Annotated in this window: 56 protein-coding genes, 2 tRNA genes and 1 riboswitch (2 of these 59 cut by a window edge); of the genes, 46 read left to right on the plus strand and 12 right to left on the minus strand. The window is 61.6% G+C overall.

Features of this window, described 5'->3' with window-relative positions; translation table 11 throughout:
• The 4 genes in view from ileS to ndk are tightly spaced (at most 51 nt apart) and all read left to right on the plus strand, a layout consistent with a single transcriptional unit that may run on beyond the window.
• Positions 1–527, plus strand: partial view of an isoleucine--tRNA ligase gene (gene ileS / locus ABIE18_RS06870; RefSeq protein ID WP_499721944.1) — the 3' portion only. It extends 2,794 nt beyond the left edge of the window; only the last 527 of its 3,321 coding nucleotides appear in the window; its start codon lies off the left edge, out of view; its stop codon occupies positions 525–527.
• 3 nt (positions 528–530) lie between these two features.
• Positions 531–1,892: a bifunctional folylpolyglutamate synthase/dihydrofolate synthase gene (locus ABIE18_RS06875; RefSeq protein ID WP_499721946.1), complete on the plus strand. Its 1,362-nt coding sequence runs from the start codon at positions 531–533 to the stop codon at positions 1,890–1,892.
• Positions 1,893–1,894: 2 nt separating this feature from the next.
• Entirely contained in the window at positions 1,895–2,338 is a 444-nt protein-coding gene (locus ABIE18_RS06880) for a DUF4233 domain-containing protein (RefSeq protein ID WP_499721948.1), read from the plus strand.
• A 51-nt stretch (positions 2,339–2,389) separates the two neighbouring features.
• Positions 2,390–2,809 (plus strand): nucleoside-diphosphate kinase, encoded by a 420-nt coding sequence (ndk, locus tag ABIE18_RS06885; RefSeq protein ID WP_216925485.1) that lies wholly within the window; start codon positions 2,390–2,392, stop codon positions 2,807–2,809.
• 77 nt (positions 2,810–2,886) lie between these two features.
• Here ndk and ABIE18_RS06890 read toward each other — a convergent pair whose 3' ends face one another.
• Positions 2,887–3,582, minus strand: a complete 696-nt coding sequence (locus ABIE18_RS06890; RefSeq protein WP_499721950.1) for a vitamin K epoxide reductase family protein — start codon at positions 3,580–3,582, stop codon at positions 2,887–2,889.
• Positions 3,583–3,810: 228 nt separating this feature from the next.
• Here ABIE18_RS06890 and ABIE18_RS06895 point away from each other — a divergent pair, with 228 nt between their 5' ends.
• The 13 genes from ABIE18_RS06895 (at position 3,811) to ABIE18_RS06955 (ending at position 17,214) form a co-directional block, all read left to right on the plus strand.
• Positions 3,811–4,005, plus strand: coding sequence for a hypothetical protein (locus ABIE18_RS06895; protein WP_498700408.1), 195 nt, complete (start codon positions 3,811–3,813; stop codon positions 4,003–4,005).
• A 56-nt stretch (positions 4,006–4,061) separates the two neighbouring features.
• Positions 4,062–7,310, plus strand: a complete 3,249-nt coding sequence (locus ABIE18_RS06900) for an Rne/Rng family ribonuclease (RefSeq protein WP_499721952.1) — start codon at positions 4,062–4,064, stop codon at positions 7,308–7,310.
• A gap of 172 nt (positions 7,311–7,482) precedes the next feature.
• Positions 7,483–7,581: riboswitch (TPP riboswitch) on the plus strand.
• Positions 7,573–9,123, plus strand: coding sequence for a bifunctional hydroxymethylpyrimidine kinase/phosphomethylpyrimidine kinase (locus tag ABIE18_RS06905; RefSeq protein WP_499721954.1), 1,551 nt, complete (start codon positions 7,573–7,575; stop codon positions 9,121–9,123). (Overlaps the previous riboswitch by 9 nt.)
• A gap of 378 nt (positions 9,124–9,501) precedes the next feature.
• Entirely contained in the window at positions 9,502–9,810 is a 309-nt protein-coding gene (gene rplU, locus ABIE18_RS06910) for a 50S ribosomal protein L21 (protein ID WP_216925647.1), read from the plus strand.
• A 59-nt stretch (positions 9,811–9,869) separates the two neighbouring features.
• Positions 9,870–10,133 (plus strand): 50S ribosomal protein L27, encoded by a 264-nt coding sequence (gene rpmA / locus ABIE18_RS06915; RefSeq protein ID WP_021470683.1) that lies wholly within the window; start codon positions 9,870–9,872, stop codon positions 10,131–10,133.
• A gap of 133 nt (positions 10,134–10,266) precedes the next feature.
• On the plus strand, positions 10,267–11,853 hold the full coding sequence (obgE, locus tag ABIE18_RS06920; RefSeq protein WP_499721956.1) for a GTPase ObgE: 1,587 nt from the start codon (positions 10,267–10,269) through the stop codon (positions 11,851–11,853).
• Positions 11,843–13,021, plus strand: a complete 1,179-nt coding sequence (proB, locus tag ABIE18_RS06925; RefSeq protein WP_499721958.1) for a glutamate 5-kinase — start codon at positions 11,843–11,845, stop codon at positions 13,019–13,021. Before obgE ends, proB begins: the two co-directional genes overlap by 11 nt.
• A complete protein-coding gene (locus ABIE18_RS06930) occupies positions 13,018–14,382 on the plus strand; it encodes a glutamate-5-semialdehyde dehydrogenase (RefSeq protein WP_499721960.1) in 1,365 nt (454 codons plus the stop codon). The genes proB and ABIE18_RS06930 overlap by 4 nt, the downstream gene beginning before the upstream one ends.
• Before the next feature lie 82 nt (positions 14,383–14,464).
• A complete protein-coding gene (locus tag ABIE18_RS06935) occupies positions 14,465–14,704 on the plus strand; it encodes a hypothetical protein (protein WP_224090660.1) in 240 nt (79 codons plus the stop codon).
• Positions 14,705–14,708: 4 nt separating this feature from the next.
• Positions 14,709–15,395, plus strand: coding sequence for a nicotinate-nucleotide adenylyltransferase (gene nadD, locus ABIE18_RS06940; protein WP_499722260.1), 687 nt, complete (start codon positions 14,709–14,711; stop codon positions 15,393–15,395).
• A gap of 7 nt (positions 15,396–15,402) precedes the next feature.
• A complete protein-coding gene (locus tag ABIE18_RS06945; protein WP_499721962.1) occupies positions 15,403–16,563 on the plus strand; it encodes a hypothetical protein in 1,161 nt (386 codons plus the stop codon).
• A gap of 57 nt (positions 16,564–16,620) precedes the next feature.
• Positions 16,621–17,025, plus strand: coding sequence for a ribosome silencing factor (gene rsfS, locus ABIE18_RS06950; RefSeq protein WP_216925495.1), 405 nt, complete (start codon positions 16,621–16,623; stop codon positions 17,023–17,025).
• A gap of 116 nt (positions 17,026–17,141) precedes the next feature.
• A tRNA-Ala gene (locus ABIE18_RS06955) sits at positions 17,142–17,214 on the plus strand.
• Positions 17,215–17,276: 62 nt separating this feature from the next.
• Here the strand turns inward: ABIE18_RS06955 and ABIE18_RS06960 are convergent.
• On the minus strand, positions 17,277–17,888 hold the full coding sequence (locus ABIE18_RS06960; RefSeq protein ID WP_499721964.1) for a ScbR family autoregulator-binding transcription factor: 612 nt from the start codon (positions 17,886–17,888) through the stop codon (positions 17,277–17,279).
• 390 nt (positions 17,889–18,278) lie between these two features.
• On the opposite strand from ABIE18_RS06960, the gene ABIE18_RS06965 reads away from it, so the two are divergent.
• A tRNA-Ala gene (locus ABIE18_RS06965) sits at positions 18,279–18,351 on the plus strand.
• An 86-nt stretch (positions 18,352–18,437) separates the two neighbouring features.
• On the opposite strand, the gene ABIE18_RS06970 is transcribed toward ABIE18_RS06965, so the two are convergent.
• A complete protein-coding gene (locus tag ABIE18_RS06970) occupies positions 18,438–18,815 on the minus strand; it encodes a cupin domain-containing protein (RefSeq protein WP_499721966.1) in 378 nt (125 codons plus the stop codon).
• Positions 18,816–19,026: 211 nt separating this feature from the next.
• On the opposite strand from ABIE18_RS06970, the gene ABIE18_RS06975 reads away from it, so the two are divergent.
• The 5 genes from ABIE18_RS06975 (at position 19,027) to ABIE18_RS06995 (ending at position 24,677) form a co-directional block, all read left to right on the plus strand.
• Complete coding sequence (locus ABIE18_RS06975) at positions 19,027–20,157, plus strand: class I SAM-dependent methyltransferase (RefSeq protein WP_499721967.1); 1,131 nt, start codon at positions 19,027–19,029, stop codon at positions 20,155–20,157.
• A 208-nt stretch (positions 20,158–20,365) separates the two neighbouring features.
• The gene (locus ABIE18_RS06980) at positions 20,366–21,565 is read left to right on the plus strand and encodes an ROK family transcriptional regulator (RefSeq protein WP_431115445.1); all 1,200 of its coding nucleotides are present in this window, start codon (positions 20,366–20,368) and stop codon (positions 21,563–21,565) included.
• 33 nt (positions 21,566–21,598) lie between these two features.
• Positions 21,599–22,954: an extracellular solute-binding protein gene (locus ABIE18_RS06985; protein ID WP_499721968.1), complete on the plus strand. Its 1,356-nt coding sequence runs from the start codon at positions 21,599–21,601 to the stop codon at positions 22,952–22,954.
• Between the two features lie 38 nt (positions 22,955–22,992).
• The gene (locus tag ABIE18_RS06990) at positions 22,993–23,862 is read left to right on the plus strand and encodes a carbohydrate ABC transporter permease (protein ID WP_499721969.1); all 870 of its coding nucleotides are present in this window, start codon (positions 22,993–22,995) and stop codon (positions 23,860–23,862) included.
• Positions 23,862–24,677, plus strand: a complete 816-nt coding sequence (locus ABIE18_RS06995; RefSeq protein WP_499722261.1) for a carbohydrate ABC transporter permease — start codon at positions 23,862–23,864, stop codon at positions 24,675–24,677. The genes ABIE18_RS06990 and ABIE18_RS06995 overlap by 1 nt, the downstream gene beginning before the upstream one ends.
• Here ABIE18_RS06995 and ABIE18_RS07000 read toward each other — a convergent pair.
• A complete protein-coding gene (locus ABIE18_RS07000) occupies positions 24,674–24,877 on the minus strand; it encodes a hypothetical protein (RefSeq protein WP_499721970.1) in 204 nt (67 codons plus the stop codon). The two genes, ABIE18_RS06995 and ABIE18_RS07000, sit on opposite strands and share 4 nt — an antisense overlap.
• A 155-nt stretch (positions 24,878–25,032) precedes the next feature.
• On the opposite strand from ABIE18_RS07000, the gene ABIE18_RS07005 reads away from it, so the two are divergent.
• The 8 genes from ABIE18_RS07005 (at position 25,033) to metE (ending at position 33,884) form a co-directional block, all read left to right on the plus strand.
• Complete coding sequence (locus ABIE18_RS07005; RefSeq protein WP_499721971.1) at positions 25,033–26,040, plus strand: AAA family ATPase; 1,008 nt, start codon at positions 25,033–25,035, stop codon at positions 26,038–26,040.
• 10 nt (positions 26,041–26,050) lie between these two features.
• The gene (locus ABIE18_RS07010) at positions 26,051–26,977 is read left to right on the plus strand and encodes a DUF58 domain-containing protein (RefSeq protein ID WP_499721972.1); all 927 of its coding nucleotides are present in this window, start codon (positions 26,051–26,053) and stop codon (positions 26,975–26,977) included.
• Entirely contained in the window at positions 26,967–27,437 is a 471-nt protein-coding gene (locus tag ABIE18_RS07015; RefSeq protein WP_499721973.1) for a hypothetical protein, read from the plus strand. The genes ABIE18_RS07010 and ABIE18_RS07015 overlap by 11 nt, the downstream gene beginning before the upstream one ends.
• On the plus strand, positions 27,428–28,429 hold the full coding sequence (locus ABIE18_RS07020; RefSeq protein ID WP_499721974.1) for a vWA domain-containing protein: 1,002 nt from the start codon (positions 27,428–27,430) through the stop codon (positions 28,427–28,429). The genes ABIE18_RS07015 and ABIE18_RS07020 overlap by 10 nt, the downstream gene beginning before the upstream one ends.
• Positions 28,426–29,442, plus strand: a complete 1,017-nt coding sequence (locus tag ABIE18_RS07025; protein WP_499721975.1) for a VWA domain-containing protein — start codon at positions 28,426–28,428, stop codon at positions 29,440–29,442. Before ABIE18_RS07020 ends, ABIE18_RS07025 begins: the two co-directional genes overlap by 4 nt.
• The gene (locus ABIE18_RS07030; RefSeq protein WP_499721976.1) at positions 29,439–30,149 is read left to right on the plus strand and encodes a hypothetical protein; all 711 of its coding nucleotides are present in this window, start codon (positions 29,439–29,441) and stop codon (positions 30,147–30,149) included. Before ABIE18_RS07025 ends, ABIE18_RS07030 begins: the two co-directional genes overlap by 4 nt.
• Before the next feature lie 356 nt (positions 30,150–30,505).
• Positions 30,506–31,474 carry a methylenetetrahydrofolate reductase gene (locus ABIE18_RS07035; protein WP_499721977.1) on the plus strand — a complete coding sequence of 323 codons (969 nt, stop codon included), beginning with the start codon at positions 30,506–30,508 and terminating at the stop codon, positions 31,472–31,474.
• 73 nt (positions 31,475–31,547) lie between these two features.
• Positions 31,548–33,884: a 5-methyltetrahydropteroyltriglutamate--homocysteine S-methyltransferase gene (gene metE / locus ABIE18_RS07040; protein ID WP_499721978.1), complete on the plus strand. Its 2,337-nt coding sequence runs from the start codon at positions 31,548–31,550 to the stop codon at positions 33,882–33,884.
• A gap of 73 nt (positions 33,885–33,957) precedes the next feature.
• Here the strand turns inward: metE and ABIE18_RS07045 are convergent, their stop codons facing one another.
• Complete coding sequence (locus ABIE18_RS07045; protein WP_223933081.1) at positions 33,958–34,464, minus strand: DUF2004 domain-containing protein; 507 nt, start codon at positions 34,462–34,464, stop codon at positions 33,958–33,960.
• Between the two features lie 50 nt (positions 34,465–34,514).
• On the minus strand, positions 34,515–35,480 hold the full coding sequence (locus ABIE18_RS07050) for a LysR family transcriptional regulator (protein ID WP_431115432.1): 966 nt from the start codon (positions 35,478–35,480) through the stop codon (positions 34,515–34,517).
• 493 nt (positions 35,481–35,973) lie between these two features.
• On the opposite strand from ABIE18_RS07050, the gene nrdH reads away from it, so the two are divergent.
• The 4 genes from nrdH to nrdF all read left to right on the plus strand — a co-directional run bounded on the left by nrdH (position 35,974) and on the right by nrdF (position 39,998).
• Positions 35,974–36,216 carry a glutaredoxin-like protein NrdH gene (gene nrdH, locus ABIE18_RS07055; RefSeq protein ID WP_499721981.1) on the plus strand — a complete coding sequence of 81 codons (243 nt, stop codon included), beginning with the start codon at positions 35,974–35,976 and terminating at the stop codon, positions 36,214–36,216.
• Positions 36,217–36,278: 62 nt separating this feature from the next.
• Entirely contained in the window at positions 36,279–36,749 is a 471-nt protein-coding gene (gene nrdI / locus ABIE18_RS07060; protein ID WP_224164513.1) for a class Ib ribonucleoside-diphosphate reductase assembly flavoprotein NrdI, read from the plus strand.
• 11 nt (positions 36,750–36,760) lie between these two features.
• Positions 36,761–38,902, plus strand: a complete 2,142-nt coding sequence (gene nrdE / locus ABIE18_RS07065; protein WP_499722262.1) for a class 1b ribonucleoside-diphosphate reductase subunit alpha — start codon at positions 36,761–36,763, stop codon at positions 38,900–38,902.
• 121 nt (positions 38,903–39,023) lie between these two features.
• Entirely contained in the window at positions 39,024–39,998 is a 975-nt protein-coding gene (gene nrdF, locus ABIE18_RS07070; protein ID WP_090825132.1) for a class 1b ribonucleoside-diphosphate reductase subunit beta, read from the plus strand.
• Positions 39,999–40,098: 100 nt separating this feature from the next.
• Here the strand turns inward: nrdF and ABIE18_RS07075 are convergent, their stop codons facing one another.
• Positions 40,099–41,376 (minus strand): HNH endonuclease, encoded by a 1,278-nt coding sequence (locus tag ABIE18_RS07075; RefSeq protein ID WP_499721982.1) that lies wholly within the window; start codon positions 41,374–41,376, stop codon positions 40,099–40,101.
• Between the two features lie 9 nt (positions 41,377–41,385).
• Here ABIE18_RS07075 and ABIE18_RS07080 point away from each other — a divergent pair, with 9 nt between their 5' ends.
• Complete coding sequence (locus ABIE18_RS07080; protein WP_499721984.1) at positions 41,386–42,477, plus strand: dienelactone hydrolase family protein; 1,092 nt, start codon at positions 41,386–41,388, stop codon at positions 42,475–42,477.
• Positions 42,478–42,479: 2 nt separating this feature from the next.
• Here ABIE18_RS07080 and ABIE18_RS07085 read toward each other — a convergent pair whose 3' ends face one another.
• Positions 42,480–43,574, minus strand: coding sequence for a PDDEXK nuclease domain-containing protein (locus ABIE18_RS07085; protein WP_499721985.1), 1,095 nt, complete (start codon positions 43,572–43,574; stop codon positions 42,480–42,482).
• Positions 43,575–43,635: 61 nt separating this feature from the next.
• Here ABIE18_RS07085 and ABIE18_RS07090 point away from each other — a divergent pair, with 61 nt between their 5' ends.
• Together ABIE18_RS07090 and ABIE18_RS07095 are read left to right on the plus strand one after the other, a co-directional pair.
• Complete coding sequence (locus ABIE18_RS07090) at positions 43,636–44,124, plus strand: DNA alkylation repair protein (protein ID WP_499721986.1); 489 nt, start codon at positions 43,636–43,638, stop codon at positions 44,122–44,124.
• Between the two features lie 79 nt (positions 44,125–44,203).
• Positions 44,204–45,712: an FAD-dependent oxidoreductase gene (locus tag ABIE18_RS07095; protein ID WP_499721987.1), complete on the plus strand. Its 1,509-nt coding sequence runs from the start codon at positions 44,204–44,206 to the stop codon at positions 45,710–45,712.
• Here the strand turns inward: ABIE18_RS07095 and ABIE18_RS07100 are convergent, their stop codons facing one another.
• On the minus strand, positions 45,713–46,675 hold the full coding sequence (locus ABIE18_RS07100; RefSeq protein WP_499721988.1) for a hypothetical protein: 963 nt from the start codon (positions 46,673–46,675) through the stop codon (positions 45,713–45,715).
• A gap of 106 nt (positions 46,676–46,781) precedes the next feature.
• Between ABIE18_RS07100 and ABIE18_RS07105 the strand changes: the two genes are divergently transcribed.
• The 4 genes from ABIE18_RS07105 to ABIE18_RS07120 all read left to right on the plus strand — a co-directional run bounded on the left by ABIE18_RS07105 (position 46,782) and on the right by ABIE18_RS07120 (position 51,289).
• Positions 46,782–47,270, plus strand: coding sequence for a DedA family protein (locus ABIE18_RS07105; protein ID WP_499721989.1), 489 nt, complete (start codon positions 46,782–46,784; stop codon positions 47,268–47,270).
• 31 nt (positions 47,271–47,301) lie between these two features.
• Positions 47,302–48,105 (plus strand): thioesterase family protein, encoded by an 804-nt coding sequence (locus ABIE18_RS07110; protein ID WP_499721990.1) that lies wholly within the window; start codon positions 47,302–47,304, stop codon positions 48,103–48,105.
• Complete coding sequence (locus ABIE18_RS07115; RefSeq protein WP_499721991.1) at positions 48,105–48,875, plus strand: lipoate--protein ligase family protein; 771 nt, start codon at positions 48,105–48,107, stop codon at positions 48,873–48,875. Before ABIE18_RS07110 ends, ABIE18_RS07115 begins: the two co-directional genes overlap by 1 nt.
• Before the next feature lie 86 nt (positions 48,876–48,961).
• Positions 48,962–51,289 (plus strand): FdhF/YdeP family oxidoreductase, encoded by a 2,328-nt coding sequence (locus tag ABIE18_RS07120; protein ID WP_499722264.1) that lies wholly within the window; start codon positions 48,962–48,964, stop codon positions 51,287–51,289.
• Positions 51,290–51,312: 23 nt separating this feature from the next.
• Here ABIE18_RS07120 and ABIE18_RS07125 read toward each other — a convergent pair whose 3' ends face one another.
• On the minus strand, positions 51,313–51,570 hold the full coding sequence (locus tag ABIE18_RS07125; RefSeq protein WP_017197512.1) for a mycoredoxin: 258 nt from the start codon (positions 51,568–51,570) through the stop codon (positions 51,313–51,315).
• A 166-nt stretch (positions 51,571–51,736) separates the two neighbouring features.
• On the opposite strand from ABIE18_RS07125, the gene ABIE18_RS07130 reads away from it, so the two are divergent.
• Positions 51,737–52,483 (plus strand): SOS response-associated peptidase, encoded by a 747-nt coding sequence (locus tag ABIE18_RS07130; RefSeq protein ID WP_309929914.1) that lies wholly within the window; start codon positions 51,737–51,739, stop codon positions 52,481–52,483.
• A gap of 36 nt (positions 52,484–52,519) precedes the next feature.
• Here ABIE18_RS07130 and ABIE18_RS07135 read toward each other — a convergent pair whose 3' ends face one another.
• Together ABIE18_RS07135 and ABIE18_RS07140 are read right to left on the minus strand one after the other, a co-directional pair.
• On the minus strand, positions 52,520–52,909 hold the full coding sequence (locus tag ABIE18_RS07135; RefSeq protein WP_431115413.1) for a hypothetical protein: 390 nt from the start codon (positions 52,907–52,909) through the stop codon (positions 52,520–52,522).
• A gap of 45 nt (positions 52,910–52,954) precedes the next feature.
• Complete coding sequence (locus tag ABIE18_RS07140; RefSeq protein ID WP_499721992.1) at positions 52,955–53,494, minus strand: TetR/AcrR family transcriptional regulator; 540 nt, start codon at positions 53,492–53,494, stop codon at positions 52,955–52,957.
• A gap of 58 nt (positions 53,495–53,552) precedes the next feature.
• On the opposite strand from ABIE18_RS07140, the gene ABIE18_RS07145 reads away from it, so the two are divergent.
• The 3 genes from ABIE18_RS07145 to ABIE18_RS07155 form a co-directional block, all read left to right on the plus strand.
• Positions 53,553–54,623, plus strand: coding sequence for an FAD-dependent monooxygenase (locus ABIE18_RS07145; RefSeq protein WP_499721994.1), 1,071 nt, complete (start codon positions 53,553–53,555; stop codon positions 54,621–54,623).
• 111 nt (positions 54,624–54,734) lie between these two features.
• The gene (locus ABIE18_RS07150) at positions 54,735–55,085 is read left to right on the plus strand and encodes a DUF6504 family protein (protein WP_499721995.1); all 351 of its coding nucleotides are present in this window, start codon (positions 54,735–54,737) and stop codon (positions 55,083–55,085) included.
• 3 nt (positions 55,086–55,088) lie between these two features.
• A protein-coding gene (locus tag ABIE18_RS07155) for a DNA polymerase III subunit alpha (RefSeq protein WP_499721996.1) crosses the window boundary here: on the plus strand, positions 55,089–56,349 show its 5' end (the start). Its footprint extends 2,273 nt past the window's final position; only the first 1,261 of its 3,534 coding nucleotides appear in the window; it begins with the start codon at positions 55,089–55,091; its stop codon lies beyond the right edge, outside the window.

A 56,349-nucleotide genomic window follows, 5' to 3' on the forward strand; every position in this document is an offset into this window, starting at 1 on the left:
CTTCGCCGGAGGAATTCGGCATCGAGCAGAAACTGGTGGTCAACGCCCGGGCTGCTGGTCCGCGCCTTGGCAAAAACGTGCAGCAGGCCATCAAGGGGTCCAAGTCCGGTGACTGGTCTGTGAACGATTCCGGCGTAGTGGTGGCTGGGGGACTTGAGCTCGAGCCGCATGAATACAGCCTGGAGACTGTGGTCGGAGAAACGTCCGACGGCGGTGCTGCCGCCCAGAAGGCCGTCTCTGTGCTCCCCGGTGGTGGATTCGTCGTCCTGAACACCGAGGTCACTCCCGAACTTGCTGCGGAAGGACTCGCCCGGGACATGGTTCGTGCCATCCAGCAAGCACGCAAGGATGCTGGACTGAACGTGAGCGACCGCATCCGCACGTCTGTCCAGGCGCAGCAGGACGTTATTGACGCGCTGGAAGCCAACGCTGAGCTCGTCAAGACTGAGACGTTGTCCCTGGAATTGGAAGTCCTTCTCTCCAGCGCCGAGGAACCGCGCGTCACCGTAGCAAAGGCAGGGGCCTGAATCATGACCGACGAATTCTCAGTGGAAAGCGTGTACGCCGAACTTCTTGGCCGTGCACCTGAAAACAAGATGGAACCCCGGTTGGCGCCGCTTTTCAGGGCAATGGACGTGCTGGGGGAGCCCAATAAAGCTTTCCCGATCATCCACATCACGGGAACCAACGGCAAGACCTCCACGGCCCGCATGATTGAGGCCGGGCTCCGTGCCCACGGGTTGAGCACGGGCCGTTACACCAGCCCGCACCTTTCAAAAGTCACCGAGCGCATCAGCATTGATGGTGAGCCCGTATCAGATGCGACGTTTGTTCGGATCTGGGATGAGATCCGGCCGTACCTGGAAATCGTGGACAACGAGCTCATAGCTGAGAACCAGCCCCGGCTCACGTACTTTGAGTGCGTGACAATCCTTGGCTTCGCGATTTTCGCTGACCAGCCTGTGGATGTGGCCGTCATGGAAGTTGGCCTGGGCGGCATTACGGATGCCACGAACGTGGGCGATGGCCAGGTTTCCGTCATCACGCCGATTTCCCTGGACCACACGGATCTCCTGGGCGACACCACCGAGGACATCGCCTATGAGAAGGCGGGGATCATCAAACCCGGTGGCTTCCTGGTGAGCGCTGCCCAACCGGTGGACGCTGCCCAGGTCCTGTTGGAAAAAGCCCGCGAGGTGGACGTACCGTTCCGCTTCGAGGGTGTTGAATTTGGCGTGGAGTCTCGCCGCGTAGCGGTGGGCGGACAAGTCCTGACGGTCCAAGGCCTGGCAGGTCGCTACGAGGACCTCCTGCTGCCCCTGCATGGTGCCCACCAGGCAGAGAATGCCGCCGTTGCTGTAGCGGCATTGGAAGCGTTCTTCGGTGGCGGAGAAAAAGAGCTCGATATAGATGTCCTGAAGGAAGCCTTCGGCAATGTGACGTCCCCTGGCCGCCTGGAAGTGGTGCGGACAGCACCCACCATCGTGGTGGATGCCGCCCACAACCCCGAAGGGATCCGCGTCTCTGCGGAGGCCATCCATGAGGCCTTCAGCTTCAGCAAGCTCGTGGTGGTCGTGGGAGTACTCCGGGAGAAGGACGCCGAGGAGATCCTGAAGACCCTGAAGGAGCAGCTCGGGGACCTGGCAGAGGAGTTCTGCTTCACCCAGTCCAACTCGCTGCGCGCCGTGCCTGCAGCGGAACTGGCCGAACTCGCCGTCGATCTTGGCTTTGGCGAGGACAACGTCCACATCGCCGAGAAACTTGATGATGCCCTGGAGTGGGCCGTCGAACGGGCCGAGTCCAATGATGACCTTTCCGGCGGAGTCCTGGTCACCGGCTCCATCACCCTGGTGGCCGAGGCTCGCATCCTGCTTGGAAAGGAAGGTGCCTGACCGTGGCAAGGCTGACCAAGGCGCAGCGTGAATGGCGCCCCGGCATGCCTAAAAAGCGCCGGTCCACCAAGGTGATGTTCGCATCCACCGTGCTGTTGCTGGAAGCCTTCGTAGCCTTCTTCGGCACGTTGGTGGTTTTTGGCCTAAAGCGTGGCGAAGTTGCTCCTGGAATCATCCTGGGCGTGGGCATCACGCTCAGCGTAGTCCTCGTCCTGGCCTGTGCCGTGTTGTCCAAGCCCTGGGGAATCGGCCTCGGCTGGGGGCTGCAGCTCCTCCTGATCCTGACAGGGATCGCCGAACCCATGATGTTCATCGTCGGCGTCCTTTTCGCCATCTGCTGGTGGTACGGAATCCGAACGGGGATGAGGATCGACCGTGAAGTGGCACAGCGGGACCGGGAACAGGCTGAATGGGATGCAACGCATCGTGACGAGGCAGGTCCGTAAAACCCCGTAAACTGGCTGGGAAACCCACCCGCCCATCACATTGGAGCAACTGTGAGCATTGAACGGACCCTTGTCCTGATCAAGCCCGACGGCGTCGCCCGCAACCTCAGCGGAAGCATCCTCGCCCGGATCGAAGCCAAGGGCTACGCCTTGGCTGAGCTGAAGAAGGTCAACGCGACCCGCGAGCTGCTGGAGCAGCACTACGAAGAACACGTGGGCAAGCCGTTCTACGAGCCACTGGTGGAATTCATGCTCAGCGGCCCGGTCATTGCGGCTGTCTTTGAAGGCCACCGCGTGATCGAGGGTTTCCGCTCCTTGGCGGGCACCACTGACCCCACTACTGCGGCACCGGGCACCATCCGGGGCGACTTCGGCCGTGATTGGGGCCTGGCAGTCCAGCAGAACCTCGTCCACGGCTCGGACTCCGTTGACTCCGCCGAGCGTGAAATCAAGATCTGGTTCGCGGGCTAACTACGCCTCGCCGGGATAACAGTTAAGGCCAATGTTCGCCATGAACATTGGCCTTAACTGTTTCTTGCGGATCTGGCTTAGTAGCCGGAGGTACCGGCGAAGACGTGGATGAAGGCGAAGAAGATCGTGGCGATCACGGCTACGTACAGCAGTGCCACAATGATCCATCCGGAGTCGCCCAGGACCTTGGCCAGTGCAGGCGGGGCTTTGATGACTCCGTGGGAGATGTTGCGGATGGTCACCCAGACGAACATGGGGATCATGACCGCCCACACCACCATGCAGAACGGGCACAGCACGTTGATGACATACAGGGCCTGAGACCACAACCACACAACAAAAGCGAATCCGAGGGTTACGCCTGCCTGCAGGCCCAGCCAGTAGCCGCGTGAATACCTGGCCCCGGCCAGCAGTCCCATGGCAGTGGTGATGATCACCGCAAAGGCGACGATCCCGATGAACATGTTGGGGAACCCGAAAACGGAACTTTGCGGTGTCTGCATCACGGCTCCACAGGAAACCCATGGATTCACATCGCAGAGCGTGATGTGGTTGGGGTCTTTGAGTACCTCCAGCTTCTCAAGGACCAATGCCCCGGAAGCCAGCCAGCCGATGACGCCGGTGATCAGCAGGAGCCAAGCAAATGGCTTGTCCTGCAGGGCCCTAGGCAGATAGTCGGGCCGGGCCGCGCGCTGCAATCCTGGCTCCGTGGTCTTCCCACCCGCAGGGGTGGAGGCTTGATTGGCCAGGTTTCCCCTGGCGGTGCTTGGCATCGCGGACGCAATCCTTTTCGACAATGACCCGGCCAGTCCGGGAACGGCTCTTGTGAGGATTGTAACGCCGGAGGCTGGACGTAGTCCCCAGCCTGTGCAGGCGCTTTCTCCACCGTGCGACACAGTCTCCTACGCTTCGAATGTGCAGGGGTGTGAGAGAATGAACATGGCCGGAAGCCGATCCACATTCGGAATCCGGTCCGGTGACTTGTTCCCAAGACCGCCAGCATGAGCAGGGCCTGCCTGGATCACGTGATCCTCGGCATGCCCGCCATGACAATGGACGGCACCTGGTTGTGGCAGCAGAACAACGGGTTTCAGAGCAAAGCCACCGGCCTTCCAGGGCTGCCGCACCCCAATGATGGTGCGAACCGGAAGGAATACTACCGACTTCTGTCAACGCCTGAGGGTTTTGACAAATAATTGCCCCACTGGGCGCCGGATGTGGCGGCGTCGCTGGGGCAGGAGTGTTGCCACATATGGATAATGACCAGGTTGTAGCCGTTAATGACGAGGCAGCTGCCGCGGAAACTGCGGAAGCGCCCAAGAAGACCACCCGGACACGGCGCAAGGCTGCGCCCAAAGCGGTCGAAACACCCGCCGTTGAAGAAGCAGCCGGCGAAGCCACCGGTACCGAACCGACCGAAGCAGCTGTCAAGGCGCCGGCGCGCCGTAGCCGCGCGCGCAAGACAACAGTGCCGGCCGAGCCCCTCCCGGGTTTTGATGATCAGGCCGGAGTAGCGTCCCAGCCGGAAACCGATGCCGAACCTGCCCCTGAAAAGCCGGTCCGCCGTCGTCGGACTACCAAGCCCAAGGACGTCGAGGCAACGGCCGCTGAGACGCCTGCAGCCGTTGCTGAAACCACTGAAGAAATCACGACGCCGGACGCCGTGTCCCAGCCTGCGACGGCCACCCCGGGCGCCGTTCCTGCAGAGACGGACGTTTCTGTGGAAAGCGTTTCTGTAGAGGGCACTTCTGCAGAAGGCACCGTCCCCGCCGAGGAAGAAGCTGAAGCACCCGAGGAGTCCGCCCCCGGTTCAACGTCGTTGTTCCTGGAGCCGGTGTCCATTACGTCCATGATCTTCCAGGCCCCTGACCTCAGCACGGTGGCACGTCCGGCCGTCGAGGAAAAGGCCGAAGAGGCTGAAGAAGAAACTCCGGAAACCGGGTCAACTGACGAGCTGGAGGATTCCAGCAGCCGTCGTCGTCGCCGGAGCCGCGGCCGCCGTGGCCGCCGCGGCACAGAACGGGATGAGACCGAGTCCGAAGACGGTGCAGAGAGTGAGGATGACGAAGATGCTCCGGCAGCGGAAGCGCTCGAAGAGGGCGTCACGTCGCGTCGTCGTCGGCGTCGTCGCCGAGGTGACCAGGATCTCGAACTGACGGGCGGCTCTGACGATGACCCGCCCAACACGGTGACCCGTGTCCGCGCGCCCCGCCCGATCACTGAGACGGCCCCGTCAAACCGGGTTACCAGCGTTAAGGGTTCCACCAGGCTTGAGGCCAAGAAGCAGCGCCGCCGCGAGTCCCGGGAGACCGGACGCCGCCGCCAGGTGATTACAGAGGCTGAGTTCCTTGCCCGCCGCGAGTCCGTGGATCGCCAGATGATCGTCCGCCAGCGCGACGACAGAATCCAGATCGCGGTCCTTGAAGATGGCGTATTGGCCGAGCACTTTGTGTCCAAGACCCAGCAGGACTCCCTCATTGGCAACGTGTACCTGGGCAAGGTCCAGAATGTTCTGCCTTCCATGGAGGCTGCTTTTGTTGACATCGGACGGGGCCGCAATGCGGTGTTGTATGCCGGTGAAGTGAATTGGGACGCAGTGAACCTTGAGGGCCAGCCGCGCCGGATCGAGAATGCGTTGAAGTCCGGTGATTCCGTCCTGGTGCAGGTTACCAAGGACCCTGTTGGCCATAAGGGCGCCCGCCTCACCAGCCAGATTTCCTTGCCGGGCCGCTACCTTGTGTACGTGCCGGGCGGTTCGATGACCGGTATCTCGCGCAAACTGCCCGACGTCGAACGCAACCGCCTCAAGCGCATCCTCAAGGACCGCTTGCCGGAGAACGCCGGCGTCATTGTGCGCACGGCCGCTGAAGGTGCGTCCGAGGAAGAGCTGACGCACGACATCAACCGTTTGCGCGCGCAGTGGGAAGGCATTGAAGGGCAGGCGTCCTCCACCAAGGTGCTGGCTCCGGAACTGCTCTATGGCGAACCCGACCTCACCATCAAGGTTGTCCGGGACGTCTTCAACGAAGATTTCTCCAAGCTGATCGTTTCCGGCGACGACGCCTGGGACACCATCGAGGCTTACGTCACCTACGTTGCTCCCGATTTGGTAGGCCGCCTTGAGAAGTGGACCAAGGACCAGGACATTTTTGCTGCCTGGCGGATCGACGAACAGATCCACAAGGCACTGGAACGCAAGGTTTTCCTGCCGTCCGGCGGTTCCCTTGTCATCGACCGCACCGAAGCCATGACCGTGGTGGATGTTAACACGGGTAAGTTCACCGGCAGCGGCGGAAACCTGGAAGAAACAGTCACCAAGAACAACCTCGAAGCGGCCGAGGAAGTGGTTCGCCAGCTGCGCCTGCGTGATATCGGTGGCATCATCGTCATCGACTTCATTGACATGGTCCTCGAATCGAACCGTGACCTGGTGCTCCGCCGTTTGGTGGAATGCCTGGGCCGTGACCGCACCAAGCACCAAGTGGCCGAAGTGACGTCGCTGGGCCTGGTGCAGATGACGCGCAAGCGCATGGGCACAGGCCTGCTTGAGGTGTTTGGTGAGCAGTGCGAGCACTGTGCCGGGCGTGGTGTCGTCACCCATGATGAGCCCGTGGAACACCGACGCGCCAACGTTGTGGCTGCCGAGCACCACCGTCCGCACGCCGAACCCCAACAGCCTGCTGCACGCACTGATCGCAAGCGTCGCCGCGGGAAAGGCGGGGGACCGGCAACGGCCGAAGTGCCCCCTGCTGTCCACAGCACCGCCGCCGCCCCCGTGGCTCCGGCGGCCACGGAGTCCGTGGACCCTGTCCGCCAGGCGAAGGCTGAGGCGACCAGGGCAGCTCTTGCCACCATCGCCGCCGCAGCGCATGCTGCCCACCTGCACGACGACGAGGTTCACCGTGCGGAGGAGCTGGCCCGCGCAGCAGGCCAGCAGGGTCACACCGATGAATCCGCCCCTGAAGCTGCAACCGGCGATGCCGGGGTACCGGCTGCACTTGATGCCGCCAGTCACGAAGCAGCGGTTCGGGAAGCACGGTCCACCCCTGTTCTGCGCTTCGGTGGCGAAGAAGTGGCTCTTCCGTTTGTGGAACACCACGAGGAACCACCTGCCGGCAAGCCGGCCATGAGCTTGGACCTGCTGGCTGAGGCGTTCTCGCACCTCGGTGCCGCACCGGCTGCGGAGGAAGAGGCCACGGATACCGTTTCCGAACCTGCGACTGCCTCCGCCGTTTCCGCGGCCAGTGCTTCTGCTGTCATTACAGATGAGCACGATCATTCGTCGCGTTCGCGTGGCCGTCGCGGCCGAAGGAACCGCAGCGCCAGCAGGGCGCAGGGTGCGGCAAACGAAACCAGCGTGGAACATCACGACGTAACTGCTGCCGCCGCAGGTGGATCGGCCCATGAAGCCAAGGCGCCGGCAGCGGAAGAGCCTGCCACAAAGAAGGCAGCGGACGAGCCCATCATCCTTGGGGTCGGAGTTCCTGCTTCCGAGTTGTAAGCACGGCAAAAGCAGTGACAGTCGTTAAGTAGTGAGACAGTCCCGAATCAGTGAGACAGTCCCGCAGCATCCGTTTACGGCGGATGTTGCGGGACTTTTTTGTTGCTGCCAGTCACATCCATTCCCCGAGGCCGTCCGGTTCCCGGACCGACGGGGTTCCGGGCTACGCTTGGAAACTGACACGGGGTGCCGGGCACTGGGCCTGGCTGAGATCCAGACCCGTTGAACCTGTCCGGTTAGCACCGGCGAAGGGATGTCCACCATGGCTTCATCGTCGAATTCCGCTGTCTACCCTGTCTACCCCGCTGGTATCGGAGCAGTCCCAGCCCGGCCGCATCCGCGGGTGCTCAGCATTGCCGGCTCGGATCCTTCTGGCGGCGCCGGAATCCAGGCAGACCTGAAGAGCATCGCAGCGCACGGCGGCTATGGCATGGCTGCCATCACGGCTTTGACGGCCCAGAACACCCTGGGCGTCAGCGCAGTCCATGTTCCGCCTGTGGAGTTCCTGCGTCAGCAACTGGACGCGATCAGCAGCGATATTGACATTGATGCGGTCAAGATCGGGATGTTGGGTGACGCGGCCGTCATCGACGAAGTCCGTAACTGGCTCGAGGAGGTGCGTCCCGCCGTCGTGGTCCTTGACCCGGTGATGGTGGCCACCAGTGGCGACCGTCTTCTGCGTGAGAGCGCCGAAGCATCTTTGCGCAGCCTCTTGCCGTTGGCGGATCTCATCACCCCAAACCTTCCCGAACTGGCGATGTTGTTGGGTGAGCCCGAAGCCCCGGATTGGGCCACGGCGCTTGACCAAGGCAAGCGACTGGCTGCTGAGTGTGGAACGACGGTTTTGGTGAAGGGCGGCCATTTGGCAGGAAACGACTGTCCGGATGCGCTGGTCAATACGAGTGGCTTGCTGCGGCAGGACGTCATCGAGGTGCCTGGGCCCCGAGTGGATACCAGGAACAGCCACGGAACGGGGTGCTCACTCTCCTCGGCATTGGCCACGGTCCAAGCCCGCAGGGACGATTGGGAGGCATCACTCCGCGAGGTCAAGCCGTGGCTGCTGCAGGCCCTCGCGGCGGCCGACCGGCTCGAGGTAGGCAAGGGCAGCGGGCCGGTCCACCACTTCCAGCACATGGAGCCAGCGCTGTATCCTGCAGGGAAGTCCGGCGACTTTGCCGCGCGGCTGTGGGCCGAAGCTGCACCGGAATTGGACGCAATTTACGGCCTCGGCTTCATCCAAGGCCTGCAGTCCGGGCGCCTCCCGGAGCCCCAGTTCAACTATTACCTCGCCCAGGATGCCATCTACCTGAACGGCTACTCCCGGGTTTTGGCGCGCGCAGGTGCACTTGCCCCCACTGAAGAAGAGCAGCTCTTCTGGGCAAAGTCATCGCAACTCTGCCTTGAAGTGGAGTCCGAGCTCCACCGGGACTGGCTGAGCACGCGTCCGGCTTCGACAGAGACCGGACCCGTGACAAGGTCGTACGTGGACCATCTGCTGGCGACGTCGGCTTCGGGCAGTTACGCCGTTTTGCTGGCGGCAATCCTGCCCTGCTACTGGCTGTACGCGGAGGTAGGGCAGCAACTTCACGGGGCGTATGTCCAAGCAGGGGCTCCCAGCGACCACCCTTACGCCGCATGGTTGAAGACGTACGCGGACGAGGAGTTTGCTGCCGCAACCCGGAAGGCGATCGACATTACCGATGCTGCGGCAGTTGGCGCCTCTGTGCAGGAACGCAAGGCCATGGTTGAGGCCTTCGCCCAGTCCTGCCGCTACGAAACTGCGTTCTTTGATGCCCCCAGGCTCTTCGCCTGAGCAGGGTTTCCGAGGTTGCCGCGTGGAACAAATCCACAAAGCTCCAGCGCGTCGCGGGCCAAACCGCAGTATCCCGGCGCAAATCCTGTAGGCTGTATGGGCACGGTGCCGGGAGAGTCCGTTACAACTGGTGACGCAAGTCACCCGATAGCCTCCGGACCCGGCCTCATTTGCAGCTGAAGGTCAAACTAGCGTAATCTTGATCTTCGGTGCTTACGCCAACACTTGGGTTATGCCCCTTGGAATTGTTCATGGGATGACTCGCGGGCTTCGATCTGAAGTCCACGGCGTTGAGGCACAGCGCGAACCAAGCCTGATTCCGGTTCAAGGTTCCGCACGCAAATTTAGTAAGAAACGTCGAGAGAAGTGAGTACCCAAGTGGTGTACGCGATTGTCCGCGCAGGCGGCCGCCAAGAAAAAGTTTCCGTTGGAGACTACGTAACGCTTAACCGCGTCCCCGGTGGAGCCGGCAGCACGCTTGAGCTGCCCGCCTTGCTCCTGGTTGACGGCGACAAGGTCACGTCCGCTGCCGCGGACCTGGCCAAGGTCACGGTCACGGCTGAGATCCTTGAGGACCTTCGCGGTCCCAAGATCGTCATCCAGAAGTTCAAGAACAAGACCGGCTACAAGAAGCGCCAGGGTCACCGTCAGGAACTGACCAAGATCAAGATCACGAGCATCAAGTAACTTTCGTTACTCTGTTCAGATTTTCAGTTTCCCCAGAAATTTAGAGGCAGGCATTTCACATGGCACACAAAAAAGGCGCGAGCTCCACTCGCAACGGTCGTGACTCCAACGCACAGCGCCTCGGCGTCAAGCGTTTCGGTGGCCAGGTAGTTTCCGCAGGCGAGATCATCGTTCGCCAGCGTGGAACCCACTTCCACCCCGGTGCAGGCGTCGGCCGCGGTGGCGACGACACCCTGTTCGCACTCGAGGCCGGTGCGGTTGAGTTTGGTACTCGCCGCGGCCGTCGCGTAGTGAACATCGTTGCTGCTGCAGCTGCAGAGTAACAACAAGTTCTGAACCGGTGGAGCGGGCCAAACGGCCCGCTCCACCGTTCTTTTAACCGCATTACAATCGATTAGGGCGCTTATGGCGCTCTGGTTTTTGCAACAGCGCTGGCAACAGCAAGAGGAGATTCACGTGGCGAGCTTTGTAGACCGGGTAGTCCTGCACGTATCCGGCGGAACCGGCGGCCACGGCTGTGTCTCTGTCAAGCGGGAAAAGTTCAAGCCACTCGGCGGACCTGATGGTGGCAATGGTGGCAATGGTGGAGACGTCATCCTTCGGGTGTCCGCGCAGACCACCACCCTGCTGGATTATCACCACGCCCCCCACCGCCACGCCACCAACGGTGGCCCTGGCATGGGCGATTGGCGCGGCGGCAAGAACGGCGAGACCTTGATCCTTCCCGTGCCGGACGGCACCGTGGTAAAGACCAAGGACGGCGAAGTCCTGGCTGACCTGGTTGGCGAGGGCACGGAGTATGTTGCGGCTGCAGGAGGCCAGGGAGGCCTCGGAAACGCCTCACTTTCCTCCCAGAAGCGCCGTGCGCCCGGCTTTGCGCTGCTTGGCATCGAAGGCGAATCCAGCGACATCGTCCTGGAGCTGAAGTCCATCGCCGATATTGCCTTGGTCGGATTCCCGTCCGCAGGAAAATCCAGCCTCATTGCAGCGATGTCAGCTGCCCGGCCCAAGATCGCCGATTACCCCTTCACCACCCTCATTCCCAACCTTGGTGTCGTCCAGGCCGGCGACATCCGTTTCACCATCGCCGATGTGCCCGGACTGATCGAAGGGGCCAGCGAGGGCAAGGGCCTTGGCCACAACTTCCTGCGCCACGTCGAGCGCTGCGCGGCCCTGGTTCACGTCCTGGACTGCGGAACCCTGGAATCGGACCGTGATCCCCTCTCCGACCTGGCCATCATCGAGGCGGAACTCGAGAAGTACGCCGTTGACATGAGCTACGCCGGCGTCGACGGCGAGGTTGTGCCCTTGAACGAACGTCCCAAGCTTGTTGTCCTGAACAAGGTGGACCTTCCTGACGGCAAGGACATGGCTGAGTTCGTTCGTCCGGAACTCGAAGCACGCGGCTACCGGGTCTTCGAAGTCTCGGCAACCAGCCATGAAGGCCTGCGCCAGCTTGGCTTCGCCATGGCGGAGATCGTCAAGGCCGCACGGGACGCGGTTGAGACTGCGCCTCCCAAGGTTGCCCCGCCTATCCTTCGTCCGCGCGCCGTCAACGAGAGCGGATTCCGGATCCGCCGCGAGGAGAAGAACCTCGAACCGTTGTTCCGCGTCCTTGGCGAGAAGCCTGTGCGCTGGGTCAAGCAGACCGACTTCACCAACGAGGAAGCCATTGGCTACCTGGCTGATCGCCTGGCCAAGCTTGGCGTCGAGACTGAGCTCTTCAAGGTTGGTGCCAAGCCTGGCGATACCGTGGTCATCGGTGAGGACGATGGCGTGGTCTTCGACTGGGAGCCCACCATGATGGCCGGTGCCGAACTGCTGGCAACTCCCCGCGGTACCGACATCCGCGTTGCGGACATCGGCGACCGTCCCACGCGTTCACAGAAGCGCGATGAACAGCTTGAGCGCCGCGAAGCCAAGGCTGCTGCCCGTGCCGAACTGGAAGCCGAGCGCAAGGCGGGCATCTGGACTGAGTCCGTCAGCCGCCGTCGTGCCCAGCCTGTGACGGAAGGCAACCTGGATACCGGTGATGACGACTAGGACCGTCGAAATTCCGAACGAAGAGGTTCTTGAGCGCCAAGCCCTGGCCACTGCCAAGAGGATTGTGGTCAAAGTTGGCTCGTCCTCGCTGACCAGTATCAAGGGTGGCATCTCCGAGAAATCGCTGACGTCGCTGGTTAATGCGCTGGCGGACAAGCGAAACGCAGGCGCTGAAATCATCCTCGTTTCTTCCGGTGCTATTGCAGCTGGCCTTGCTCCGCTGGGGCTGGCCAAGCGCCCGAAGGATCTTGCGACGCAGCAGGCTGCGGCAAGCGTGGGGCAGGGCCTGTTGATGGCGCGCTATACGCAAGCTTTCAGCGCGCATGGCGTCACGGTCAGCCAGGTCCTGCTGACGGCTGACGACCTCATGCGCAGGACGCAGCACACCAACGCGTTCCGGGCCCTGGACCGCTTGCTGAATCTTGGTGTCGTTCCCGTCGTCAATGAGAACGACACCGTCGCTACCCACGAGATCCGCTTTGGCGACAACGACCGCCTCGCGGCTTTGGTGGCCCACCTGGTCCGTGCCGACGCGCTCGTGTTGCTCTCCGACGTCGATGCCCTCTACGACGGTCCGCCCTCCCATGGCGCCAAGCGGATCGCCTTGGTTCGCGGTCCGCAGGACCTCGAAGACGTGACCATTGGCAAGGCGGGCAAAGCAGGTGTGGGCACCGGCGGCATGATGACCAAAGTGGAGGCTGCGTCCATCGCCGCGGGCTCGGGCATCCACGCCTTGGTGACGTCCACGGCGAACGCCGCAGCAGCCCTTGCGGGGGAGGACGTGGGAACGTGGTTCGCCGTGAACGGCAATCGCAAGCCCGTGCGCCTGTTGTGGTTGGCGCATCTGGCAACGGTTCACGGGCGCCTGATGCTCGACGACGGCGCGGTGAAAGCCGTGCGCGACCGGCACAGGTCACTCCTTCCTGCAGGAATATCGAACGTCTCTGGAGACTTCGAGGCCGGTGACCCCGTGGAAATGGTGGCCTTGGACGGGACCGTTGTGGCGCGTGGCCTGGTGAACTATTCCTCGGAAGAGCTTCCCCGCATGCTTGGCCGCACCACACAGGAGCTCGGGCAGGCGATGGGCCGGGGTTACGACCGCGAAGTTGTTCATGTTGACGACCTCGTACTCCTTCAGGCCGTCCGCTCATCTAAACTTGGAACATGACTGAAGCGCTGACCCCTGACGCCCCTGTGATTTCCGACGTTTCCGGTGCCGCCGGCCAGACGCCGGAGAGCCCTGTGGCAGGCGGCGTTCCCTTGTCACCGGAAGACGTCCAAACCGCGGTACACGCCATTGCAGACCGTTCCCGCAAGGCTGCCCGACGCATGGGACAGGCCAACCGGGCCTGGAAGGACCGCGCCCTGCGTGCCATCGGGACCGCCCTTCAGGAGCGCCGGAAGCACGTGCTGGAAGCAAACGCGAAGGACGTCGCCGCAGGCCGTGCCAATGGTACGTCTGCCGCACTCCTGGACAGGCTGACACTGACGCCTGCCCGCATTGATGGCTTGGTTGCGGCTTTGGAGAATCTGGCTGGCCTGCCGGATCCCGTGGGTAACGTAGTCCGCGGCCAGACCCTTCCCAACGGCTTGCGCTTGCGCCAGGTCAATGTCCCCATGGGTGTTGTTGCCGCTATTTATGAAGCGCGCCCCAATGTCACAGTGGATATTGCCGGTCTGGCGCTCAAGAGCGGTAACGCCGTCATCCTGCGTGGCGGATCGGCAGCTGCGAACACCAACGAGGCCTTGGTGCAGATTCTTCGGGAAGCTCTGGATTCGGTAGGCCTGCCTGCCGATGCCGTTCAGACCGTGGACCAGTACGGCCGGGAGGGCGCCAACGTGCTCATGCGTGCCCGTGGCCGCGTTGACGTCCTGATTCCCCGCGGAGGACGGGACCTTATCCAGACTGTCGTGACCAACTCTGCCGTGCCTGTAATTGAAACAGGTGAAGGCAACGTGCATATCTTCATCGACGAATCAGCAAGCGAAGAGATGGCCGTTGACATTCTCCTGAATGCCAAGACCCAGCGTCCCAGCGTTTGCAACACCGTCGAGACCCTCCTCGTCCACTCGGGCTCCACCGTGCTGCCTGCCGTTGCCGCCGCACTTCGCTCTGCCGGAGTCACCCTCCACGTGGATGACCGGATCGCCGCCGCCTTGGGCAAGGACGTTGAAACCGTTCCGGCCGACGACGACGATTGGGCCACCGAGTACATGGACCTGGACCTCGCCGTGGCCATGGTGGACAACCTTGATGATGCCGTTAATCACATTCGCAAGTGGACCACCGGACATACCGAAGCGATCTTGACGAACAACCTGGCCAACGCCGAAAGATTCATCGCTGAAATCGACTCGGCCGCCGTTATCGTCAACGCTTCCACCCGTTTCACCGACGGCGGCGAGCTCGGGCTCGGAGCAGAAGTGGGCATTTCCACCCAAAAGCTGCATGCCCGCGGGCCCATGGGCCTCACGGAACTCACCACAACCAAGTGGATCGTCCAAGGCGAAGGCCAGATCCGCGGCTAGCTACGCGGTAACATAGAACAGAAGTCCGGAACGGCGGGGAGTCCCGCCGTCGAAAATCCTTGAGAACCAACTAGGGGAGAAGATGCTGTTTCAGCAGATCGCCACGTCCATAGCAGCCCAAACAGAAGGCGGCCACGAAGCGCCTGCCCCGCTCTGGGCCGAGCCGTGGGTCTTCGGAGTCAGCATGTTTGCTCTCCTGCTGGTTTTGATGTTCGTTGCTCTCTCCTACACCAACCTCGGCAACCGTCACGAGGCTGTAGAAGAGCACTCGGATCCGCACCGCCAGCACCCGAACAAGCACACCCACAAGCAGGGCCACTAACATTATCGCCGCAACTCCGCGCGGGGAGTCGGAGCGCAGGCTCCGGCTGGGCGTGATGGGTGGAACTTTTGATCCCATCCATCACGGCCACCTTGTGGCTGCAAGTGAGGTTGCCGCCAAGTTCGATCTCGACGAAGTCGTTTTCGTGCCTACTGGCCAACCTTGGCAGAAGTCCAGCAAGCAGGTCAGCAAACCCGAGCATCGCTATTTGATGACCGTGATCGCCACGGCGTCAAACCCGAGGTTCACGGTGAGCCGGGTTGATGTTGACCGCCCAGGACCCACTTACACCATCGACACCCTGCGCGATCTGAGGGCCCAGCGACCCGACGCTGATCTGTTCTTCATCACTGGCGCTGACGCCTTGGCCCAGATTCTGTCCTGGAAGGACGTTGACGAACTCTGGTCTTTGGCGCACTTCGTTGGTGTAACGCGCCCTGGCCACGAACTGGACGGCATGGGCAGGGAAGACGTCAGCCTCCTGGAAGTTCCAGCTATGGCGATTTCTTCAACGGATTGCCGAACACGCGTAGGTGCCGGGAATCCCGTCTGGTACCTCGTGCCCGATGGCGTGGTGCAGTACATCGCCAAGTATGGTCTATACGCCGCGCACTCTGGGACCGCGCAGCCAGAGGCAGGGGAGCTGGCCCCCGCACTATCCGGATCAGACGACCAAGCACGTACTGAATGAGTTTTGAATGAGCAGCCAGGAACAGCGACCCATCCGCAGCAGGCGTGAGCTTCGCCGCGCCCGCGAAGAGAACCAGGAGCCGCAGGCCGAAGCTACACCACCCCAGGTGGTGGACGCAGCGGAGAATGCTGTAACTGGTCGTAACCGTCGTGCTGCGGACGCGCCTGTTGACGCAGTGGGTGCCGCCGCGCAGGAGCGGTCCTCCCAGATCCGCGCCCGCGACCGCGCGGCGCTGCGTACCATCAAAGAGCTCGCAGACAAGGAAGAGCAGCTCTCCGGCGGTGGACCACCAACACGTCGCCAGCTTCGCCTGCAGCAACTCCAGGCAGAAGTAGCCACCTCTGCCAACCCCGTCGTCCCTATACCGTCGGGAAAAGCACCCGATAAACCAGCCGACAAGCCAGCCGCTAAACCCGTGGATGCCAAGGCTGCGCCTGATGCGGGCGCCAAGGGTTCCGACGACGATTCGGCAGCCGGCGCTGGTACCGCAGAATCTGAAATGTCTGTGGAGCAGGCACTCGCGGTACGTGAACTGATCGCTGCCCAGGTCCAGAATCAAACCGCCAAGCTTGAGCACATTGCCGAGCAAGATCCACTGGCTGTCGATCCTGAAGTCCTCGCCCAGCAGATTGCCCTTGCCGAGCGCGCTGCGGTGCTGAACAAGCGAGCAGCAGCCAAGCAGAAGCTCGCCGAACAGAACCAAGCCGAAGCCAAGGTCCCTGCAGCAGCGGCCTCGGTGGGCCCCTCCACTGCCAACAACCTTGCCATGGTCACGCCCTTGGAGTTCGTCAAGATTCCCGGCATTGATCGCCCGGTCATGAAGCGCCCCAGCACCACATTCGTGCCTCTCGTGACGTCGTCGGGTCCAACCCTTGGTACCGGCAACGCCCCGGCAAACGGAAAGGGCACACGTGGCCGTTCGGGTGTTCTCGCCCGTGCCGAGGCTGTGGCAAGGAACGCGCGGAAGCGCCCTGTCGCCGTCGACGAACAGCTTGAAGAAACGCAGCGTCCGCCGATTGCTGCCAGCGCGGCCTATGGGCTTGACCCTTTGGACGCCAACACGGCCGGCTTGGCCCGGGCCCAGCGCAACAGGCTGCTGCAGCTCGGCGTCCTGGCGTTGGGTGTTGTCGCGCTCATCGTCGGCATCATCATGATCACCAGCGGTTAATTTCGCTAGAACCCGGCTAACGCCATTTACAGGCCATCGGCCACAACAAGGAGTCCCGTGTCTGCACATGAACAATCCATCACCCTCGCCCGTCACGCCGCGCGTGCTGCGGCCGACAAACTGGCAGAAGACATCGTTGCCCTCGATGTCAGTGAACGCCTCGCCCTGACTGACGTCTTCCTGATTGCCTCTGCGCCCACAGAACGCCAGGTCAACGCAATCGTTGATGGCATCGAGGAAGAACTGATGAAGCAGGACCTTCGCCCGGTTCGTCGGGAAGGCCGTTCCGAAGGCCGCTGGGTGCTCTTGGACTACGCGGACATCGTCATCCATGTCCAGCACGCCGAGGACCGTGTTTTCTACGCCTTGGAGCGCCTTTGGAAGGACTGCCCTGTAGTTGACCTTGAACTGGGGGATGACGCCTCGGCAAAGGCCGCGCCAGCAGGGGAATCAGAGCTCTAAACATGGGCCGGTATCCGAATATGCCCGATTTGGAATTTTCGGAAACGCTGTTCTAAGATATTTGAGTTGCTTCGGCGCGGATGACTGAAGAGTTGATCGTGAAGCAGCAAGAATATGGGGCTGTGGCGCAGCTGGTAGCGCACCTGCATGGCATGCAGGGGGTCAGGGGTTCGAGTCCCCTCAGCTCCACTCTTGAGGTTCTGCCCTTCTTCGTGATGAAGAAGGGCAGAACCTTTTTTGTGTTGTTTCGACTAGCTGCCGGGTCCCAGCTGCTGGCTGTCAGCGCCCGCTTCGATGGCCGGCAGCATGAATTCCCACATCTCCTCAATGCGGCGAAGTACGTCCGTGCGGGCAGTGAGAACGTTGGAAACCATCTGGACTCCGGTGAAGGAAGCAACCAGGTAGCGGGCAAAGGCGGCGGGATCCAGCGTGGTCCGGACTGCACCCTCGGTTTGGGCTTGGCGGAGCAGATTCTCCACGGTGTCAATCCAGTCCTGGTAGGGGCCCGAGATATCGGCATCAAAGGCGGATGCTTCAAACGTAAGGCGGATCCCGCCCTGGACAATCGCTTCTTCCAGTAATTGCCGGCCAAACATCCTGCAGAGCGCAATGATCTTCTCCAGGGCAGGCACGCTTGAGGCCACAATGGCCGCACCCGCCGCGAGGACCAGCGCGTGCTGCTCCTGGATAACGGCCAGGGCGAGCTCCCGCTTGGACGTGAAGTGGAAGTAAAGTGCTCCCTTGGTGACTCCGGCACGCTTGGTGATGTCACTCAGGCTTGCATTGCCGTACCCAACTTCTGCGAAGACATGGGCGGCGCCTTCAATAACGGAAAGGCGGGTGTCTTTCGCACGTTGCTGCATGGGCGGTGGGGGAGCCTCTCACTTGTTCCGGTGTGGGACGGCCAGAAGAAACGCGCCGCCGGACCCCACAACGCTACCATCGTGCATAAATTGAAGGCCGTAAAACCGACTGGACGGTTTGGTTTATTCTTCCCGTGATTCTAGACTTCAAGAGGAGTCGCGCCGGCTTGGGCCTGATGGGACTCCCGTGCAGCCGTTTGGGGGGAGGTGCGGTGGAGCGATCCAGCGCACCCCGGCTGCGGGGTTACCGGTTCAGCAGGACAGAAATGCCCGCTGATCCCCGTGATGGGCATCACGCTCCTGTGATTTCGCTTCTCGGGGGATTGTGGTTAGTATTGACGAGTTGCTTCGGCGGGAAGGGAAATCTTCCTGCAGAAATCAACGAGATCCGGGGCTGTGGCGCAGCTGGTAGCGCACCTGCATGGCATGCAGGGGGTCAGGGGTTCGAGTCCCCTCAGCTCCACTTCGGATAAAAGACCCCGCTCGGGTGAGCGGGGTCTTTTGCTTTCTGGTTCCTTTGCGGGATGCCTGCGTTAGCGGCCCGAATTCTTATTCCGGGCGGACGGCGAACTCGGCTGCACTGAGGAATTCGATGCCTTGGAAGGGCTGATCGCCTACTACCCGGGCGTGGTGTCCCGGTGGGATCGAGTAGGAATCACCGCCGGAAATGCTGATTTGTCCACCGTCGTTGGTTTCTACCTCAAGGGCGCCGGAAACGCAGAAGCCGACATGGCTCAATTGGCAGGAGTCTGTTCCGACTACAGGTTTGATGCAGTCGTCCCACGTCCAGCCGGGTTCAAAGGTGGTCCGGCCGATTGTGTAGTCTCCGACAGTAACGATCTCAACCGTTGTCTTGTCCGGACTGCGCGTTTCGTCGGGGGAGTTAAGTGACTTCACTTGGAGTTGCGTGACAACATTGACACTCATGGTTTGCTCTCAGGGAGGGAGCCGGTTAAGTGCGGTCCCGGGGCCTGGCTCGTGGGCGGGGCGGGACCGGTGCCTGCCGCCGTCACGGTATGGGTTCGCCATCCGTTGGGGCAACAGGTGCTTGGCATGCTGCATCATCCACATTCCTCCGAAGGCAGCATGAAGTCGAGACACTAAAGCGAACGAATTTAAGGAAAGCGAGAACGCGATCGTGGCTGCACAGGAACTGGAGCCGTTGTTCGGCAGGCTGCGAAGGTTCCCCGATGTCGAGGCGGACAACCTTCAGGCATATGACGCCACAGACAGGCTGTTGCTTCAAGTGGCCTCGGAGCATATCCATCCGGAAACCAAGGCTGTTGTCATCGGCGACCGGTATGGTGCCCTGACGCTGGGCGCTTTGGCGGGGAGCGGCGTCGGGCACGTCCGCGTTAACCAAGATCTCTACACCGGCAGGCTTGCGCTGCAGCGCAACGCGGAAGCAGCTGGCCTGCAGGGACGGTTCAGTTCTCACGAATTGGGCGCTGAACTCTTGGAGGGCGCCAATCTGGTGCTCATGCAGTTGCCGAAATCGCTGGCGGAGCTGGAGGAAAACGCCGACGCCGTTGCCCGCTATGCAGCGCCGGATGCGGTCCTGCTCGCAGGGGGTCGCGTCAAGCACATGTCCCTGGGCATGAACAAAGTGCTGGACCGTTATTTCTCATCTGTCCAACCGCAGCTTGCCCGCCAGAAGTCCAGGGTGTTGGTGGCCAGCAATCCCCAACCGGTTTCCAGTGAGCCTCCCTACCCTGTTGTGGAGCAGCTGCCGGAATTGGGGATCACGGTTTGTGCTCATGGTGCTGCATTTTCCGGTGCACGCCTTGACATCGGAACCCGTTACCTCCTGACCTTCCTGGACCGGATGCCGGAAGCGCGGCGGGTTGTGGATCTGGGGTGTGGGACCGGCATTCTTGCCACGATGTTTGCACGGCACCAGCCGGGGGCGAGCCTGGTGGCAACTGATCAGTCGGCGGCGGCTGTGGCATCAGCTATAGCCACGGCGGCTGCCAACGGACTGGAAGACCGGATTTCCGTGATCCACGACGACGCCCTGTCAACGTTTGATGCAGGCAGCGCGGATCTTGTCCTGTTGAATCCACCTTTCCATCTTGGAGCCAGCGTGCATGCCGGCGCTGCCCTGAAGATGTTCGAAGCGGCCGCCCGCGTTCTCGCGCCCGGCGGCGAGCTCTGGACCGTGTACAACAGCCACCTGCAATACCGGCCCACCCTTGAGCGGCTCCTGGGTCCCACCGTGGAGGAGGGCCGGAACCCGAAGTTCACGGTGACGCGGAGTCGTCGTGGATGAGCCGGTCCCGCGCTTCCAGGCGGGAATTTAGTGTCATCGTTACCAAGCCCTGACACCGTTGCCTGCGTGTGCGCATACCCGTGTGAGCATGGGTATCGTACGATTCAGACAAAGACGAAGTACGATGATGTTTTTTCGAAAACGACTAGGGGAATCAGTGACTGAGATCCGGCAGCCCACACCGAGGCGCGGAACGAATCTACCCCGCATGGGTGACTTTAATCTGACGGTCATTCTGGAGGCGATCCGGCGGTCCTCGGGTGGGCTCAGCCGTGTTGAACTGGCACAGATTGTTGGACTGTCCCCCCAGACCATCTCCAATATTTCCCGCCGCCTGCTAGACCAGCACTTGATTGTGGAAGCAGGCAAAGAGGGTACTGGCCCAGGCAAACCGCGGACCATCCTGCGGCTGAACCCATCGGGCATGTATGCGGTAGGCGTACACCTTGACCCTGCAGTCATCACGTTCGTTGTCCTGGACCTCCTGGGCGATGTCGTGAGGCATTCGCGGATGGCTACTCCCGGTGGTGACCCGGCGGCGGTGATCACGAGCATCGCACAGCAGATCAAGGTCCTCATTGAGGAATCGGGCGTGGACGCATCCAAAATCGCGGGCCTCGGTGTAGCAGTCCCGGGGCCGATCGACCTCGATGAAGGTTCCGTTGTGGAGCCTCCGCTGTTGACCCGATGGAACCGCGTGCGTATCCGGGAGGCCCTCACGGAGGCCACGGGCCTGGAGACGCTGGTGGACAAGGACGTAACGAGTGCAGCAGTGGCCGAAACCTGGGCCGGCGGGGCCAGCGGTGCCGGCAGTTTCGTCTTCATGTATATGGGCACTGGTATTGGTTGCGGCATTGTCCTGAATGATGAAGTGGTCCGTGGAACGTCCGGTAATGCGGGCGAAATCGGCCATATCATCGTTGATCCGATGGGGCCCCAGTGTGACTGCGGGCTCCGTGGCTGCGTGAAGTCCTCGTGTATCCCACAGGTCCTGGTGGCTGAGGCCGAGGCGGCCGGTGTGCTGGACAGCCACGGCGAGGACGCAGATGGCCCGCAGGTACAGGAACGTTACGCCTTGTTGTGTGACAAAGCCGATGCCGGCGATGAAAAAGCCATCGCCATCCTTGATAAGTCAGCCACTCTCGTGGCCCGTGCTGTCTCGGTGGTGACCAACACCCTTGACGTGGAACGCGTTGTTTTCGGCGGTCCTTTCTGGGGGCGGATGTCGAAGTACTTCCTGGAGCGTGTTCCGGGCCTGATCGCTGAAAACAGTGCGGCCCGCATGATCCACGGTATTGAAGTTGTGGGTTCCGGAGTGGGTGAGGATGTCGGCGCTATTGGTGCAGCATGCCTCGTCCTGGAGCACACGCTGGCACCACGCGCCCAACGGCTCCTGCTGGAGGGCTAACCACTCCGCCACGTTGACTCGATTGGAGCATAAATGCGCCGCCCAATGAGGTTTGCCACCGTCCTTCCTGTCGTAGCCGCTCTTCTCGCTGCAACCGCTTGTTCCTCGACGCCGCCAACTGCCGAGAACAAGACCCTGAAGATCGTCTACCAGAAATCAGACTCCTTCACGGTCCTGGATACCGTGATGCAGGACGCCAAAAAGGAATTCGAGGCGGCCAACTCTTCGGTGACGGTCAACCTCGAACCGATCCAAGCCAACGATGACGACTACGGCACCAAGCTCGCTCTGGCCCAGCGCTCTCCGGACACCGCGCCGGATGTCTTCTATGAGGACACGTTCAAGGTACGTTCCGACGTCGACGCCGGTTACCTCCTCAAGCTGGACAGCTATCTGGAAAAGTGGGACGAGTGGTCCCAGTTCAATGAAGCGGCCAAAGCTGCAGGCCGGGCCGACGACGGTGGCATTTACGCGGTGCCTCTCGGCACTGACACGCGTGCCATCTGGTACAACAAGGCAGTGCTGCAGAAGGCCGGAATTCCTGTTCCGTGGCAGCCCAAAACGTGGGACGACATCCTGTCCACGGCACGTGCCATCAAAGCTTCGGACCCAACCGTGATCCCCTTCAACATGTACGCCGGCAAGGGTACGGGCGAGGGCACCGTCATGCAGAGCTTCTACGAACTCCTCTATGGGACTGACAGCACGCTGTACGACGAAAAGGAAAAGAAGTGGGTGGTGGGCTCCCAGGGTTTTACTGACTCGCTGGCTTTCCTGAAGACCCTCTACGACGAAAAACTTGCAGTGAGCCCGGCTGAAGCCCTCGACGCGAATGTCTGGAAGAAGGTCTTTGGCGAGTGGTTCCCGGAGGGCAAACTGGCGGCAACCGTGGAAGGCTCGTATACGCCGTCGTTCTGGCAAAAGGGCGGGGCCTATGAGTGGGCAGGCTACGAGCAGGACATGGGTGTGGCCATGTTCCCCACGCGGAACGGACAGGAACCGGGTGGCGTCAGCATGTCCGGTGGGTGGACCCTTGCGGTTGGTGCCAAGAGCAAGAACGCTGAGCTTGCCTTCAAGTTCCTTACCACCGCCCTGAACAAGAAGAATGCCTTGGCCTTTGACGTTAACAACTCCCAGATAGCGGTGCGCACGGATGTTGCAAAGGAATCGAGCTACCTTTCGGCGAATCCGTTCGTGAAGGACGTGTCGGAGTTGGTGAAGGTGACGCATTACCGCCCTGCCACCGCCGATTACCCGAGGATCTCGACGGCGGTCCAGGTAGCCACCGAGTCTGTCATCACTGGAAAGCAAAGCCCTGAAGATGCCGCAGCGGAGTATGACGCCACGGTGCGCAAGGTTGTTGGCGATGACAAGGTCCTCAACAGATGATGGGCATGAGATGACATCAAAGAAATGACAGCAGGGAAATGAGGATTCGCCGCTACCTGCGGCTGCTGCCGGTTGTTCCGTCCGTTCTCCTGCTCCTGTTGTTCCTGCTTGCCCCGGTGGCTTGGTCCTTCTATGCGTCGTTCACCAATGCCGCTCTTTCAGGCCGGGCGGCCCGGGATCCACAGTGGGTGGGGTTGGAGAACTATGTCCGGATGTTCAGCGATGACGCGTTTCCGCTGGCGGCATGGCTGACTGTTGTTTTCGTCGCAGCCTCAGCCGTGCTCGGCCAGAATTTGCTCGGCCTACTTATCGCGCTGCTCATGACGCGCTCACGTAAGGCAGTTTCCTCGTGGGTTGGAACGGCGGTGGTAGCGGCTTGGGTACTCCCGGAGATCGTGGCTGCCTTCGCGGCCTATGCGTACTTCAACCGTGAGGGCACACTGAATCAGATGCTGGCCTTCTTTGGCGGGCAGGGGCCGGGCTGGCTGTACACGTTCCCACTTGTCGCGATTATCCTGGCGAACACGTGGCGGGGAACGGCGTTCTCCATGCTTGTGTACAGGGCCGCCCTCGCGGACGTGCCACAGGATGTCTCGGAGGCTGCCTTGATGGATGGTGCCCAAGGCTGGCAGCGCCTGGCATTCATCACGTTGCCACTGATCAGGAGCAGCATCGCCACCAACCTGATGCTGATTACGCTGCAGACGTTGGCCGTGTTCACGCTCATTTGGGTGATGACGGCGGGCGGCCCAGCCAATGCCAGTACCACCCTGCCGGTGTTGGCCTACCAGGAGGCCTTCAAATTTGGGGATATTGGTTATGGCACGGCCGTTGCTTCGGTATTGATTGTGTTGGGAGTGGTCTTCGGCGCTGTCTATGTCCGCCTGCTCAGGGAGCAGAAGCCGTGATGTCCAGGCCGCGGCTTGCGGCAGATATCGCTTTGGCCGTGATCGGTTTCTGCTTTTTGGCGCCATTGCTGTGGTTGCTGCTGGCCGCCGTCGATCCTCACGCCGGCTACCAGACCGCGGTGCCGTCGGCGCCTTCGATGGATAATTTTGGTGCGGTGTTCACGCCGGAATTGTTGTTCCAGCCCTTGACCAACAGTTTCCTTCTCTCGGCCGGAACAGCGGCGGTCAACCTGGTGGCAGCAGTCCTTGCTGCGTATCCGCTGTCCCGCTACCAGTCCAGGTTCAACAAGCCGTTCATGTACTCGGTGCTTTTCGGGACGTCGTTGCCCGTGACCGCCATTATGGTGCCCGTCTATGGATTGTTCGTCCAGCTCCAATTGCTCGATTCCATGATGGCCACCATATTCTTCATGGCTACAACCACCCTGCCCATGGCCATCTGGATGATGAAGAACTTCATGGACTCCGTTCCGTTGGAACTGGAGGAGGCGGCATGGATGGATGGTGCCTCAAGCATGGCGGCCTTGCGGACCATCGTGCTGCCTCTTATGAGGCAGGGCCTGGGCGTCGTATTCATCTTTGTTTTCATACAGGCATGGGGAAACTTCTTCGTCCCCTTCATCCTGTTGCTCTCCACAGCCAAGCAACCAGCCGCGGTGTCCATCTTCAGCTTCTTTGGCCAGCATGGCGCCATAGCCTATGGGCAGCTGGCGGCGTTTTCCATCCTGTACTCAGTGCCGGTGCTGTTGCTGTACGTGCTGGTATCCCGGAGCGTGGGCAGCTCCTTCGCGTTGTCCGGCTCGGTGAAGGGCTAGTCGATGTCCTCGACTATTTCGCCGTAGGGTATCGACTCATCCAGATGAGCCTGGTGCCCGGTGGGGCCTGTGTTGTAGATAATCCGGACTCCATGCCTTTGGTCTGCGGCGGACTGCAACAGAACTGGACGGACGGCGTCGATGACGCGCTGGCTTTGGGCGTTGAGGTACTGCTCATAGCGGGCTGGTAGCTGAGGCATGGCAAAAGGATAGACCTCAGAAGCGCACATGGGGAGGGCTCCCCATTGCGAGCTTGTTCAGGGGAGGCTTGGATAGAGTGACCCATGCAGGCCCCAGCGCTGGGCGCCGGGGGCTGCCTGCCGCAAAATGATTCACGCCAGCGAGGGGACCACGAGTGCTTCAGAACACCGCCACGACCGGAATCGATGCACCGGACTTGGCCCGTGCCCAGCAGCTCGTCGGCAGCATTATCCGCAGCTTTGAGACCAAGGTGGTGGGCCAGTCCAGGCTGCAGGAGACGCTGGTGATCGGCCTCCTGACCGGCGGACATGTCCTTTTGGAAAGCGTTCCGGGTCTGGCCAAGACCACAGCGGCGCAAGCTCTTGCGGAATCAGTGAGTGCGGATTTTCGCCGGATCCAATGCACTCCGGACCTATTGCCCAGCGACATCGCGGGCACCCAGATATTTGATGCAGCCAAGGGCACGTTCGTCACCCAGCTGGGACCCGTTCACGCGAACATTGTGCTGCTTGATGAGATCAACCGTTCCAGCGCCAAAACGCAGAGCGCCATGCTGGAGGCGATGCAGGAACGGCAGACGTCCATTGGTGGCGAGTCCTATCCTCTGCCGGAGCCTTTCCTGGTGCTGGCAACGCAAAACCCGATTGAGCAGGAGGGAACCTACCGCCTTCCGGAAGCACAGATGGATCGCTTCATGCTCAAGGACGTCCTGGACTATCCGAGCCCGGCGGAGGAAGCCGAAGTCATCAGGCGCATAGATGCCGGGGCGTTCAGCGCAGTGCAAAAGCCGCCGGCAGCGGCTTCCCTTGACGCGATTGTCCAGGTGCAGGAACTCGTCAAGAGGGTTTACGTTGATCCTGCCATCATCAGGTACATCGTTGGCCTGGCCTATGTGACCCGTCATGCCTCCCAATACCTGGAGCCCCGTTTGGCCAACCTCATCGAGTTCGGTGCAAGTCCGCGGGCGAGCATTGCCTTCAGCCAGGCGGCGAGGGCGTTGGCACTCCTGAGCGGGCGGGATCACGTCATTCCGGAGGACGTCAAGAAACTGGCCCACAGGATCCTGCGCCACAGAATAGTGCTCGGGTTCGATGCCGTGGTTGAAGGGATCCCCGTGGAAACCATCATTGATGCAGTGCTCGCGTCCGTGCAGACGCCGTAGCGGACACCGCATGCCCAGCCTCCTCCGCCGCGTGAAGTCGAAGATGTTCATCTTCGCCCACCGCAGGACCCTCACCCTGTTGGATGGCGAATACGGTTCTGTCTTCAAGGGCCGCAGCCTGGACTTCGACGAATTGCGCTCGTACGTACCCGGCGACGAAGTCAGGGATATTGATTGGAAAGCCACTGCCCGCCACGGATCACCCCTGGTCAAACGCTATGTGGCCGTCCGCCGTCACTCGGTGCTGTTGCTCGTGGACACAGGGCGGAACATGGCAGCCCACGCTGCCTCGGGTGAATCCAAGAAAGACATTGCCGTTGACGCTGCCGGCGTGCTGGGCTATCTCGCCTGCAGGCACGGGGACGACGTCGGACTCCTGCACGGCTCGGCCCTCACTTCCCGGTACCTCCCGCCCCAGAGCGGTGAAGAGCACCTGGAACGGCTGCTCCGGGAACTGGATGCCGGCATTTCCCTGAATGGGCCGGCGAGCGCAATCACAGAGCAGCTCGACTACGCGTTGAGGTTCTTGAAGGGCCGCCTGCTCATTGCCGTTCTCGCCGATGAGTTCAGGCCCGACGCCCACACTGAAATGCTGCTCCAGCGACTGAGGGCCCGGCATGAAGTCCTGTGGCTCACTATCCTCGACGCCGGGTTGGCCAAGGAACCGGGGCATCGGGCGGCCACGCAGGAGGCCAGTTTCGACGTCGGGAACGGGCAGCGGATCCCTGCGCCCGTGGCGGGGAACAGTGTTGTTCGTGCCGCATATGCCAGCGCGATGCGGAAACGCGGGGAGGAGCGCAGCGTCTTCTTCCGCAGGCTCGGCATTGCTGAGCAGACGGTTGGCGCCACCGCCGAAGTCCTCCCGGCGGTGTTCGCGCTCCTGGAGAAGCACCGCTCGGGCGCGAAGTCCGCCAAGGGTAGCAACCGTGCAGGATAACGCCGGCTTCTACGCGCCCCTTCAATATCAGCAGCTGTGGCTTTGGCTGGGCTTGGTGCTGCTGCTGCTCGTAGGGTGCTGGTACGGATGGATCCTGTGGCCCGTCCGCAAAGCAACCCCAAAAACTCCGGCAAGCGGGCATGGGGAGTCACACGATCTGGAAACGCTGCGGGCCAGGTGCCTGTCAGCAATAAATACCCTCGAAAGAGAGGCCGACGCCGGCCGCCTCTCCGGGCGGGACGCCCACCAGCGACTCAGCCTCCTCGTGCGGGAATTTGCGGGTGCAGCCACAGGCCTTCCGGCCACTTCCATGACACTGGAGGAATTGCGCCGCAGCGGACTGGATCAGTTCGCCGTGGGTATCGCTTTGATCTATCCCAGCGAATTCGCGCCCGTAGCCATGCAATCCGTTCGGGACTCCGCAAAGACCGCACGCCAGGTGGTACAGGCATGGAGCTGACGTACTGGTGGATTCTTCCCCTCGCTGCCCTGGCCTTGGTGATAGCCGCCCGACTGTTGATCCGGCGTCGACCGCAAAGGGGCAGGCCAGTGGCACACGGCGAGCGCCTCACCTACCTTCCCGAGTACCAAAAGGCGCTGCGGCGGTACAAGGCCACGTTGGTCCTCGCCATGGCCTTGGGTGCGTTATTCCTGGCGGCCACAGCCACAGCAGCAGCAAGACCTGTCCAGCGCACCACGGAACAGCCCGAAATCCGGAACCGGGACATCATCCTCTGCCTGGATGTTTCAGGATCCATGACCAGTACGGACGCTGCCATCGCCAAGGTTTTCCAGGAACTCGCCCGGGAATTCGATGGCGAGCGCATCGGCATGGTGATCTTCGATAGCAGCAGCGTCCAACTGTTCCCGCTGACAGACGACTACGACTACGCCGCCGAACAGCTCACCACAGCTCAGAAGGCCCTGGACAGCGGGGCAGGATCCTTCTTCGACGGGACATGGAACGGGGGAGGATCCTCCCTGATCGGCGATGGCCTGGCATCCTGCGTGCAAAGCTTCCCGGACGTCGAACCAGGGTCAGGGTCAACATCCGCGTCCGGCAACGCCAAGCGCTCGCGGTCCGTTGTGCTGGCCACCGACAACTTCCTCTCCGGGGACCCCATCTTCACCCTGCAGCAGGCCGCGGAGCTGGCCCGCAGCAAGAACGTCAAGGTGTATGCCCTGAACCCCGGCGACTTTGACTACGGAGATCAAGCTGATCAGCCCGGCGGCCAACTCAAGGCGGTTGCCGAAGGAACCGGAGGCAGCTACTTCGCTCTGGACAGCCCTGACGCGGTGCCCGGGATAGTGCAGAAAGTGCAGGAGACCGAAGCCAGCAGCTACCGGGCCGCGCCCCAGGTTGCCGTGAGCGATAGCCCGGCGCTGCCTCTTGGGGTCGCGCTGCTGGCAGGTGCCGGAATGGTGATCCTGGGATGGAGGCTGGACCAGTGACTCTTCTGCCAATTGTTCCGTGGGCGCTCCTCGCTGCCATGGGCGTCGCCGTTATAGCCTTCACCCTGTGGGCCATCGTCCGCAGGCCGGGACCCGGCAGCACTGCACCCCAAGGGTCGGTGCGGCCAGCCGCCATCCGGGGCGCCGCCGTCGTGCTTCTGGTCCTTGCCGCACTGCGACCGGGGTGGTCCGGCAGTGAAGCGAGGACCGCGGTCGCGGACGTGGAGGTCTTCTTTGTTGTCGATACCAGTACCAGCATGGCTGCTGAGGATTACAGCGGCACAGGCACCCGCTTGTCAGGGGCGACGAGCGACGTGATGGCGATCGCCAGGGAACTAGCGGGAGCCAGGTTTTCCCTCATCACGTTCGACAACAAAGCGACCGTCCGCATGCCGTTGAGCCAGGACGCCACCGCGCTGCAAACCGCCATGACAACGCTGCAGCCGCAAAACCCGCGGTATGCCAACGGCAGCAGCATTACAGGCGCGGGAGCGTTGCTCAAGGACAGGCTCGCGGCCTCCCGGGAGCAGCACCCAGGACGTCCAGCATTGGTCTTCTACGCCGGGGACGGCGAGAACACGGCCGCCGAGGCACCAGTGCCGCTGCCGGTGGATGCGAGCAGCGTCAGTGGGGGAGCCGTGCTGGGTTACGGCACCGGGCAGGGTGGCCGGATGAAAGACCCCTCGGACACCGAAGCCGGGTACGTGCAGGACAAGAGCTCGGGCCAGGACGCGGTGTCCAGGATCGACGAAGGGCAACTGAAAAACATCGCAAGCCAACTCAATGTCCCATATGTCCACCGGACCGGGAACCAACCCACGTCCGACATGCTTGCCAAAGCCCAGCCCGGCGCCCTCACGCCCACCAACGACGATGGACCCGGCCGCGTGGAACTTTACTGGCTCCTGGCGCTCGCCGGATTCCTGCTGGCCCTTCACGAACCCGTTCGTCATCTCATCGCACTGCGGGAAGTGCGGAGCTTGCCCTCGAAGGCCAAGGAGCCACTGGCATGAAGAATGCTCGACGCCGGAGACGCCGCCTTGCGCTGTGGTCCGCCCCGCCGGCCCTGCTGGCGCTCGCCGTGGCGGTGAAGCTCCTAAGCGTGGGTGCCTTGGGCGGGGACGCCGCACATGCCTTCGAAACGGCCGACCGGGACGGTGCGGCAAGAGCCGCGTCCTGGCTGCACGTGGCGAACCTGGTGGAGCTGCACAAAGCCTTCTTCGCATCCGGGGATGCCCACGTTTTGGCCGGCGACTTCACGGCGGCACGGAAGGACTTCGAGGCGGCGTTGGATGCCGGCGCCGGCGAGGACGAATGCCAAGTGCGGGTCAATCTGGTGTTGAGCGTCGAGAAACTGGGCGATGCTGCCCTGTCGGCAGGCAATCAGCAGACGGCAGCCACGTTGTTTCGTGAAGCGCTGGACCTCATCGATTCCTCACCTGCCCAGTGTGCGCAGGAGGGTCCCGGAAATTCGTCCGGAGAGGGGAGGGCCCTGGACTCAGCGGCCGATCGTCTCAAAGCCAAGATAGCTGCGGACTCCGACGGAAGGGCCGGGGTGGAGAAGCCAGCCAAGGATACGCCGCCTGACCAACAGCAGGAGCAACTGCAGAAGTTGGGACAGAGCGCGCAACAGGCCCAACGGGAGCGGGCAGGAGGGCAGCAACGTGAGGAATACCTGCGAGGCTCCGGGAATGAGTCCGGCGTAGACAAGCCCTGGTGAGCCATTCAGCGAACAAAGTTCACGAATCCTTCTTCATGGATCGTAAAACTGCGTCTTAATTCGGTGGCAGAGTTGAACGGCTCGATGCCCACGACCTAGAGTCGTAATTAAGTTACCGCGGTAACGTGTCAGCGATCCTCCGTTGGATCCGCCCCGAAAGGGCGGTGAGGAGGGTGTGGGTGCCCCCATGTGGGCCTGACATTTGCACACGGAAAGCTTCATTCCAGGCGTGCCAGTTGCGGCTGCGTCCTGCTGGAGTTTCTTCGTGTATCCCAAACTCAATTCATCGATCATGCAATCAATGGTTCCCTTGGATCCATTGGGTGACGTTCGATGACGAACAGCCAAGGACGCAAATGTCGCCACCAAGCCTTATTGATGTACATCCCAACCTCGCCGGAACGGCGCCCGTGGCACTTTCCTACGAGCTGTTTCCCCCTCGCTCCCCGGCGGCCGCAGAAACCCTGTGGACCACTATCCGTGAACTCGAAGCCACCGAGCCGGACTACGTCTCGGTGACGTACGGTGCCAGTGGATCCAACCGGGATACTGCCGTTGACCTCATCAACCGCCTCCTGCTCGAGACCACGCTCCGGCCCTTGGCCCACCTGACGTGTGTGGGCAACACACCGCTTGAATTGGCGGAGATCATTGGTGAACTCCTGGACCACGGCGTCCGTGGCATCCTCGCACTGCGCGGGGATCTGCCCAAGGACGGAAGCCGGCCTGCCAGTGGCTCACTCCGGTATGCCCAGGATCTGATCGAACTGATCCGCCGCGTGGAGCAGCGTCGTTCGGCACTTCTTTGTGCCGGCAAGATCGCTGTCGGAGTGGCCGCATACCCCACCAGGCATCCTGAATCGCCAAGTGTGGGGCACGACGTCGAAGTTCTCCTGGCCAAGCAGCGTTCCGGCGCAGACTTCGCGATCACGCAGGTCTTCTTCCACGCTAACGAATACTCGGACCTGGTTGCCCGTGCACGCCGGGCCGGGGTCACCATCCCGATCATCCCCGGTGTCATGCCGCTCACCAGCCTCCGGCGCCTGAAGCGCCTCGGCGAACTGGCCGGCGTCGAACCTTCCGTGGAACTCATGGAGCGCCTCGCTGCCGTGGACACTGAAGCAGAGCGTCGGCGAATCGGCGTCGCTGCCACCGTGGATCTTGCCAATGCAGCACTGGATGCCGGTGCACCGGGCATTCACTTGTACACCTTCAATGAGCACGCGGACGCCCTTGACGTGCTGGACAAGCTGGCGCTGCCGCGGCCATCCCGGCCGGCTGGCCCCGTAAGCACCATGGCACTCCGCCAGGAATACGCAAGCTAAAAACACCTGGCCCCTCCTGCCGGCCACCAAAAGACACCAACCTTTTCAAGCTACTTCATCAAGGAGCTTCTCCATGCCTGAAAACACCCCGGCCACTCCGTTCCCGGCAGCCTCCCTGCTCGGCTACCCGCGCATCGGCCGTCGCCGCGAGCTCAAGAAGGCCGTCGAAGCCTACTGGGCCGGCAAGATCGACGCCGCCGCACTGGACGCCGCAGCCAAGGACATCCAGCTCACCATCGCCAAGCGCCTGCAGGAACTCGGCCTCACCGAAGCTGCCGCTGTTCCGGGCACGTTCTCGTACTACGACCAGGTGCTGGACACCACTGCACACCTCGGTGCTGTACCTGCCCGCTTCGGCAAGCTCCTCAACGCTGAGGGCCAGCTGGACATCGATGGCTACTTCACCCTGGCACGCGGCAACAAGGAACAGCAGCCGCTGGAAATGACCAAGTGGTTCGACACCAACTACCACTACCTCGTTCCGGAAATCGGCCCGGAAACCGAGTTCACGCTCGCCTCCACCGCCAAGGTTGACGAGTTCACCTTCGCCCTTGCCAACGGCATTGAGACCCGGCCGTACATTGTTGGCCCGGTCACCTACCTGCTGCTCTCCAAGGCATCCGACGACGCCCCGGCCGGTTTCGCACCGCTGTCCAGCCTCGAGGACATCCTGCCCGTTTACGTGCAGCTGCTTGAGAAACTCGCCGAGGCCGGCGCAAGCTGGGTTCAGCTTGATGAGCCGGCCCTGGTTGTTGACCAGGACACCCCGGCCGCCGAGATCGAAGCAGCCGTTGCCCGCGCTTACGAGGTCCTCACCGGTGCTGCGAACCGTCCGCAGATTCTTGTCTCCACTCCGTACGGTTCACTCGATGGCCAGCTCGGTACGCTTGCTGCCACCAACATCGACGCCCTGCACGTAGACGTGTTCAAGGGTGGAGTTCCCTCTGCAGCTGCCCTCGCAGGCCTGGGCAACAAGACCCTGGTTGCCGGTGTGGTTGACGGTCACAACATCTGGCGCAACGACCTCGCCGCATCTGCCGCGAAGCTGGATGAGCTGAAGGCTGCTGTCGGCAAGCTGGCCGTCAGCACGTCCACGTCCACCCAGCACGTCCCGCACGACGTTGCCGAGGAAACCGCGTTCTCTGAGCAGCTGCGCAGCTGGCTCGCCTTCTCCGACCAGAAGGCCGTGGAGGTCAAGACCCTCGCTTCCTACCTGGCGGACCCCGCGTCGGCCAAGGCTGCCATCGACGAAGCATCCGCCGTGATCGCTTCCCGTGCAACCGCCGAAGGCGTTCGCCGAGACGACGTCCGCGCCCGCACCCAGGCACTGACCGCTGAGGACTTCAGCCGCTCCGAGTACGCGGTTCGTGAAGCTGCCCAGGAAGAGGCACTGCACCTTCCGCCGCTGCCCACCACCACCATCGGTTCGTTCCCGCAGACGTCCGAGATCCGCTCGGCACGTGCCCGCAACAACAAGGGCGATCTCACCAACGAGCAGTACGAGAAGCTCATGAAGGACGAGATCAAGCGTGTTGTGGACCTGCAGGAAGAACTGGGCTACGACGTCCTGGTTCACGGCGAGCCCGAGCGCAACGACATGGTCCAGTACTTCGCGGAGAACCTCGAAGGTTTTGACGTGACGGTCCACGGCTGGGTCCAGTCCTACGGATCGCGCTGCACCCGTCCGTCCATCCTCTGGGGCGACGTCACCCGCAGCGCCCCGATCACGGTTGCCTGGGCTGAGTACGCGCAGTCGCTGACCAGCAAGCCGATGAAGGGCATGCTGACCGGTCCGGTCACCATCCTGGCCTGGTCCTTCGTTCGCGATGACCAGCCGCTGGGCGAGACCGCCAACCAGGTTGGCCTGGCACTCCGCGACGAAATCGCTGACCTCGAGGCAGCCGGCATCAAGGTCATCCAGGTGGACGAGCCCGCCCTCCGCGAACTCCTCCCGCTGCGCAAGGCAGACCACGCCGACTACCTGAAGTGGTCCGTTGACTCCTTCCGCCTTGCCACTGCCGGTGCTGCCGACTCCACCCAGATCCACACCCACCTCTGCTACTCCGAGTTCGGTGTGATCATCGATGCCATTGACGGCCTCGACGCAGACGTGACCTCCATCGAAGCTGCACGCTCCCGCATGGAGGTCATCCACGACCTCGAGTCCCACGGCTTCGGCCGTGGCGTTGGTCCGGGCGTTTATGACATCCACTCGCCGCGTGTTCCGGGTGAAGCTGAAGTCACCGAACTCCTGGCCACCGCCGTCAAGCACGTTCCGTCGCGCCAGCTCTGGGTCAACCCGGACTGCGGCCTGAAGACCCGTGGCTACGCCGAGACCGAAGAATCCCTGCGCAACCTGGTCAAGGCAACCCAGACGGTTCGCGCCGCGCTGCTCGAAACCGCTAAGTAAGCCAGCCACAACGACGGCGGCCGGTCACCGAAAGGTGACCGGCCGCCGTCGGGCATTTTAAAGACTCAGTCCCTCACGACTCCCAAAGGATTTCGTCATCCACCACGCCGTCTTCATCGGCGGCCACTACCAGCAGCTCATCCGTGAAGTGCGAGCCGAGGGTGAAGTCCAGGACGAAATAGCGCTCGGGCTGGCCAGGGTAGATGGCCACATGACCCAGTTTGAGGGCTTTCAGGAAGACGTCGTTGGTGAGCTGTGACTTGTCCCTGACCCCGAAAACGGATTCGAGCTGCTCTTCCTTGAGCTGGGAACTATGGAAATGCAGGAACTGCTGCGGATTGGTGCCGTCCTGGTCCAGCTCATCGGCGATCATCTCCCGGACCTGGTCAACCAGCTCCGGCAGGAAGCGCAAGCGGTAGTCCACCTTGTGCATGGCAGCCTCGTCGAAATGGTCATGCGCCGTGACGTTGAGGTCCAGCTCAAGCTGATTGCCGCCGAGTTCGTGTTTGGTCACGAAGCAATGTTCACGCCCGTGATTGAGCTCGATCTCCCCAAAATGTGTGCTTGCTACCTTGCCCATGTGATCAATCTAACCCCAACATCGGGCCGGTTCCAGCAATTGGGAAGAATTCACCTCCGACGCTGCGGACCCTTGACAGGCGCTGATTTCAGGGGATGCAAACCGCTCTTTTCGGAGGTGCCGCGGAGGGTGTCAGCCAGGAGCTGCGTAAACAGTTGGACTTGCGCTGTGCGCTTTTCATTGATGAGCAGCGCGAACACGTTTCGTGCCAGCCGGATGTCCGGGACGTCAAGGACCACGACGCCGGGTGGCCTGTTGCGCAGCGCCAGTTCCGGTACCAGCGAGGCACCCAGGCCAGCCGCGGTCATCTCCAGGCTGGCGTGGAAGTCGTCACTGTAAGCCACGACGCGGGGATGCAGGTTGCAGCTGGCAAACAAGCGTTCGATCACCAGGGCGTCGCTGGTGCCCGGGTGGTGGACGATCCATGGCATGTCCGAGAGGTGCGCGGCCTCAATCTCGGCATCCTCGCGGATTTTCCATGAAGCGGGCAGCACCACGCGGAAGTCGTCGTCGCCGATCCATTGCCGCTCCAGGGAATGTGGCCAGGCCAATCCGGACTGGCCCACCTGGTACACCAGCGCGACGTCCAATTCTCCACCACTGCGCAGTCCCTGGATGGTCTGTGCCGGCTCAGCGACTGATACCCGCAGCTCGATTCCGAGTCCGTTCCACCGCTCATTCTTCAGAATGTCCGGGAGCACATACGTGGCAAGGCTTGGGAAGATGCCCAGCCGCAATTCCTGGGCTGGCGCATCGTTGGTCCTTGATGCAGCCGCCATCAGCGCTTCGACGTCGGTCAGCACCTTTGAGGCGTGCCGCGTCATGGTGATGGCCGCCTCGGTGGGAATGACGCTCCTCGCCGAACGCTGGAAAAGTTCCACGCCGGTGTCGCGTTCCAGTGCGGCCATCTGCTGGGAAACGGCGGAGGCTGTATAGCCAAGCTGCGCCGCCGCGGCCGCGAAGGAACCCAGCCGTGTGACCTCCATCAGTGTCCTGAGATGGAGAAGGTTGACCATCAGCTGTCCTTTTGCTCGATTCTTCCTGCCGGCACAGGGGAGCGGACTCCTCTGAAGCATCATGGAAACCGTACTCTGCGTTTGACCACCAGCAAATCTGGGTGTCGGCGTTGTGTACGCCACGCCACATTTTCAAAGTGTCACGACACGCCGGAACCCGGCGACACGCTGGAGATTAAATGTGGCTAAGTAGTCCACAGGGTGTGGATTTCATCTCTCACTTTGGCGGAATTACGGACATTTTGAGGCACCTGCCCTGTGGACGAGCGGTGGATTGAATGACATACTTGTAATACATCATCTTGGGGTCCCGGCGAGGCGCTTGCACTACATGTAGTATCGGTTTACGGATTGAGCGGGAAACCAGCACAAGACTAAATAAGCGTGTTGGCTGCCACAGCAGCCTGCGGGCCGGTATCGGATTCAGTATTCAGTTCCGGTTGAGCCCGCCAGATACGAAGAGCGACAGACTTCAACTAAGGGGACAGGGATCATGACCGTTACGGTTTACACGAAGCCGGCCTGTGTTCAGTGCAACGCAACCTACCGGGCACTCGACAAGAAGGGCATTGCCTACCAGAGTGTCGACATCTCCCAGGATGCCGAGGCGCTCGAACGCCTCAAGGCGCTGGGTTACATGCAGGCTCCCGTCGTCGTGACCGAGCAGGACCATTGGTCTGGATTCCGCCCGGACAAGATCGAGGAACTGGCGCAGGCCGTTACCTCCGTGGCCTAAGTCTCCTTTCGGACTTCGCCACAACAGCAAACAAGAATTCCTATGTAGTCGAGGTGACTCCCATGGCACCGCTGGCAACGGCATCCGTGCGCAGTGACACGGACACTGTGACCACGAGGAGTCACCTCATCTACTTTTCCTCGACATCTGAGAACACCAAGCGCTTTGTCCGGAAATTGGGCAGGGATGCAGCGCGCATCCCGCTCTATGCGCACGATGCCCCGCTCCAAGCACTTGAACCCTTTGTCCTCGTCCTGCCGACTTACGGCGGGACGAACGGCGAAGGTTCAGTGCCCAAGCAGGTCATCAGGTTTCTCAACAACCCACGGAACAGGGAACTGATCCGTGGTGTTATCGGTGCAGGAAACACCAACTTCGCGGACAACTATTGCGCAGCGGGAGACATCATCGCCGCCAAGTGCAACGTGCCGCATCTCTACAGGTTTGAACTCATGGGGACGCCGGAAGACGTCGATCGGGTCAATCAAGGATTGGAAAAGTTTTGGACACTACTGTCGCAGAAACAGAAGTAACCGGGGGCGCTGTGGAAACGGCCAAGAAGCCACTGCCGGAGGCCTATAAGGGTCTGGGCTATCACGAGCTCAACGCCATGCTGAACCTGTATGGCCCGAACGGCGAGATCCAGTTTGAAGCCGACCGTGAAGCCGCGCACCAGTACTTCCTGCAGCACGTGAACAACAACACCGTGTTCTTCCACGACCTGGAAGAGAAGCTCGACTACCTGGTGAAGAACCAGTACTACGAGCGCGAAACCCTCGACCAGTACACGATGAACTTCATCCGTGAGCTCTTCAACCGTGCCTACAAGAAGAAGTTCCGCTTCGAGACCTTCCTTGGCGCCTTCAAGTTCTACACGTCCTACACACTGAAGACGTTCGATGGCAAGCGCTTCCTTGAGCGCTACGAAGACCGCGTCTGCATGGTTGCCCTGCACCTTGCCCGCGGCAACGAAGAACTTGCGAGCCGCCTTGTTGACGAAATCATCGACGGCCGCTTCCAGCCAGCAACCCCCACCTTCCTGAATGCAGGCAAGGCCCAGCGCGGCGAGCTCGTCTCCTGCTTCCTGCTCCGTATCGAAGACAACATGGAGTCGATTGCCCGCGCCATCAACTCCGCGCTGCAGCTCTCCAAGCGCGGTGGCGGTGTGGCCCTTTCGCTCACCAACATCCGTGAGCACGGTGCCCCCATCAAGCAGATCGAAAACCAGTCCTCCGGTGTCATCCCCGTGATGAAGCTCCTCGAAGACAGCTTCTCTTACGCCAACCAGCTTGGTGCCCGCCAGGGTGCAGGTGCCGTGTACCTGCACGCACACCACCCGGACATCCACCGCTTCCTGGACACCAAGCGTGAGAACGCAGACGAGAAGATCCGCATCAAGACGCTCTCCTTGGGCGTTGTCGTTCCGGACATCACGTTCGAGCTCGCCAAGAAGAACGAGGACATGTACCTCTTCTCTCCGTATGACGTCGAGCGCGTCTATGGCGTTCCGTTCTCCGACATTTCCGTCACGGAGAAGTACTACGAGATGGTTGACGATTCCCGGATCAAGAAGACCAAGATCAGCGCCCGTGAGTTCTTCCAGACTCTCGCCGAAATCCAGTTCGAGTCCGGCTACCCGTACATCATGTTCGAGGACACGGTGAACCGGGCCAACCCGATCGACGGCAAGATCACCATGAGCAACCTGTGCTCGGAGATCCTGCAGGTTTCATCGCCGTCCATCTACGCGGAAGACCTCAGCTACGAGACCGTGGGCAAGGACATTTCCTGCAACCTCGGTTCCATGAACATCGCCAAGACCATGGATTCGCCGGACTTCGGACTCTCGATCGAGACGTCCATTCGCGCCCTCAGCGCAGTTTCGGACATGTCCTACATCAACTCGGTGCCGTCCATCGCCCAGGGCAACGCCCAGAGCCATGCGATTGGCCTTGGCCAGATGAACCTCCACGGCTACCTTGCCCGCGAGCATGTCCACTACGGGTCCGAAGAGGGCCTGGACTTCACCAACATTTACTTCTACACGGTGCTGTTCCACGCTCTGCGCGCCTCCAACCGTCTGGCCATCGAGACCGGCCAGAAGTTCGGCGGTTTCGAGAAGTCCACCTACGCTTCCGGCGAGTTCTTCGACAAGTACACGGAGCAGGAATGGGTTCCGGAGACGGAACGCGTCCGCGAGCTCTTCGCCGGCCACCACATCCCCACGCAGGATGACTGGCGCGAGCTGAAGGCGTCCGTCATGGAGCACGGTATCTACAACCAGAACCTCCAGGCCGTGCCGCCCACCGGTTCCATCAGCTACATCAACAACTCCACGTCATCGATCCACCCGGTGGCCGCCAAGATTGAAATCCGCAAGGAAGGCAAGATTGGCCGCGTCTACTACCCGGCTCCGTACCTGACCAACGACAACCTGGAGTACTACCAGGATGCGTACGAGATCGGCTACGAGAAGATCATCGACACTTACGCAGCTGCAACGCAGCACGTGGACCAAGGCCTGTCCCTGACGCTGTTCTTCAAGGACACCGCCACCACGCGCGACATCAACAAGGCGCAGATCTACGCATGGCGCAAGGGCATCAAGACCCTTTACTACATCCGTCTCCGCCAGCTTGCACTGGAGGGCACGGAGGTGGAGGGCTGCGTCAGCTGCATGCTCTGATCAACCGTTATCGGTTGATAGCCTGCGGCAGTTGCCGCACTCAAAACTGAAGATTACGACGGCGGGTTCCCACCCGCCGTCGTAGGCTTACCTTAAAGAACCCAACGCTAAAGGGGATGAAATGACCGAAAAGGTCAAGCTGCTTAGCCACGTCGAAGCAATCAACTGGAACAAGATCCAGGACGACAAGGACGTGGAAGTCTGGAACCGACTGGTCAACAACTTCTGGCTGCCGGAGAAGGTGCCGCTGTCCAACGACGTCCAGTCGTGGCACACGCTGACGCCGGATGAGCAGCAGCTCACCATGCGCGTTTTCACCGGCCTCACTCTCCTGGACACCATCCAGGGCACCGTCGGCGCCGTTTCGTTGATTCCGGACGCGATCACCCCACACGAAGAGGCCGTTTACACCAACATCGCCTTCATGGAGTCGGTGCACGCCAAGTCCTACTCGTCCATCTTCTCCACGCTGTGCTCCACCAAGGAGATTGACGACGCTTTCCGCTGGTCGCTCGAAAACGAGAACCTGCAAAAGAAGGCGCAGATCGTCATGGACTACTACCAGGGCGACGATCCCCTGAAGCGCAAGGTGGCCTCCACGCTGCTGGAGAGTTTCCTGTTCTACTCGGGCTTCTACCTGCCCATGTACTGGTCTTCACGCGCGAAGCTCACGAACACGGCCGACCTCATCCGCCTCATCATCCGCGACGAAGCCGTGCACGGTTACTACATCGGCTACAAGTTCCAGAAGGGCCTGGAGAAGGTTTCCGAGGCCCGCAAGCAGGAAATCAAGGACTACACGTTCGAGTTGCTCTTCGAGCTGTATGAAAACGAAGTCCAGTACACCCACGACCTCTACGACGGAGTCGGCCTGGCCGAGGACGTCAAGAAGTTCCTGCACTACAACGCCAACAAGGCCCTCATGAACCTGGGCTACGAAGCCATGTTCCCGGCTTCCGTCACTGACGTGAACCCGGCCATCCTTTCGGCCCTGTCGCCGAACGCCGACGAGAACCACGACTTCTTCTCCGGCTCGGGCTCCTCTTACGTGATTGGCAAGGCTGTCAACACGGAGGATGAGGACTGGGAGTTCTAAACGGATTCAGTTCCTGGCATCTTCAAAGCCCCTGACGCTGTGCTGGCGTGAGGGGCTTTGTCGTAGTTCCAGTACGACCCAGCCAGTTGCCCGAATTCCCTCAATCGACTCCGGTTCGTTCATAGCCTGGCAATGGAGGCGCGGTGGAGCGGTAGCTGTGCCCAGTGGGCGTGGTCACTTTTAGCGTGTGTCTCTCTGCGGGTTCCGGTCTCACGCTCCACCCAGGATTTTCCTTGGTGTGGTTGCATTGTTCGCAGAGCCCGGCCGCGTTATTCAGTGTGGTTTTACCGCCTTCGGCCCACGGCAGGATGTGGTCGTAATGGCGGATGGGAGCGTCGCAATACGGGGTGCGACAGCTGTGGTCGCGGGTTTCGATGAACCGTCTCATGCCCGTGGGGAAGAAACGTGCCCTCGAGTCAGTGGCAAGGAGCTCGCCCGTGCTTGGTGCCGTGAAGATTCGTCGCAGCCAAATGCTGACGTCTTGATCTATCTTGCTCTCACCGCTGGTTAGGAGCTCCCTGGCCCATTCTGCGGGCACGACGCCGTAGCCAGTAAGTCTTGCGGGTTCGCTGTCCCCTTGTAGCAAGGTGCGGTCGGTCATAACGAGTTGAAGGTCGATCCCAGAGAACCCTGCAGGCGAACCGGTGATGCGTTCGACGAGCGTGTCCGCCATGACCTGTCCCCGGGGCCGGCTGTCCCCGTCGGAGCGTGCTGAGTCTGCATGGCGGGTGAGCGCGGCGTATGCAGCAACGCCTTGGGCGACCGGGAGTAGCGCTGTGAGGATCGTCATTGTGTCTGGCGCCGGACGCAGGCTCACGTGCCTTTCAGACGCCGCGTGGGCAGCCCGTTGCGTCACGGAGCGAGGATCACGACGATAGGCCGCTGCTTTTGCGGCGGCGATGATGGTCTTGTCGCCGGCACCATCGAACGTGCCCGCGTCCGGGGCGAGTTCCTCATCAACGGCGCAACGATCTTCAGCACTGAGGCAGGCTGTTTCCTTCACTAGCAGCGTGGCCCGCCATTCGTTCAGTTTCCCGGTTTCCAGGGCGGCCAAGGTCCGTGGCATTTCCGACACCAGCGCCTTGGCCAGTCCCAGAAGCCGGGAACCTTTGTTTGGAGATTCACGCCGGGCAAGCGCAATCTGTGCTGCCACACCTTGGCTTCGTTCAGCCGCTGGAACTCCGGACTCTGCGCGCTCTTGACGCTGGGCAAGGTCAAAGGCCACGGCTATTTTCGCTTGCAAACTTGAGATCGCAGACTTCATGTCCTCAAGGGCACGCAGCTGATTTATCAGGTCACCGCTGACGCTGCCTGCATGAGCATGTGCAGGCAGCGAAGCGACCGCTTGGGTGGCTTGTAACTGCTGACTCCGGCTCATGTTTTTACTATGTCAGTAGCCACCGACATTTTTACCGCCGGGAACTTTGGCAGCAGATCGAAACCGTACGTGAACCCTTCCACCCTTGCCCGCGTCTTTCCAGCAGAGGAAGATACTGCCCAACTCCGGGAGGACGCCATGATTCAGCTTGAGAAGTTTGAAAAGTACTTGATCGAAGAGTTCTACGACGATTACCGCTCGGGCGACATGTCTCATGGGACATTCACGAGGCGCGTGGCGTTCATCATGGGAAGCATGACCGCGGCCGCGGCGGCAATGACCTTGGTGGGCTGTACACCGGACGAGGTGCCAAAGACCGGGGACCCGATGCCAACGCCCACGGCATCAGCAACATCGGGAAAAACGACAGCCGTCCCAAATGCCAAGAGTCCGCTGACAGTGCCGGAAGGGGCGGTGGGCCTGACAACAGCCATGGTGAAGTTCGATTCCGGAGGGTCTGAAATCAGTGCCTACTTGGCCAGGCCCGAGAACGCTAAGCCGGGTCCAGCCGTCCTGGTCTGTCACGAAAACCGCGGCCTCACGCCCCACATCCAAGATGTCGCCCGGCGCTTCGCCAAAGAAGGCTATGCAGCTTTGGCGCTGGACCTCCTCAGCAGGGAGGGCGGCACCGCATCGATGGATCCGGACGCTGTCCCGGGTGCCCTCACCAAGGCAGGCGCCCAGCGGCACGTTGGCGACTTCCAGACAGCATTCGAGTATCTGAATGGCCAGGATTTCGTGGAACAGGGCCGCATTGCCATGGTCGGCTTCTGTTTTGGGGGCGGCATCACATGGCAGGCAGCGACCGAGATCCCGGGGTTGAAGGCAACCTCTGCGTTCTACGGTCCCGCCCCGGACCTTGCAAAGGTCCCCACCATAAAGCCTGCCGTTTTCGGTGTCTACGCTGAAAAAGACGCGCGCATCACCGGTTCCATGCCGCAGTTGAAGGATGCGTTGGACGCGACGCAGGTCAAGCACCAGCTCAAGGTGTACCCGGGCGTGGACCATGCATTCCATAACGACACAAGCGACCGCTACAACGAGGCCCAAGCCTCTGCGGCCTGGAACGACACGTTGGCCTGGTTCAAGGACAACGTCTGAGGTCAGTCCGGCAGATCACGTGCCTGGCTGGCCAGCTCAGCCTCCAACGTCTCGATACTGGGCAGGCTGGCAACAAATTCGTCGGGCAAGGACTCGGCAATGGAGGTCCGCCACTCCGCGATGCCCACCGGGGCGTTGAATCCACGCAGGGCGTACTCGGCAACCACGCTGTTCTTCTCCTTGCATAGCAGCAGGCCGATCGTCGGTTTGTCATCGGGATGGGCCATGAGATCGTCAACGGCGGCCATGTACATGCCTAACTGGCCCAGGAACCCGGGTTCGAACTTCACGGCCTTCAGCTCAATGACCATGTAGCAGCGCAATTTCAAATGGTAGAAGAGCAGGTCCGCAAAGAATTCGTCGCCGGCGATCTCCAATCGGACCTGTTCACCAACAAAGGCGAAGCCTTGACCCAGCTCCAACAGAAACTTCTCCACGTGTTGCACCAGTTGCAGCTCCAGTTCCCGTTCGCTCCGGCGGTCAGTCATGGCCAGGAAATCAAAGACGTAAGGATCTTTGGTGGCCTGCTGGGCGAGGTCTGAATCGGCAGCAATCATGGTGGTCTTGAAATTGGTGATGGCTTGCCCTGAACGCTCGTGCAGGCGGGTCTCGATCTGATGCGTCAGGACGTTGCGCGACCAACCATGCTGGGCGGCTGCGGCTGCGTACCAGAGGCGGGTGGCGGCGTCGTCGAGCTTTTCCAAAAGCGCGATCTGGTGGTACCACGGCAATGTTGCAAGCGGCGCTTGCAACATTGGAAACTCGGGCCAAGCCTGGGCAAAGCTCTTCATGTACCGCAGGTTCCTGGGGGAGAAGCCCTTCGCTTCGGGGAAGCGCGTTCGGATGTCAGCGGACAATCGGGTGACCACTTTGGCGCCCCAGCCCTCCTGCGATTCGCGCTCGGCAAGTTGCCTGCCGATGCTCCAGTACGAATTGAGCAGTTCGCTGTTCGCGGCCGCCAGTGCGCGCGTGCGGCCTGTCCGGACTTCCTGCGCGACAGTGTTGAGCAGCGCGGGATACCAGTCGGGCATCGACGTCGCGGCGGGGACTCCCGGGAATGACGCTGTGGCCTCGGTATCGAGCTCTTGCGAAGGCATAATCTCTCCTGTCGATTGCTGTTGGCACCACGCTAGAAGGAGGCACTGACAGAATGGACGCGTGAGTGAAGCTGGTGAATTTGTGGACTTCACGCTGCAGCGTGAATCGTCGTGGGAGAAGGCCATGGAAGCCCAGGAGCGCCTGGGCGGAATGAAGGTCTACGGGGCATCGGTTGGTGCAGTGAGAGGAACGGTCCGGGACGTCCTGAAGCGGCACAAGACTCTGGGCCATGACGACATCACGGCCCTGAGTTCGGAACTGTGGGAGGAGCCGGTCTTTGAACGCAGGCTCGCTGCGGTTGTGCTGTTGCAAACCAAGGTGGGGATCCTGGTCAACACGGACCTGACCCGCATTGAGGGCTTCATCAGGCAGGCCGGCATGGAGGAACTGGCAGGTCCTCTGGCGGTGGACGTGGTCAAACCCCTGCTCGCCAGGCTTGAAGGACAGGCGAAGGAACGCGCCGTACGCGTTGTGGAGCGCTGGTCCCGGGACACTGATCCGTGGCTCCGCCGGGCGGCGCAACTCGCCACCGCCAACTCGAACTCTTGATTAGCCGCAGTCACCGGCCTACCGTTTTCATCAACACATGCCAGGCGCCAATTCCGGGAATTGAGAGGCAGGTTGTTCGATGAAATCGCTGTGGTTGGACAGGGAATCCAGCTTCACGTCCGATGCAATCCCCGATGAAAAGCACTTTGACACAATCGTGGCGGGCGCAGGGCTCACAGGAATGGTGACGGCTCTGTTGTTGTCCAGATCCGGTCAGCGTGTGGCGGTCTTGGAAGCGCGGACCTTGGGGGCTGTTACCACCGGCAACACCACGGGCAAACTAAGCCTCCTGCAAGGAGGGGCACTCTCGGCCCTGCGTGGCCAGTACTCCCTGAAAGTGGTGCAAGCCTACGTGGAGGCGAATCGCACTGGGCAGGCATGGCTGATGCGGTACATGGAAGAGCAGGGCGTCCCGTTTCAGCGCCGAACGGCAGTCACGTTCGCAACCACTGACGACGGCGGCCAGCGGCTGCGCAAGGAGGCTGCGGTTTCACGGGACGCCGGCTTGGACGTGCACTTCAGCCGTGACCCCGGGCTGCCATTTCCGGTGGTTGAGGCACTGGAACTGGACGACCAGGCGCAGATCCACCCCATGGAAGTCCTGGAGACCCTCGCAAGGGATATCCGGGAGCACGGCGGAATAATTGTTGAGGGTGTCCAGGTGCAGAATGTGGGTTCTGACCTTCCCGTGGAAGTATCCACACGAAAAGGCGCCTTCACCGCGGACACCGTCGTCATAGCTACTGGCACGCCGATCCTGGACCGCGGACTTTATTTCGCCAAGCTCGAACCCAACCGGTCATACGCTGCGGCTCTTCGGCTTCCAGGTGAAACCCCGCCACCGAGCGGAATGTACCTGAGCATTGATCCACCCACACGTTCCCAACGCACTCACCCGACGCCGGAGGGTGAGTTGTTGCTGGTAGGTGGCTACGGGCATACCGGCGGCCGGGCGGTCTCGCCCAAGGCGCACCTGGATGACCTTCTCGCGTGGGCCAACCAGCATTATCCGGGCGCGGAGGTCACCCATACGTGGTCTGCCCAGGACTATCGGCCAACCAACCTCGTTCCCTTTTTCGGCAAGATGCCCCGGGGCCACGGCCGGATCTTCTTCGGAACTGGCTACAACAAGTGGGGCATGAGCAACGGAGTTGCTGCCGCGTTGTCCATTACTTCGGACATTCTGGGCGGCCAGTCTGACTGGGCCAAGGTCATACACCACCGCGTTACGTCGCCCCAGGGCGCATTGGAAGCCGTTCGCCTCAATGCCAGCGTCGCCAAACGCATGGTTGAGGACAAAGCCAGGGTCAGGAGCAATCCGGAAATCACGGACCAGACCCGCCCACCGGAGGGGAGCGGCGTCGTCGGACTCTACAAGGGTGAGCCGGCAGCTGTGTCTACCGTTGATGGCAACGTCTGTATGGTCTCGGCGAGCTGCGCCCACTTGGGAGGCTTGCTGAGCTGGAACGACGCCGAGAAATCCTGGGATTGCCCCCTGCACGGGTCCAGGTACGCACCCGACGGCAAGTATCTCGAAGGACCGGCAACCCACAACCTGCAGAAGTCGCCACTAAAGAAGAAAGAGTGACTACGCCAGCCGTTCGACGCGCCGCCGGGCCTGGTCCGCGGTGCGTCGTGCCTGGGTGGCGGCGCGGACTGCCAGCTTCTTCTGCGATTCAGCGGCTTCGGCGTCCCGGGTGATGCCGATCAGTTCAGCTTCGAGGGAAGCCAAACGCTTCTTGACCTCGGCGAGCTCGGCCTCGACATCCGAACGCCTGCCCGCGACTTCCTTGACAACATTCCACGCTGTGGATGCGGCGTCTTCGGCCTCCCTGGCTTCCTGATCCGCTGCCTCAAACTCCTCGCGTGCTTCCTCCAACGCGGCCTGGCGCTTTTGAGCCCGGCGTTCGGCCAGGGATGTTGGGGCTTCCGCGGGTGCTTTCTCTTTCGCCTGTGACCCTTGTTTGTTCTTGCCTTGGGGAGCCGGCCTGGTTTCGGCAGGCAGCTTCACTTTTGGCGGTTCGCCCACACCCGGGATTTCGTCGGGGTTTGTTGCAGCGACGGCATCTTTCAGGTCCACGGACTCGAACCCGCTGCCGCTCAGTCCTCGCACCAGCCGCCCGGTCGTCACAGCGGCTGCGGCACCGGCGTCGGCCATTGCCGCCCGAAGCGTCTGCTCGACGTCGGCAGCACCGGCCGCGCTGAGCGGCGCTCCCAGCCCGCTCGCCAGGTCCTTTGCCGCGTGCACGGCCAAGGTCAGTTGGCCTTGGCGCTGCTGGCCAAGTTCACGGAAGGCTTCAGCGTCTCCCTCCTCTTGTGCTGCACGGAGGGAAGCGCCAAAACGCACGACGCCGTCAATCACCTCGGGTTGGTGGACGGCAAGCATGTTGATGGCCCAGGCGCCGGCGGCGGGCTTTGGCAAGCTGCCGATCTCCTTGGCGAGCTCCTTGTCGCCTGCCTCCTTTGCTTGTCGCGCCAAGGCTGTCCGCTCCGCAGTGAATTCACGCGGAAGCGCGGTGTACAACTGTTGGGCGGCATCGCGGAGATCCATGACTTTATCCTAGGTGCGCTTGTGGTGACCTTGGTCGATGCCCCTGAGCACTTGTCCCGTGGGACCTGGCACAGGAGCCAGTAGCGCTTAGGGTAGCCTAAGTCACGTGGACCAGATCATGAGCTTGCCCTTTGGCGTCGCGCTTGCGGCGCTCTTCGCGATTGTCATGATCCGCGTCAATGTCACGTACTGGCTGGGTCGTGGGGCAGTTGCCGGCTTCGCACACACCCGCTTCGGGGCGTCGCTCCAACGGCCCAAGGCAGCCCAGGCCCAAGCCCTCATTCAGCGTTGGGGTCCCTGCGCCGTCGTGCTGTCCTTCCTGACCATCGGCCTGCAGACGGCCGTTAATCTGGCCGCCGGTGCAGCGCGGATGCCGTTGCGCCGCTATCTCCCCGCTGCCGTGGTGGGCTCCGTCATTTGGGCGTTGCTGTACGCAACGATTGGACTCGCTGCACTTGAGGCGTGGCTTGCGGTAGCTGCGGCGTCGCCGGTTGGTGCCGGGCTGTTGGTGACGGCTGTGGTCGCCGTGATTGTGTGGGTGGTGGTTGCCCGGCGGCGTCGGTCGGCTGCCAAATCAGCGGATACAGTGGTCTGAGTTCTACTGCTGGATCGGCGAAAGGTTCGCGTTGACAACTTCATTACCGGAACTGGCGGAGGGCCACTTCTACTACGAATCGTTGGGTGAGGGCCGCTACCGCTCCACGATTCATGCCCAAGGTGCCTGGAATCCGCACGAACAACACATGGCACCTGCCTCCGGCATCATGGCTGACGCCCTCCTGAAGCATGAGCCCCGCGACGACGTCCGGATGGCGCGTATCAGCTACGAGATCCTCGGGCTGATCCCCGGCGGCGAGTTCCAGGTGACCACCTCGACCTTGAGGCCGGGACGAACCATTGAGCTTATCCAGGCTGAGCTTTCCGCTGGGGGCCGCGTGGCCATCCGCGCCGCAGCGTGGCGCATGATCACCAGCGATACCAGCGCTGTGGCGGCGTTCGAAGATGAGGCCATGCCCGCGCCGGACGAATGCAAGTTGTGGGATGGTGCCAGCGTCTGGCCCGGGGGTTACATCCGTTCCCTCGAAATGCGCATCGCCGAAGGCCACCGGCCAGGTTCAGGCAGGGTGTGGATCCGGACCATGCATCCTTTGACGGACAAGGAAGACAGCAGCGATCTTGCCCGCCTCATGGGATTGGTCGATACAGCCAATGGCATCGCCGCACGGGTCCCGCCGGGGGAGAACAGCTATATCTTCCCCAATGTGGATCTGCAAATCCACATGTACCGTGCTCCTTCGGGCGAGTGGCTCGGGGTGGACAACAAAGTCTCCTTCGGAGCCGATGGCATCGGCCTGACGTCCAGCGTGCTCCATGACATCAACGGACCTTTTGGCAGGGCCGAACAAATCCTGACGCTGAGGAAAAGCTGATGAGAGAAGCACGGAATGACCCCGACGGCGGTCGCACTCAGCGTTCCAAGCTCACCGTCTACCGCCAAGAGGAATCCCTCGGCGCTGCAGAGGATCTTGATTTTGCGTTGGAGCTGCTGAAGCGGGCCCGCAGCGGGCAACTGGGACCCTCCCTGCGCTTGTACCGCCCGCAGCCTACCGTTGCCTTTGGTCAGCGCGACGCGAACCTGCCCGGCTTCAGCGCCGCCGAGGATGCCTGCCGGGAACTCGGCTTCGAGCCCCTCGTGAGGAAAGCCGGTGGACGTGCGGCGGCTTATCACCAGGGCACCCTGGTGATCGATCATATTGAGCCGCACCCTGACGCGATCGTCCGTGCGAAGGCACGCTTCGCCGAGTTCGGTGAGTTGCTGGCAGGTGCCCTCCGGAGCGTCGGCGTCCATGCCGCCGTCGGGGAGATCCCGGGGGAGTACTGCCCCGGGGAGTTCAGCGTGCACGGGGAGGACGCGGAGTTTCCCGCCCATCGCATCAAGCTGATTGGTACAGCCCAGCGGGTGGTGTCCGGCGGTTGGCTGTTCAGCTCCGTGATTGTGGTGGAGAACTCCGGTCCTATCCGTGATGTTCTGACCGCGAGCTACGCTGCACTTGGCCTCGATTGGGATCCGGCTACCGCCGGGGCTGCAAATGACCTGCTGCCCCACTTGGATGTCAAAACGGTGGAGGACGCTGTCGTTGACGCTTACCGCGGCTACGCACAGGTGGTGGACGGGGACTTCCGGAGTCTCTTGGCCTAGGAGGCTTTCACCGCCATTGAGCACGCTGGGGGCCGGGTTTACGCTGAGGGGATCAGGAACCTAACCACACGAAACCTGGTGGAATGATGGGCCGGAAGAAGCACCCAGTTCAGGATACCGACGTCGACTTGAGCGTCAGTGAACCCAAGAGGTCGGCCGCCGGTTTGCCCAGCCTCAGCGAAACCCTTCCCCACGCGATGGCTCACATGGGCCCTTCCCGCGCATGGAAGACCCTTACGGCGGTCAACCAAAAAGACGGTTTCGACTGCATGAGCTGCGCTTGGCCTGATCCGCCGGAACGCAAGGCTGCCGAATTCTGTGAAAACGGCGCCAAGGCTATCGGGTGGGAGGCGGAGCCCCTGAGGATCCCCACGGAGTTTTGGGCCGGAAACCCGCTGAGTTCCCTGGAATCCCGTTCCGAGTACTGGCTGGGGCAGCAAGGCCGGTTGGTGGAGCCCCTGTACAAGGCAGCAGGGTCGGACCACTACGCACCCGTCAGCTGGGAGCGGGCCTTGGACATCATTGCGAACGAGTTGAACGCCCTCGATGATCCAAACGAGGCCACGTTTTACACCAGTGGACGCACCAGCAATGAAGCAGCGTTCCTGTACCAGCTTTTCGTCAGGGCTTTTGGAACCAACAACCTTCCTGACTGTTCCAACATGTGCCACGAGTCCACGGGCGTGGCCATGGGCGAGACCCTCGGGGTGGGCAAATCGGCCATCACGTATACGGACTTCGCAAAGTCGGATCTGATCATCATCATGGGGCAGAACCCGGGAACCTGCCATCCGCGGATGCTGACGGCGCTGGAGGAGGCCAAGCTCGCGGGTGCATCCATTGTCGCTGTTAATCCGTTGCCCGAGGCTGGGCTGATCAATTTCCGGAACCCACAACGTGTTCGAGGCCTCGTTGGGAAGGGAACTGACTTGGCTGACCAGTTCCTGCAGATCAGGCTCGCCGGGGATATGGCGCTGCTCCAGGCTGTTTCCAAGCGCATCCTGGATGCTGAACGGGCCGCGCCCGGTTCGGTGCTGGACCGCACGTTCATCGATGAGCATTGCCAGGGGTTTGTTGGATTTGCTGCCCACCTCGCTACTTTGCAGGAGCAGGACGTTCTTGCCGCCACCGGCCTGACCAGCGCGGAAATCGATGAACTCGCTGACAGGTACATCCACGCGGACAGGGTCATCATCACGTGGGCTATGGGACTGACGCAGCATAAGAAGGCAGTGCCCACCATCAAGGAGATCATTAATCTCCTTCTGCTCCGCGGCAACATTGGAAAACCGGGTGCTGGACCGTCGCCAATCCGTGGACACAGTAATGTCCAGGGTGACCGGACCATGGGCATTTGGGAGAAGATGCCGCCGCGGTTCCTTGACGCCTTGCAGGATGAGTTTGGCTTTGACCCGCCACGGAAAGCCGGCGTTGATTCGGTGGACAGTATCCGTGGAATGCGGGATGGCAGGATCAAGGTCCTCATCGCGCTGGGCGGGAACCTGGTGCATGCGATTTCGGACACGGCGGTTGCTGAGCAGGCTGTGCGTCGGACCAGGCTTTCAGTCCAGATTTCCACCAAGCTGAACCGCTCACATGTTGTGGTTGGCGAGCAGGCCCTGATCCTTCCGACCCTTGGCCGCACCGAAATCGACAAGCAGGACGGGATTGAGCAGTTTGTCACGGTAGAGGACACTGTGTGTGCAGTGCACCGCTCCGCGGGGACGCTGGAACCCATCGCCCCGGGCGTTCTCTCCGAGGTGGCGATCGTCAGCCGGCTGGCCGAGGCGGTTCTTGATCACAAGGTTCCGGTGGATTGGGCGGGCCTGAGGCGCAACTATGACACCATCCGTGACCACATTTCCCATGTGGTGCTTGGATTTGATGACTTCAATGCCCGCATCCGCGAGCGCGACGGTTTCGTGCTTCCGCATGGCCCGAGGGATTCGCGGACGTTCCCCACAGCAACGGGAAAGGCCATGTTTTCTGTCAATGAGCTGGAAACCATTGAAGTACCGCCGGGGAGATTGCTCCTTCAGACTGTGCGGTCCCATGACCAGTTCAATACGACGACGTACTCCATGAATGATCGTTACCGTGGCATCAAGAAGGGCCGCATGGTCTTGTTGGTGAACCCTGAGGATCTGGCGGGGTTGGGTTTCCAGGATGGCGCCTATGTGGATGTGCACAGCGAAGCCGACGACGGCGTTGACCGGGTGCTTCGCCAGTTGCGTTTAGTGGCGTACCCCAGTGCCAGGGGCTGTGCGACTGCCTACTATCCGGAAGCGAATGTGTTGGTGCCGCTGGATTCAACCGCGGAAGGCAGCAATACGCCGGCGTCGAAGTCTGTGATTATTCGTCTTGAACCGGCTGCCGCTCCGATTTTCGAGGCGGCAGCCGGACAGCGGAAGTGAATGCCTTAGGCGACCGGGGTGCTTTAGGCTGCGAGGCGGTTTTCTACCTCGGAAGCAGAAGGGTTGGTTGCTGCGGTTCCGTCCGGGAACAGGACGGTGGGGACGGTGCGGTTGCCTCCGTTGAGCTGCTCGACGAGTTCGGCCGTGCCATCTACTTCTTCGATGTTGATCTCGGTGTAGCCGATGCCCTTGGCGTCGAGCTGCTTCTTCAGGCGGTTGCAGTAGCCGCACCAGGTGGTCGAGAACATGGTGATGGTGCCGGAGTCGGGAGTGAAGTCCACAGAGCTCTCCTCAGTATTGGTCGTTTCCACGGGTGATTCGTTGGTATCAACCGTAACCCGCAGCCCAATAATTCCCGTGAGGCCGGGAACCGGGGTTACGTCACATTCCGGGCTGGTGTGTGCTTGGGCGACACGGCAGACTGTTCCCATGTGTGGACGTTATGTAATGGCCCGTGCCGTGGGCGATCTGCTGGCTGACTTTGATGCCGAACTTGAAAACGAGATCGCCCTCGAAAAATCGTGGAATGTAGCTCCAACGGATGCTGTTCCGATTGTGCTGGAAAGGCTCGTGGACGATGGTTTGAAGCGGCAGTTGCATGTTGCGCGTTGGGGGCTGGTTCCCTCATGGGCGAAAGATCCCAAAGGCGGCGCGCGCCTGATCAATGCCCGCAGTGAGACTCTCCTGGAGAAGCCGTCGTTCCGAAAAGCTGCTGCGGCCAGGCGCTGCGCCGTTCCCGCTGATGGGTATTACGAGTGGAAGAAGGGCGAGGGGAAGTCAAAGCAGCCGTACTACGTGCATCCGGCGGATGGTGGGGGTGTGGTGTTTGCCGGGTTGTATGAATGGTGGCGGGACCAGTCAGCCTCTGATGATGATCCGGCCCGTTGGCTGCTGTCCATGTCGATTCTCACGGCGGACACCCCGACGGCCGAGTCGGCCATGACCCGGCGGAGTGCCTCGGTTTTCGACGAGCTGACTGCCCTGCATGACCGGGTTCCACTGCCCATGAGCAAGGACACGATGGAAGCCTGGTTGAATCCGCGCGAAGATGATGCGGCCGGCCTCGTGGATCTGGTGCGGTCAAAGGCGCACGACGCCGCTGCCAGCTGGACGCTCGACGCGGTGGGTGCCGCCGTCGGCAATGTCCGCAACAACGGACCGGAACTCATTGAGCCGGTAGAGGGCCTTTTCTAGCTGGAGCTATTCCCCTGGCTGGAGCTGTTCCTGCAGCTAGAGCGATTCCGTCACCGGGACGCCGGCCTGGAACTCGCGGCCGTCCGCCTCGCTGAAGGCCGTCATGACGTGGCCTTTGCTGAGCCCATGGATGGCGGACATCGGGAAGTTTCCGGTGATTACGTTCCCGGAGTGTTCCACGCCCTTGATGTCATAGTTTTCCTCGGCACTGAGTGAGTGGTTGAAGGAGTAGAACGAGATCGCTTCTCCATTCATGAACTCAATGCCCAGCCTGCGTTGGGAGGAATAGTCCTCGCTGGCAGCAACAAGGCCCACGACATAAGCGCCGGAGCCCGGTATGTTGCCTTCGATTTCGAATCTCGCAACGAGGTTGTCATCTGCGGCGGAGATACTGACCTGCTTCAGGAGTGCGTCATTGGTGCTCATGCCACAATCCTGCTCTGTGGACCCGCCCGCGTCCACCCCTTTGCTTCATCCCTCCAAGAGTCGCCGGACGTTGGCTGCCACTGTGGCCTGGTCCATCGACTGGCCGCGGCGTGCTGTCAGGAGGTGCATGGCCAATCCGTCGCCGTAGTCCGATACGGCTTCTGCGCCGGCCCTTGGGTCGGTAATTCCCATGGAATCGAGCATCTGTTCAAGAGCTGAAAGCATCCGCTCGTGCCCGGCGGCCACCACCTCGGGTTGGTCCAGGGCAAAGGTGAGCCGTGCGCGGGTCAGTTCAGCGTGGTTTTTTGCGAGCCCGAGCAGTGCTCCCGCGAGCTGTTCCGCCAAGGCGGCTACCGACGTCGGGAATTCGGACCCACCCTGCTGCTGCAGCAGGAGCGAGTCCCGTTCTTCAACGCGGTCGACGGCGGCAGCTACCAAAGCGGCACGGTTGCGGAAGTAATTGGAGGTCGTTCCGACGGCCACGCCGGCTTCGGCGTCAACGGCGCGGTGTGTCAGTCCTTTGAGACCTTTGGCGGCCACCACGGCGAGGGCGGCGTCGGCAAGATCGGTTCGTCTGTCCGGCATGGCGAAAGTCTAGTCTTTAACCTCCCAATTACTACAAATGTAGTAGTACATTGGCACCATGAAACAAGTGGATATCGTCGGTGGTGGCATAGCAGGCCTCGCCCTGGCGGGAACTCTTGATCCCAGTCAGTTCCACGTCACCGTGTACGAACAGCGGGCCGGCCTCCCGGCAGTAGGAACAACCCTGGCCATGTGGCCCGAAGCCCAGGAGGCACTGGCCTCACTGGGGATCCTTGGCGCCGTCCGGGAAAACAGCCCCATCATCAGGGGCGGCGCGCTCCGGAGCGCCACAGGGGTGCCGTGGTTGAGTGTGGAAGGGCAGAACCTTGTGGGTGTCGCCCGCCACACGCTCCTGCGCCTCCTCGACTCAGCCGTACCCCCAACAGTCCAACGACGCATCGCAAAGCTGGACGCGGTTCCAAGCGACGCCCACCTGATAGTGGCGGCAGACGGAGTGCACAGCATGGTGAGGCGCTCCGTGTGGGGCCAATCTCGGCGGGGAGGGGCGCGTGCGGCCAAGCTGACGCCCTACCTCGCTGTTCGAGGCGTCATTGCCGAAGGGCCGGGCAGCGAAACCATAGGTGAGTACTGGGGACGCGGGGACCTCTTCGGCATAGGCCCCTCAAGCGGCGGAACCAACTGGTATGCGTCCTTCCGCTCCGGGATGGGTCCCGAGGGAATTGACGTCGGCGAAGCCCTTGCAATGGCGCGCCGCCGCTACGCCGGGCACTCGCAGGGTATCCAGCACGTCCTGCAAGCAGCGACGCCCGAAACATCATTGGCGCAACGCATTTGGACCACCCCGCCGCTATGGCGTTATTCCCGGGGCAATGTGGTCCTCATCGGCGACGCGGCCCACGCCATGGCGCCCAACCTTGGGCGAGGCGCTTGTGAGTCGCTGATAGACGCCGTCACCTTGGGCAAGCTGGTCAACACCCTGCCCCTGGATCGGGCCCTCGATGCCTACAACCGTCAACGCGTTCTTCGGACCCAGCAATACCGCATCGGTTCATCCCTGATGATGCGCGTGGCGCTCGCAGAAGGTGCGCAACCCCTGCGGGACAAGCTGCTCGACCTTGCTGCCAAGCGAAAGTCCAAAGCGCCCGGAAGGAGCAAAACTTCCCAGTAGGTTTTGTCGGAGGGGCGACGTAAACTGGATATATTCGAACATACATTCGAACGATGATTTAGCGATGATCTTACTGATCCAGGGCGATGCTCACAGGCAAGGAGTGTGGATATGGGGCTTTTCAGTGAGTCCGTGGACGTCATCTGCACGGATACAGGCCAGCCGCAGGAAATCCAGTGGAAAGGAACCCACTACCTCGTCACCAACGAACCCCTCAGATGGTATGAACGACGCCAATGGTGGGTAGAAGAAAGCCGAGCACCACTGGGAAGCGGCGCAGGCCTGGTGGATCACGAGATCTGGCGGGTCCAACTCCAGCGCCCGCAGGACGAAGGGCAAACCGGCAAAACCAAAACCATCACCCTTGACCTCGTCCGCCACCTCGCCAGCGGCCGCTGGCGGCTCCTGCGTATCCACGAGGCCGCACCGGCCCAGGCAGTCGAACCAGACGAAGCCGCCTGAACCTTGAGCTTCACACACCTGCACGTCTCCACAGCCTTCAGCGCCCACTACGGCGTCTCCTGGCCGGACGAACTTGCCCAATCAGCCGCAGCAGACGGCGCAACAGCGCTCGCCTGTACTGACCGGGACGGCTTGTACGGCACCATAAAACACCTCAAAGCATGCATGGACGCCGGTATAGACCCCGTCATCGGCGTGGACCTCGCCATATTCGACGACGACGGCGACCACCGCACCCAAGTAGCGGGCCGCGTCGTCGTACTCGCCCACGGCAACAACAACGGCGCCGGCTACCGCGCCCTCTGCCGACTCGTCTCAGACGCCCATGCCCGCACCTCCGGTAAAGCCGGGGGAGTAGTGCCCGTTGCCGTAACACGGGCAGAACTCGCATCACGCACACTGGACCCAAAAACCCTCAAACCCGTGCTAACCGTCCTCATAGGACCGGACTCCGATGTAGGCCACGCCATGGGAGGGCGGAAATATCTTCGCCCCCGGACACTCTTCAAACAATGGATCGACGCCATGCCTCCGGGAACAATCGTCGCCGAAGCCGTATCCCACCTCAGCGCCCCTGGAGAACCCCTCAGCACATCCCACGCTGTACGCATGCTCAAACTCGCCCTTGAATACAACATCCCCGCCATCCTCAGCAACGCCGTCCGCTACTGCGCCCAGGACGGCGCCCCCACCGCAGACGTCCTGGACTCTGCACGCACACTAAAATCCCTCCCCGAACTCTCATCGGCCCCCCTGCTGCAACCAACGGGCCTGCTGCAACCAACCGGGCAGGGTTGGTTGAAAAACGCCCAACAAATGCTCCAACTCGGCAAGGAAATCATGGGCGCCGCAGGTCAAGGAGCAGCAGGGCTGAACAAGCTGCTCTCCAACACAGAAGCGCTCGCCGACAAATGCCGCATCGATCCCGTCCTGGACATGGGATGGAAAAAGCCCGTTGTTCCCGAAGCTTCCATCATCGGCATCGACTGTGATCCCATGGTGGAACTCACCCAACGATGCGAGGCAGGAATCACCCGGCGCTTCCCCGGCATCAACGGCGATGCGGAAATGCAGATGCGCTCGCGGTTGCAGCATGAGCTGGGGATCATCGACAAACTCGGCTTTGCCTCCTACTTCCTCACTGTTGCGGAAGTATCCAGAATGATTATCGAGATGGGCGTCCGGGTAGCTGCCAGAGGTTCCGGGGCCTCCAGCTTGGTCAACTATCTGATCGACATCAGCCAAGTGGATCCCATCCGGCATG

This window comes from Arthrobacter sp. 2762, assembly GCF_040548745.1.
Classification (GTDB): Bacteria; Actinomycetota; Actinomycetes; order Actinomycetales; family Micrococcaceae; genus Arthrobacter.

What these genes read in the sequence shown, in the direction of transcription:
- ABIE18_RS06875 (WP_499721946.1), top strand. Translation starts at nt 531, where the DNA reads ATGACCGACGAATTCTCAGTGGAAAGCGTGTACGCCGAACTTCTTGGC.
- ABIE18_RS06890 (WP_499721950.1), bottom strand. Translation starts at nt 3,582, where the DNA reads ATGCCAAGCACCGCCAGGGGAAACCTGGCCAATCAAGCCTCCACCCCT.
- ABIE18_RS06895 (WP_498700408.1), top strand. Translation starts at nt 3,811, where the DNA reads ATGAGCAGGGCCTGCCTGGATCACGTGATCCTCGGCATGCCCGCCATG.
- ABIE18_RS06900 (WP_499721952.1), top strand. Translation starts at nt 4,062, where the DNA reads ATGGATAATGACCAGGTTGTAGCCGTTAATGACGAGGCAGCTGCCGCG.
- ABIE18_RS06905 (WP_499721954.1), top strand. Translation starts at nt 7,573, where the DNA reads ATGGCTTCATCGTCGAATTCCGCTGTCTACCCTGTCTACCCCGCTGGT.
- rpmA (WP_021470683.1), top strand. Translation starts at nt 9,870, where the DNA reads ATGGCACACAAAAAAGGCGCGAGCTCCACTCGCAACGGTCGTGACTCC.
- proB (WP_499721958.1), top strand. Translation starts at nt 11,843, where the DNA reads ATGACGACTAGGACCGTCGAAATTCCGAACGAAGAGGTTCTTGAGCGC.
- ABIE18_RS06930 (WP_499721960.1), top strand. Translation starts at nt 13,018, where the DNA reads ATGACTGAAGCGCTGACCCCTGACGCCCCTGTGATTTCCGACGTTTCC.
- ABIE18_RS06935 (WP_224090660.1), top strand. Translation starts at nt 14,465, where the DNA reads ATGCTGTTTCAGCAGATCGCCACGTCCATAGCAGCCCAAACAGAAGGC.
- ABIE18_RS06945 (WP_499721962.1), top strand. Translation starts at nt 15,403, where the DNA reads ATGAGCAGCCAGGAACAGCGACCCATCCGCAGCAGGCGTGAGCTTCGC.
- ABIE18_RS06960 (WP_499721964.1), bottom strand. Translation starts at nt 17,888, where the DNA reads ATGCAGCAACGTGCGAAAGACACCCGCCTTTCCGTTATTGAAGGCGCC.
- ABIE18_RS06970 (WP_499721966.1), bottom strand. Translation starts at nt 18,815, where the DNA reads ATGAGTGTCAATGTTGTCACGCAACTCCAAGTGAAGTCACTTAACTCC.
- ABIE18_RS06980 (WP_431115445.1), top strand. Translation starts at nt 20,366, where the DNA reads ATGGGTGACTTTAATCTGACGGTCATTCTGGAGGCGATCCGGCGGTCC.
- ABIE18_RS06985 (WP_499721968.1), top strand. Translation starts at nt 21,599, where the DNA reads ATGCGCCGCCCAATGAGGTTTGCCACCGTCCTTCCTGTCGTAGCCGCT.
- ABIE18_RS06990 (WP_499721969.1), top strand. Translation starts at nt 22,993, where the DNA reads ATGAGGATTCGCCGCTACCTGCGGCTGCTGCCGGTTGTTCCGTCCGTT.
- ABIE18_RS06995 (WP_499722261.1), top strand. Translation starts at nt 23,862, where the DNA reads ATGTCCAGGCCGCGGCTTGCGGCAGATATCGCTTTGGCCGTGATCGGT.
- ABIE18_RS07000 (WP_499721970.1), bottom strand. Translation starts at nt 24,877, where the DNA reads ATGCCTCAGCTACCAGCCCGCTATGAGCAGTACCTCAACGCCCAAAGC.
- ABIE18_RS07010 (WP_499721972.1), top strand. Translation starts at nt 26,051, where the DNA reads ATGCCCAGCCTCCTCCGCCGCGTGAAGTCGAAGATGTTCATCTTCGCC.
- ABIE18_RS07020 (WP_499721974.1), top strand. Translation starts at nt 27,428, where the DNA reads ATGGAGCTGACGTACTGGTGGATTCTTCCCCTCGCTGCCCTGGCCTTG.
- ABIE18_RS07030 (WP_499721976.1), top strand. Translation starts at nt 29,439, where the DNA reads ATGAAGAATGCTCGACGCCGGAGACGCCGCCTTGCGCTGTGGTCCGCC.
- ABIE18_RS07035 (WP_499721977.1), top strand. Translation starts at nt 30,506, where the DNA reads ATGTCGCCACCAAGCCTTATTGATGTACATCCCAACCTCGCCGGAACG.
- metE (WP_499721978.1), top strand. Translation starts at nt 31,548, where the DNA reads ATGCCTGAAAACACCCCGGCCACTCCGTTCCCGGCAGCCTCCCTGCTC.
- ABIE18_RS07045 (WP_223933081.1), bottom strand. Translation starts at nt 34,464, where the DNA reads ATGGGCAAGGTAGCAAGCACACATTTTGGGGAGATCGAGCTCAATCAC.
- ABIE18_RS07050 (WP_431115432.1), bottom strand. Translation starts at nt 35,480, where the DNA reads ATGGTCAACCTTCTCCATCTCAGGACACTGATGGAGGTCACACGGCTG.
- nrdH (WP_499721981.1), top strand. Translation starts at nt 35,974, where the DNA reads ATGACCGTTACGGTTTACACGAAGCCGGCCTGTGTTCAGTGCAACGCA.
- nrdI (WP_224164513.1), top strand. Translation starts at nt 36,279, where the DNA reads ATGGCACCGCTGGCAACGGCATCCGTGCGCAGTGACACGGACACTGTG.
- nrdF (WP_090825132.1), top strand. Translation starts at nt 39,024, where the DNA reads ATGACCGAAAAGGTCAAGCTGCTTAGCCACGTCGAAGCAATCAACTGG.
- ABIE18_RS07075 (WP_499721982.1), bottom strand. Translation starts at nt 41,376, where the DNA reads ATGAGCCGGAGTCAGCAGTTACAAGCCACCCAAGCGGTCGCTTCGCTG.
- ABIE18_RS07080 (WP_499721984.1), top strand. Translation starts at nt 41,386, where the DNA reads ATGTCAGTAGCCACCGACATTTTTACCGCCGGGAACTTTGGCAGCAGA.
- ABIE18_RS07085 (WP_499721985.1), bottom strand. Translation starts at nt 43,574, where the DNA reads ATGCCTTCGCAAGAGCTCGATACCGAGGCCACAGCGTCATTCCCGGGA.
- ABIE18_RS07095 (WP_499721987.1), top strand. Translation starts at nt 44,204, where the DNA reads ATGAAATCGCTGTGGTTGGACAGGGAATCCAGCTTCACGTCCGATGCA.
- ABIE18_RS07100 (WP_499721988.1), bottom strand. Translation starts at nt 46,675, where the DNA reads ATGGATCTCCGCGATGCCGCCCAACAGTTGTACACCGCGCTTCCGCGT.
- ABIE18_RS07115 (WP_499721991.1), top strand. Translation starts at nt 48,105, where the DNA reads ATGAGAGAAGCACGGAATGACCCCGACGGCGGTCGCACTCAGCGTTCC.
- ABIE18_RS07120 (WP_499722264.1), top strand. Translation starts at nt 48,962, where the DNA reads ATGGGCCGGAAGAAGCACCCAGTTCAGGATACCGACGTCGACTTGAGC.
- ABIE18_RS07130 (WP_309929914.1), top strand. Translation starts at nt 51,737, where the DNA reads ATGGCCCGTGCCGTGGGCGATCTGCTGGCTGACTTTGATGCCGAACTT.
- ABIE18_RS07135 (WP_431115413.1), bottom strand. Translation starts at nt 52,909, where the DNA reads ATGAGCACCAATGACGCACTCCTGAAGCAGGTCAGTATCTCCGCCGCA.
- ABIE18_RS07140 (WP_499721992.1), bottom strand. Translation starts at nt 53,494, where the DNA reads ATGCCGGACAGACGAACCGATCTTGCCGACGCCGCCCTCGCCGTGGTG.
- ABIE18_RS07145 (WP_499721994.1), top strand. Translation starts at nt 53,553, where the DNA reads ATGAAACAAGTGGATATCGTCGGTGGTGGCATAGCAGGCCTCGCCCTG.
- ABIE18_RS07150 (WP_499721995.1), top strand. Translation starts at nt 54,735, where the DNA reads ATGGGGCTTTTCAGTGAGTCCGTGGACGTCATCTGCACGGATACAGGC.